Origin of the sequence: Hallella sp. (genome assembly GCF_037460745.1) — a bacterium.
Lineage (GTDB): Bacteria > Bacteroidota > Bacteroidia > Bacteroidales > Bacteroidaceae > Prevotella > Prevotella faecis.
In genome coordinates, this window is record NZ_JAXVAE010000108.1 from 1 (window position 1) to 42,408 (window position 42,408).

The 42,408-nt window shown below is 53.3% G+C and carries 38 protein-coding genes and 1 tRNA gene; 28 read left to right on the plus strand and 11 right to left on the minus strand.

Annotated elements, in window-relative coordinates:
• Nucleotides 1–89: 89 nt before the first annotated feature.
• The gene (gene porQ / locus WKK33_RS06880) at nt 90–1,037 is read right to left on the minus strand and encodes a type IX secretion system protein PorQ (protein ID WP_215759695.1); all 948 of its coding nucleotides are present in this window, start codon (nt 1,035–1,037) and stop codon (nt 90–92) included.
• A 111-nt stretch (nt 1,038–1,148) separates the two neighbouring features.
• Between porQ and WKK33_RS06885 the strand changes: the two genes are divergently transcribed.
• The 9 genes from WKK33_RS06885 (at nt 1,149) to WKK33_RS06925 (ending at nt 7,282) form a co-directional block, all read left to right on the plus strand.
• Complete coding sequence (locus WKK33_RS06885; protein WP_337469731.1) at nt 1,149–1,853, plus strand: TonB family protein; 705 nt, start codon at nt 1,149–1,151, stop codon at nt 1,851–1,853.
• A gap of 29 nt (nt 1,854–1,882) precedes the next feature.
• Nucleotides 1,883–2,857 (plus strand): polyprenyl synthetase family protein, encoded by a 975-nt coding sequence (locus WKK33_RS06890; protein WP_337933106.1) that lies wholly within the window; start codon nt 1,883–1,885, stop codon nt 2,855–2,857.
• A gap of 47 nt (nt 2,858–2,904) precedes the next feature.
• Nucleotides 2,905–3,741 carry a TatD family hydrolase gene (locus WKK33_RS06895; protein ID WP_215759693.1) on the plus strand — a complete coding sequence of 279 codons (837 nt, stop codon included), beginning with the start codon at nt 2,905–2,907 and terminating at the stop codon, nt 3,739–3,741.
• Nucleotides 3,742–3,841: 100 nt separating this feature from the next.
• A tRNA-Ser gene (locus WKK33_RS06900) sits at nt 3,842–3,929 on the plus strand.
• A gap of 40 nt (nt 3,930–3,969) precedes the next feature.
• Nucleotides 3,970–4,866, plus strand: a complete 897-nt coding sequence (locus WKK33_RS06905) for a MotA/TolQ/ExbB proton channel family protein (RefSeq protein WP_252344911.1) — start codon at nt 3,970–3,972, stop codon at nt 4,864–4,866.
• Nucleotides 4,863–5,381 carry a hypothetical protein gene (locus WKK33_RS06910; protein ID WP_337933081.1) on the plus strand — a complete coding sequence of 173 codons (519 nt, stop codon included), beginning with the start codon at nt 4,863–4,865 and terminating at the stop codon, nt 5,379–5,381. The genes WKK33_RS06905 and WKK33_RS06910 overlap by 4 nt, the downstream gene beginning before the upstream one ends.
• The gene (locus WKK33_RS06915; protein WP_215759691.1) at nt 5,371–5,949 is read left to right on the plus strand and encodes a biopolymer transporter ExbD; all 579 of its coding nucleotides are present in this window, start codon (nt 5,371–5,373) and stop codon (nt 5,947–5,949) included. The genes WKK33_RS06910 and WKK33_RS06915 overlap by 11 nt, the downstream gene beginning before the upstream one ends.
• The gene (locus WKK33_RS06920; protein WP_215759690.1) at nt 5,946–6,416 is read left to right on the plus strand and encodes a biopolymer transporter ExbD; all 471 of its coding nucleotides are present in this window, start codon (nt 5,946–5,948) and stop codon (nt 6,414–6,416) included. The genes WKK33_RS06915 and WKK33_RS06920 overlap by 4 nt, the downstream gene beginning before the upstream one ends.
• 365 nt (nt 6,417–6,781) lie before the next feature.
• Nucleotides 6,782–7,282, plus strand: coding sequence for an Lrp/AsnC ligand binding domain-containing protein (locus WKK33_RS06925; protein ID WP_215759689.1), 501 nt, complete (start codon nt 6,782–6,784; stop codon nt 7,280–7,282).
• Between the two features lie 103 nt (nt 7,283–7,385).
• Here the strand turns inward: WKK33_RS06925 and WKK33_RS06930 are convergent, their stop codons facing one another.
• From WKK33_RS06930 to WKK33_RS06940, 3 genes are all read right to left on the minus strand, one after another.
• Nucleotides 7,386–7,898: a dihydrofolate reductase gene (locus WKK33_RS06930; protein ID WP_337933083.1), complete on the minus strand. Its 513-nt coding sequence runs from the start codon at nt 7,896–7,898 to the stop codon at nt 7,386–7,388.
• The gene (locus WKK33_RS06935) at nt 7,895–9,358 is read right to left on the minus strand and encodes a hypothetical protein (protein WP_337933085.1); all 1,464 of its coding nucleotides are present in this window, start codon (nt 9,356–9,358) and stop codon (nt 7,895–7,897) included. Before WKK33_RS06935 ends, WKK33_RS06930 begins: the two co-directional genes overlap by 4 nt.
• 77 nt (nt 9,359–9,435) lie before the next feature.
• The gene (locus WKK33_RS06940; RefSeq protein WP_330001639.1) at nt 9,436–11,520 is read right to left on the minus strand and encodes an OmpA family protein; all 2,085 of its coding nucleotides are present in this window, start codon (nt 11,518–11,520) and stop codon (nt 9,436–9,438) included.
• A gap of 436 nt (nt 11,521–11,956) precedes the next feature.
• On the opposite strand from WKK33_RS06940, the gene WKK33_RS06945 reads away from it, so the two are divergent.
• From WKK33_RS06945 to trmB, 5 genes are all read left to right on the plus strand, one after another.
• Nucleotides 11,957–13,354 carry a S8 family serine peptidase gene (locus WKK33_RS06945; RefSeq protein WP_337933087.1) on the plus strand — a complete coding sequence of 466 codons (1,398 nt, stop codon included), beginning with the start codon at nt 11,957–11,959 and terminating at the stop codon, nt 13,352–13,354.
• Nucleotides 13,355–13,372: 18 nt separating this feature from the next.
• Entirely contained in the window at nt 13,373–14,695 is a 1,323-nt protein-coding gene (xseA, locus tag WKK33_RS06950; RefSeq protein WP_337933089.1) for an exodeoxyribonuclease VII large subunit, read from the plus strand.
• A 14-nt stretch (nt 14,696–14,709) separates the two neighbouring features.
• Nucleotides 14,710–14,907, plus strand: a complete 198-nt coding sequence (xseB, locus tag WKK33_RS06955; RefSeq protein WP_215759683.1) for an exodeoxyribonuclease VII small subunit — start codon at nt 14,710–14,712, stop codon at nt 14,905–14,907.
• A gap of 98 nt (nt 14,908–15,005) precedes the next feature.
• A complete protein-coding gene (locus WKK33_RS06960; protein WP_215759682.1) occupies nt 15,006–16,022 on the plus strand; it encodes a branched-chain amino acid aminotransferase in 1,017 nt (338 codons plus the stop codon).
• 173 nt (nt 16,023–16,195) lie between these two features.
• The gene (trmB, locus tag WKK33_RS06965; protein WP_309439174.1) at nt 16,196–16,966 is read left to right on the plus strand and encodes a tRNA (guanosine(46)-N7)-methyltransferase TrmB; all 771 of its coding nucleotides are present in this window, start codon (nt 16,196–16,198) and stop codon (nt 16,964–16,966) included.
• Nucleotides 16,967–17,309: 343 nt separating this feature from the next.
• On the opposite strand, the gene WKK33_RS06970 is transcribed toward trmB, so the two are convergent.
• Nucleotides 17,310–19,796 carry a glycosyl hydrolase 115 family protein gene (locus WKK33_RS06970; protein WP_337933091.1) on the minus strand — a complete coding sequence of 829 codons (2,487 nt, stop codon included), beginning with the start codon at nt 19,794–19,796 and terminating at the stop codon, nt 17,310–17,312.
• A gap of 276 nt (nt 19,797–20,072) precedes the next feature.
• Between WKK33_RS06970 and WKK33_RS06975 the strand changes: the two genes are divergently transcribed.
• The 10 genes from WKK33_RS06975 to WKK33_RS07020 all read left to right on the plus strand — a co-directional run bounded on the left by WKK33_RS06975 (nt 20,073) and on the right by WKK33_RS07020 (nt 30,336).
• Entirely contained in the window at nt 20,073–21,179 is a 1,107-nt protein-coding gene (locus WKK33_RS06975) for an Mrp/NBP35 family ATP-binding protein (RefSeq protein ID WP_215759702.1), read from the plus strand.
• A 268-nt stretch (nt 21,180–21,447) separates the two neighbouring features.
• Nucleotides 21,448–22,830, plus strand: coding sequence for an MATE family efflux transporter (locus WKK33_RS06980; RefSeq protein WP_337468351.1), 1,383 nt, complete (start codon nt 21,448–21,450; stop codon nt 22,828–22,830).
• Between the two features lie 14 nt (nt 22,831–22,844).
• Entirely contained in the window at nt 22,845–23,468 is a 624-nt protein-coding gene (locus tag WKK33_RS06985) for a cytidylate kinase-like family protein (protein WP_337933092.1), read from the plus strand.
• Nucleotides 23,469–23,489: 21 nt separating this feature from the next.
• A complete protein-coding gene (locus WKK33_RS06990; protein WP_337468388.1) occupies nt 23,490–23,987 on the plus strand; it encodes a metallophosphoesterase family protein in 498 nt (165 codons plus the stop codon).
• The gene (locus WKK33_RS06995) at nt 23,988–24,317 is read left to right on the plus strand and encodes an RNA polymerase subunit sigma (protein ID WP_337933094.1); all 330 of its coding nucleotides are present in this window, start codon (nt 23,988–23,990) and stop codon (nt 24,315–24,317) included. It abuts the gene before it with no gap.
• A 51-nt stretch (nt 24,318–24,368) separates the two neighbouring features.
• Nucleotides 24,369–25,550 carry a formate-dependent phosphoribosylglycinamide formyltransferase gene (gene purT / locus WKK33_RS07000; protein ID WP_215759676.1) on the plus strand — a complete coding sequence of 394 codons (1,182 nt, stop codon included), beginning with the start codon at nt 24,369–24,371 and terminating at the stop codon, nt 25,548–25,550.
• Nucleotides 25,551–25,558: 8 nt separating this feature from the next.
• A complete protein-coding gene (locus WKK33_RS07005; protein ID WP_215759675.1) occupies nt 25,559–25,966 on the plus strand; it encodes an FdtA/QdtA family cupin domain-containing protein in 408 nt (135 codons plus the stop codon).
• On the plus strand, nt 25,935–26,873 hold the full coding sequence (locus WKK33_RS07010; RefSeq protein WP_337933095.1) for a GNAT family N-acetyltransferase: 939 nt from the start codon (nt 25,935–25,937) through the stop codon (nt 26,871–26,873). Before WKK33_RS07005 ends, WKK33_RS07010 begins: the two co-directional genes overlap by 32 nt.
• Nucleotides 26,874–27,015: 142 nt before the next feature.
• On the plus strand, nt 27,016–28,122 hold the full coding sequence (locus WKK33_RS07015) for a DegT/DnrJ/EryC1/StrS family aminotransferase (RefSeq protein WP_337933108.1): 1,107 nt from the start codon (nt 27,016–27,018) through the stop codon (nt 28,120–28,122).
• A gap of 126 nt (nt 28,123–28,248) precedes the next feature.
• Nucleotides 28,249–30,336: a DNA topoisomerase 3 gene (locus WKK33_RS07020; RefSeq protein ID WP_337933096.1), complete on the plus strand. Its 2,088-nt coding sequence runs from the start codon at nt 28,249–28,251 to the stop codon at nt 30,334–30,336.
• A 155-nt stretch (nt 30,337–30,491) separates the two neighbouring features.
• Here WKK33_RS07020 and WKK33_RS07025 read toward each other — a convergent pair whose 3' ends face one another.
• From WKK33_RS07025 to WKK33_RS07045, 5 genes are all read right to left on the minus strand, one after another.
• Nucleotides 30,492–31,784 (minus strand): ABC transporter permease, encoded by a 1,293-nt coding sequence (locus WKK33_RS07025; RefSeq protein ID WP_337933097.1) that lies wholly within the window; start codon nt 31,782–31,784, stop codon nt 30,492–30,494.
• Nucleotides 31,785–31,787: 3 nt separating this feature from the next.
• On the minus strand, nt 31,788–32,906 hold the full coding sequence (locus tag WKK33_RS07030; protein ID WP_337933098.1) for an ABC transporter permease: 1,119 nt from the start codon (nt 32,904–32,906) through the stop codon (nt 31,788–31,790).
• Between the two features lie 112 nt (nt 32,907–33,018).
• Nucleotides 33,019–34,017, minus strand: a complete 999-nt coding sequence (locus WKK33_RS07035; RefSeq protein WP_337933099.1) for a biotin/lipoyl-binding protein — start codon at nt 34,015–34,017, stop codon at nt 33,019–33,021.
• A gap of 45 nt (nt 34,018–34,062) precedes the next feature.
• Nucleotides 34,063–35,577 carry a TolC family protein gene (locus tag WKK33_RS07040; protein ID WP_337933100.1) on the minus strand — a complete coding sequence of 505 codons (1,515 nt, stop codon included), beginning with the start codon at nt 35,575–35,577 and terminating at the stop codon, nt 34,063–34,065.
• 11 nt (nt 35,578–35,588) lie between these two features.
• A complete protein-coding gene (locus WKK33_RS07045; RefSeq protein ID WP_215759668.1) occupies nt 35,589–36,461 on the minus strand; it encodes a hypothetical protein in 873 nt (290 codons plus the stop codon).
• A 257-nt stretch (nt 36,462–36,718) separates the two neighbouring features.
• On the opposite strand from WKK33_RS07045, the gene WKK33_RS07050 reads away from it, so the two are divergent.
• Entirely contained in the window at nt 36,719–37,429 is a 711-nt protein-coding gene (locus WKK33_RS07050; RefSeq protein ID WP_287768097.1) for a peptidylprolyl isomerase, read from the plus strand.
• Between the two features lie 138 nt (nt 37,430–37,567).
• On the opposite strand, the gene ftsZ is transcribed toward WKK33_RS07050, so the two are convergent.
• Complete coding sequence (gene ftsZ, locus WKK33_RS07055; protein WP_337933101.1) at nt 37,568–39,100, minus strand: cell division protein FtsZ; 1,533 nt, start codon at nt 39,098–39,100, stop codon at nt 37,568–37,570.
• 225 nt (nt 39,101–39,325) lie between these two features.
• Here ftsZ and WKK33_RS07060 point away from each other — a divergent pair, with 225 nt between their 5' ends.
• From WKK33_RS07060 to WKK33_RS07070, 3 genes are all read left to right on the plus strand, one after another.
• A complete protein-coding gene (locus WKK33_RS07060) occupies nt 39,326–40,183 on the plus strand; it encodes a TPM domain-containing protein (protein WP_337933103.1) in 858 nt (285 codons plus the stop codon).
• Nucleotides 40,184–40,214: 31 nt separating this feature from the next.
• Nucleotides 40,215–40,808, plus strand: a complete 594-nt coding sequence (locus WKK33_RS07065) for a LemA family protein (RefSeq protein ID WP_287768090.1) — start codon at nt 40,215–40,217, stop codon at nt 40,806–40,808.
• A 116-nt stretch (nt 40,809–40,924) separates the two neighbouring features.
• Complete coding sequence (locus WKK33_RS07070) at nt 40,925–41,539, plus strand: hypothetical protein (protein ID WP_337933104.1); 615 nt, start codon at nt 40,925–40,927, stop codon at nt 41,537–41,539.
• The last annotated feature ends 869 nt before the right edge of the window (nt 41,540–42,408 follow it).

A 42,408-nucleotide genomic window follows, 5' to 3' on the forward strand; every position in this document is an offset into this window, starting at 1 on the left:
GAAGTATCGCTTAAAATAGAGCTTCTTAAAATAGCCCGTCAATGGCTATCACAATTTTCTTCATATTGGTTATTTGTATGTTTTCGTTTCTACAACACGTAGCTCACATTGAACAGCAACGAACTGCTCGACACGTGGTACTTGGCGTAGGCAATGTTCAGTTTGAATCGGTTCAGGTTGAGACCGCCACCCAGCGACAGGCCCGCTCCGTTGCTGCTCTTGCCATCGGTCGACTGTATTTTCATCTCGTTGGCCCTCCTGAAGTTGTATCCGCCGCCAATCCATATCTGGTCGGAGAGTTGGAAATCGGCGCCCACCACGAGGTGGTTGATAAACTTATACTTGGGGTGGTTGATGTCGACCCATGTGAGATGTAGGCGAAGGGGCACGTTGGCAAACGCCTTCGATACGCCAATTTGCACGTCGAGCGGCATTTTGTCGTACTCCTCGTCGTAGGCCTTGAGCTGTCCGCCCAGGTTCTTGGCCACCATGGAGACCGACCATTGGTGCTTGTCGTCGAAATAGTTGAGGCCCAGGTCCACGCCGAACGCCACCGATGAGTAGTCGCCTATGAACGATGAGATGAGCTTGGCGCTGATTCCACCTGCGATGTGATTGGTGAGCATATACGAGAAATAGCCCGCCATGGAGATGTCGCGTGCCGAGAACTCGCCCGTCTGCACATTGTTTTCGTTCATCTCCTTCATCTTGCCATAGTCGAGATACTGGCCGCTGACGGCCCACGAGGCCCGCTCCTTCACCACGCGGTTGAACGAGGCGCTGGCCGTGTTGACCCCCGACATGTAGCTCATGTAGTTGAGGTTGATCGTCTTGTCGGTAACCGAGGAGAGCAAGGCGGGGTTATGGAAGATCATCGTTTCGTCGTCCTCGATGAGCGAAACGTTGTCGCCTCCCAAGGCGGCAGCGTGGGCGCTGACAGGCAGTCGGAGGAAATTATATCCTGTTTGGCTTTCGTCCTGAGCATGTGCCATCAGCGACGATAGTGTTAACAGAAGGGCAAAAACCGCTTTTTTCATTTAAATTCTCTAATTATTGGGCAAAGATACGGCTTTTTTCAATATTTACTGTAAATTTGCATAACGTTTATCGTATAGATAACGTATGTAGGGAAAGATTATTGCTTGTCCATGGAAATCAAAAAAAACATCAGCGCAGACTTGGAACGGAGGCGGACGGGATTCTTCCTGCTCGGGCTTATCCTGTCGCTGTCGGTGTTCTTCGTGGCCATGGAGTATACCTCCTGGCCCGACAATGGGGCCGACGATGAAAGTGTGCTCGATGATATGGCGCAGGACATTGCCCTCATGCCTGCCATGGACACCCACGACATGATATCGGCTGTGTCGGCTCCGGCGGCGAAGGCTGTAACCAATAAGGTGGAGGAAAGCGCTGAGGCGGCCGACAATTCCGAAAAGATAGCGCCCGTTACCAGCAAGCTCGTCATAGGCGATGGCGAGGGTGTGCAAAAGGACGCCAACGTGACCGAGGCCCTGCCGCAAATCACCGTGAGCCAGGATAGCGATGTGCTCCGCACGGTGGAGCAACTGCCCGAGTTTCCCGGAGGCATGGTCGAATTTATGAAATGGCTGACACGCAACCTGAAATATCCACCTTATGCGCAGGCACAGAAGATACAAGGCAAGGTGGTGGTGTCGTTCCTTGTCAATAAGGATGGTAGCATCGCCAGTCCGAAGATAGAGAAATCGTGCGACCCCACACTCGACCGCGAGGCCCTACGCGTCATTCGCATGATGCCCAAGTGGAAGCCCGGCCTCATGAACGAGAAGCCGTGCCGCACGATGGTGGCCGTGCCCGTCAACTTCCAATTGTGATAATCAATCAAGAAAAATATAGAACCATGATGTTTACTGCCGATGAACTTTTAAATAAGGTAAATGTATTTTTAGACAATCTGCCTTACGACCGTGAGCCCAAGAGTCTCTATGAACCCGTGAGCTACACCCTCTCCATGGGTGGCAAGCGCATCAGACCCGTCTTGATGCTCATGGCCTACAACCTGTTTAAGAACGACCCCGAGAGCATCTTGATGCAGGCCGTGGGATTGGAGACCTACCACAATTACACCCTGCTGCACGACGACCTCATGGATAACGCCGACCTGCGTCGTGGCCACGAGACCGTTCACAAGCGTTGGAATGCCAATACGGCCATCCTTTCGGGCGACTCCATGTTGGTGCTGTCGTACCAACGCATGGCCAGCGGCCTGACCGACAAGCTCAAACCGGTGCTCGACACCTTTACCGAAACGGCTTTGGAGATAGGCGAGGGCCAACAGTATGACATGGAGTTTGAGACGCGCGACGATGTGGCCGAGGCCGAATACATAGAGATGATACGCCTCAAGACGAGCGTGCTCCTGGCTTGCGCCCTGAAGATTGGCGCCATCATGGCCGACGCTTCGCCTGTCGACGCCGACAACCTTTATAAGTTTGGTGAGCAAATTGGTTTGGCTTTCCAGTTGCAAGACGATTACCTCGATGTGTATGGCGACAGTAAGGTGTTCGGAAAAGAAATTGGTGGCGACATCACTTCCAACAAGAAAACCTTCATGCTCATCAACGCCTTCAACCACGCCAACGCCGAGCAGCTCGAGGAGTTGAAGCGTTGGGTGGCTGCGCCCACGTTCGACCGCAAGGAGAAGGTGGAGGCTGTGACACGCCTGTATAACGAGATAGGCATCGATAAGATGGCCCAAGACCGCATCGCCTACTATTTTGAGCAGAGTAAGAAATATCTCGACGCTGTTGGTGTGTCGGCTGATCGCAAGGAGGAGTTGCGCCAGTATGCCCAGCGTATGATGAAACGACAATATTGATCGGAGCCTATTGCGGTTCCGTTCTTGTCCTTATTTTATTCGGAAAGATGATAAATGTGATAGATACCCATACGCATCTCGATGCCGTGGAGTTTAACGAGGACCGCGCGGCGGTCTTTGAGCGTGCTCGCGCAGCAGGTGTGTGCAAAGTGTTTTTGCCCGCCATCGACCTCAAGACGGCCCGCTTCATTATGGCTTTGAGCCAGGCTTACCCAGGCTATGCCTACCCCATGGTGGGATTGCACCCCGAGGAAGTGCGGGAAGACTGGTTTGAACAGTTGACAGAGTTGGCCAATATTATTCGGGCCGACAGGGCTGAGGCCAAGGAGAAGGGCGACGCTCGCGGGCGCATCATCGCCATTGGCGAGGTGGGGCTCGATTACTATTGGAGCCGCGAGTTTGCCCAAGAGCAGCTCGAGGCCTTTAAGATGCAGGTGCAATGGTCGGTCTCTACGGGCCTTCCCCTGATGATCCATTGTCGCAAGGCGCAAAGCGAGATGGTGCGTGTGCTGCGCAAGTACAAGTCGAATTTGCCTGGTGGCGTGTTCCATTGCTTCACCGGAAACCAGAAAGAGGCCGAGGAGTTGCTCTCGTTTGATAAGTTTGTGCTTGGCATAGGCGGTGTGTCCACCTTCAAGACCAGCCATCTGCGCGAGGATTTGCCGGCCGTGGTTCCCATGGACCGCATTGTGCTCGAAACCGATAGCCCCTATATGGCTCCCGTGCCGCATCGCGGACAGCGTAACGAAAGTGCGTATGTCATGGATGTGCTTTCCACGTTGGCGAAAAGCTATGGCGTGACACCCGATGAATTGGCTCATCAAACCAACGAAAACGTGAAACGGGTGTTCGGTATCGAGGCGGTTTCAGACGTCCAATGTTAAACCATTAAAGAAACTTAAAAGTTACAGCTATGTGCTCGCTTTCTTTTGGAAAGGAGTATCTTTGCGCTCGCAACAGAGATTTGCAGATTCAAACACATGAGGAAAGGTGCTCGAGTGGCTGAAGAGGCACGCCTGGAAAGCGTGTAACCGCCTAAAGCGGTTCGGGGGTTCGAATCCCCCTCTTTCCGCACCATGCGTTTGATAGTTGTGGCTTTAATCGATGTAAAGATGAAAAAGAAAATTGCATATCTCGCCATTTCCCTTGTGTTTGTTCTTTCTGCGTTGACGGTGGGCGTGCAGCCTGCTGAGGCTCAAGGTGCGCCGGCTACAGCCCAGGCGGCATCGGCAACGGCTCCATCAGCGTCCGCTTCGAAAGAAACGAAGGATAGTACGGCGACTGAGGCTGGGCAAGACAGCCTCGACAATGAGGCGTTGATGGACGAAACCATGGCCGTTGATAGCGCCTCTGTGGCCCCGGTCGAGGAAGTGGGGTTCCACAAGGCCTTGAAGACAAAATTTATCGAGGGTAACGCAGGGTTCATGTCACTGGTGGCCCTGGCATTGGTTCTGGGCTTGGCCTTTTGCATTGAGCGCATCATCTATCTCAGTCTTTCGGAGATCAACGCCAAGAAATTCATGAAAGACCTCGATGCGAAGATCATGAGTGGCGACGTGGAAGGCGCCAAGGCGCAATGCCGCGACACCCGAGGCCCCGTGGCATCCATCTGCTATCAAGGCTTGGAGCGCATTGGCGAGTCGATGGATAACGTGGAGCGGAGCATCGTTAGCTATGGTTCGGTGCAAAGCGCCAATCTCGAAAGGGGATGCTCATGGATTACCTTGTTCATCGCCATGGCACCGTCGCTCGGTTTCCTCGGCACGGTGATAGGCATGGTGATGGCGTTCGACCAAATCCAAACGGCGGGCGATATCAGTCCGACCATTGTGGCCGCGGGCATGAAGGTGTCGCTCATCACCACCATCTTCGGTATCATTGTGGCCCTGATATTGCAGGTGTTCTACAATTACATCCTCTCAAAGATCGATCATTTGACCTCACAAATGGAGGAGTCGGCTATCACTTTGCTCGACTCTATGATGAAATATAAACTCACAAGACAATGATTACGCTTCCCCATCGTTGGCGGCAACTGCCTGCGGAGAAGCTGTCGTCGAAAGTGCTGGGCCTGCTCATAGCCCTTGTTATCTTGCTGTTCGCATTGTTCGGACTGGTGGGTTACAACCGTCCTTATGATGAGGACCCTAACTTTGTGGCTCCTCTTTTCACGGATGTGCTCATCGTCTTCATGGAACTGTTGGTGGTTTTGGCCATGGGTTGTGCCGTGTGGTCGATGGCGAGAAGCCTGAAGGTCAGAGGGAAGAGTGAGGCTTATGAGAACAATGTGCCTATCAAGAAGATAGGGTATGTTGTGTCGTGGGGCACGGCTGCGCTGCTCTTGCTGTCTTTTCTCTTGGGATCGGCCCACCCTATGGTCATCAATGGGGTGGAGTATACGGATGAGTTTTGGCTCAAAACGGCCGATATGCTCATCGTGTCGTCGCTGGTTCTGATAGTCGTTGCTATCGGAGCCATGGCGTATGGTGCCACAAATTTTATGAGGAGAGATCATGTTCGCTAAGCGTAGACATCAGGTTCCTGGACTGAACACCACGTCGACGGCCGACATCTCGTTCATGTTGCTCATCTTTTTCTTGGTGACAACAAACATGGATGTCGACAAGGGTTTGACGCGACAGTTGCCCCCGGCCGATAAGCAGGAGCAGCAAGTGTCGCAGGTGGAGAAGGGAACGCTGATGACCCTGACCATCACCAAGGACAACGCGCTGCTCGTTGACGGTAAGCCTACACCCGTGAACAAGGTGTGTGGACTGGCCGAAGCGTTTGTGAGAAGGGTGGGGCGCAAGCATCTGGTGAAGATAGAGGCGGCTCCCGAGGCCAACTACGACATCTATTTCCAATTGCAAAACCAACTGGTGATGGCTTATGGACGCCTGCGCAACGAAGCGGCCATGAAGACCTATGGTAAGCCTTTCGCTAAGCTTACAGAGGAACAGCGTAACCATGTGAAAGACATCTGCCCTCAGCGCATCGCTGAGGATTATGGGCAGGCTGCCGTTTCGGCGGCGAATGCTTACGGTGTGGGCGAAACGGAGGCCGCTGGTACGGGAAAGGAGGAACGCCCATGAGCATGTTCAAACGACGTAAATACGAGGTGCCAGGACTGAACGCGGCATCGCTTCCCGACTTGATCTTTACCGTGTTGTTCTTCTTCATGATTGTCACCCACATGCAGAAGGTGGCCGTAAAGGTAAAATATCAAGTGCCGCAGGGAACGGAGCTCACACGCCTGACTAAGAAATCGGCTGTTACTTACATCTATATAGGTTATCCTTCCGATGGCTTGAGACGTAAGGTGGGTGGAGACATTCGCATCCAGTTGAACGATAAGTTCGCTTCGCCCGAGGATGTTGCCGATTACGTGAGTGCAGAGAAGGCTCGCATGTCGCCTTCCGACCAACAGCAAATGATGGTTTCCATCAAGGCCGATCGACACACCCCGATAGGCTTGGTCAACCAAGTGAAGCGCTCGCTCCAGCAAGCCAAGGCGTTGCGCATTAGCTATTCGGCTACCGAAACGAAGGAAAGAAAATAAGCATAGCGTGTTAGAGGCGCCTCGGAACGTTCATGTCGCGCCCTGGTAGGACGTTGACTATGCCTTGTTATTGCGCTTGTGGTAGGAAGGCGTGCCGTTTGTTGGGCGATAATCTGCTACTTGTTTTCTCATGAAATCTCATGGGGTGGCAAAACGTCTTTGGCCTCAAACAACAATGGTCGCTATATGCGAATTAATGATGAGTTTTGTATGTAATCTTGCATTTTTATGTCTTGTTTTTTGACCTGTGTGAAAAAACTGTGTGTTATGGGTGAGTGTTTGTGTCAATCTGAAATAAATATGTGTTGAAAAGTTGCCAAATAGAATTATTATTGCTAACTTTGCACAGTAATAAAAATAACATTATGGCAAATCATCGTTTGGATGCTTTAGACAGAAAGATACTAAAATTAATCTCTGCTGATGCGCGCATTCCCTTCCTTGAGGTTGCGCGCGCTTGTAATGTAAGTGGTGCTGCTATTCACCAGCGTATTCAGAAGCTTACCTCGCTGGGCATTCTGAAAGGATCCCAGTTTATCATCGATCCAGAGAAGGTGGGCTATGAGACGTGTGCCTATGTGGGCCTTTATCTGAAAGACCCCAGTGAGTTCGATGCAGTAGTTGAGAAACTGAAGGCTATTCCTGAAGTAACGGAGTGTCATTACACTACGGGCGGATACGACATGTTTATCAAGATCTATTCAAGGAACAATCATCATCTGCTCAATATCATTCACGATAAGTTGCAGCCTCTGGGCTTGTCGCGCAGTGAGACCATCGTTAGCTTCAATGCCGTAATCGACCGTCAGCTTCCCATCTTTGACAATACGGATGAGGAGGAAGATGAGGACGACGGCGAAGATTAAGCCTCCCAATCGGTCATTAGACTAATAATAGGAATACGATTAGGACATTATAGCTTCCTTTTCTATTCTGATGACCGATTTGAGTTAAATCGTAGGAATCCCTTTATCTGTTAGAACGATACGTAATGAAGGAGAAGCCCGTGTGCTTCTCCTTTTTTATTTCTGTCCATTGGCTTCGGTCTATCTTGGGGAAGAAGGCGTCGGCGTTGGCCGGGCTGTCGTCGACCCTTGTGAGATAGATGACCGATGCCCACGGGAGTGCCTGCTCGTAGACGCTTGCCCCGCCAATGACAAACACGGTGTTGTCTGCCGATGCGCCTTGCGCGTCGCCCACCGAATGGCCGCTTGGGGCGTTGCAAGCCTCAAGGGCGCTCGCCAACGATGGGAACACTTCGCATCCGGGAATACTCTCGACCGTTCGGCTCACAACCATGTTGCGCCTTCCCGGCAGTGCGCCATGAGGCAACGAGTAGAACGTGTGACGTCCCATGATAATGGTGTGCCCCATGGTAAGCTGTTTGAAGTGGGCCATATCCTCAGGGATTGACCATGGCAAGCGGTTGCGGTAGCCGATGGCACGATTGCGCCCCATGGCTACAATGATGGCGATGGTCATAACACGTTGATGGGTTGTTCGGGCAGATGCGTGGTCTTGATCTTCCATTCTTGGGGATAGAGGTTGTTGGCCCTATTGCCGATGTTCTTGCAAAAGCCGATGGCCTGCCCCCGATAGGTGAGCAGCACAATGCCCTGCGGGGTGGCGGGCGATAGGCTGATGGCCTCTTTTCGGAGGTAATGGATAGCTTGTTCCCAACCGATTTCCACTTGCGTGAAGGCGCTGTGGTTGAGCGCTGTCGACAGGGCCAGTGAGGCGGCGGGAACGAGTTGCTTGCCTTTGGGAACGCCCAGGCCAACGCCCGCATGGATGACGTGCAGTGATTTGGCGGCCTTTTCGTATAATGGCAACCAGCGTGTGGGAATGGCGCGAACGATGGTTGGCGTTTCCACCACGGTCCAAGCGCCCTTGCCTGAGGCCCCATTCTCCTGAAGCCACAGGTTGGCCACTTTGGCGTATGCGCTTTGTTGGGTGCGCGCAGCGCTCTGGCGGTCTTTCTTACGGCGTGGTGCCTCATCGTTGTCCTGCTTTCTCAGTACCGCCATGAAGATGCCTTCGCCTGGCGTGAAGCCCGGTATGAACCTGCAAACAGGCAACAGGCCTTCGTCTTCTCCACCATGCTGAGCTGCCGAGAGCCCGGTGCCCAAGGCGCTGGTGACGTGCCATGACGGGTCGACCGGTATGCTGATGAGTTGGGCTCCCAATTGGTCGATGATCCATTGGATGTTCTTCTCGTCTTCGTGCTCGTTGTAAGTGCAGGTGGAGTAAACCAATATGCCCCCCGGCTTGAGACTTGGCCAGATGTCCTCAATGATGCTACGTTGCAGTTCGGCGCATTTCTCCACGTTCTGTGGGCTCCATTCCTGGATGGCCTGTGGGTCTTTGCGGAACATGCCCTCGCCTGAGCAGGGCACGTCGGCCAGGATGAAGTCGAACGCCAGGTCGGCCTTGCGGAAGTCGCGTGGATAATTGTTGGTTACCACCATGTCGGGATGTCCCTGTTTCTGCACGTTCTCCGAGAGGATGGAGGCGCGTACCTTGATGGGCTCGTTGGCCACCACGACGCTCCCCTCGGGCAGTGCGGCGCGTAGGGTGGTGGTCTTGCCTCCCGGTGCTGCACACAGGTCGAGAGCCACAACAGGGCTGTCGACCAGATGTCTCACCACATGATGGATAAACATCGACGACGACTCTTGCACATAATAGACACCCGCATGGAGCAGGGGGTCGAACGTGAAGTCGGGGCGGTGGGGTAGCACGCGGCCCTCGCCACACCACGCAATGGGGGCGAAATTCTTGTCTGCCGCCAGTTCGCAGCCTGTGATCTTAAATGGGTTCAACCTGATGGTGGTTTGCGGCGCCTGTCGCAAGGCTTCGCAAAACTGCGCATATCGTGCCTCGCCAAACAAGGGCTTGGTGCTTTCTTCGAAGGCTTTGGGAAGAGCAATGTCGTTGGACATAAGTCAAAGTGTTAGTGTATCGTACCTCATGATTGGGAGGAAGAACGCAAGGTTCCTCCTCCTTTGCCATACGATGTTTAGTCGAATATAATGCTGTAGCCATCCTCCTGAAGGTCTTTCTTGGATCCTTCAGTTTTCTTCTTGGGCTGTTTTTTTAATTTACCTTGTTCGTCAAAGAGACCGTATGTGGTTCTCAGCACCATAAATTCGGTACGGCGGTTCAGCTGGTTGCAAATTTCCTGCTTCTTCTCGTCTTTCAGTGCCTTGATGAATTCCTCGGTCAGCACATCGCCCTCTTTGAGGAACGGGTATTTCTCTGTGAGCTTCTTCTTCACGGTCTTGGGCTTCAGCTTGCCGTAACCCACTGGTGTGAGTCGATCGGCGGCAATGCCGTGCTCAATGAGATAGTTGACCACCGATTCGGCCCTTCGCTGCGAGAGTCGCTCGTTGTAAGCCTCCGATCCCTTGTAGTCGGTGTGGGCGCTGAGCTCAATGGTAACATTGGGGTTCTCGTTGAGCAACGTAACCAGTTGGTCGAGCGCCGTCTTGGAACTGTCGCGCAGGGTGGCCTTGTCGAAATCGTAGAAGATGTTGTCGATGAGTGTGGGGGCTGAGATGTTGGCCAAGGCAAACTGCAAGGTCGTGTCGCGGCTCTCCTTGGGATTGGTCAGTGCGCGAACCTCCTCCTTGTGGTTGAGGAATCCCTTGCAGGTGGCTAAGAAAAGATACGTGACGCCCTCGTTGAGCACCTTGGTGAACGAGCCGTCGGATCGTACCGACAGTTTCTCGTTGGTGCCGTCGTCGCCCACCACGTACACCTCAGCCGCTGGCAATTCGTAGCCGTCCATTTCGTAAACCCATCCTTTCACCGTTTGAACAATCTCTGGGTTGTAGAACGAATAGATGTGGTCCCAACCACGACCGTCGCCTCGGTTTGACGAGAAGAAACCTTGGTTGTGCGGCCCCTCGAAGGTCATGCCAAAGTCGTCGCCTTGCGAGTTGAGCGGATAGCCTGGATGGGAGAGGTGGTATTTGTGATCCTTGCCTATCTTGGCAATGTAGATGTCGAGTCCTCCCAATCCCTTGTGGCCATTGCTTGAGAAGTAGAGGTCGCCGTTGGGTCGGAATGTTGGGAACATCTCGTCGCCGGGTGTGTTGACCGGCTCGCCCAAATTTTCCACTCCGCCAAAGCCGCCCGCTGTCAGGCGTACGCGCCAAATGTCGAGTCCGCCCTTGCCTCCTGGCATGTCCGACACGAAGTAGAGCCACTCACCGTCGGGCGATATGGCCGGATGGGCAAAACTCGACAGGGTGTCGTTGCTTAGCTTCACCTCCGACGCCTTGCTCCACGCTGCGTCCGACCGGTTCGACTTTACGATCTGCGCATAGCGGGGATACGACGGGTCGGTGGCGCATTGGGTGAGATACATCTCGCGTCCGTCGGGCGAAAAGCAGCACACTCCTTCGTCGTAGGCGGTGTTGAGGCCACCGTTGACAGGTTCGGGCTTGCTCCATTTGCCCTTGTCGTCTTTCTCAGAGAAGAACACGTCGGCTGGTTTGGTGCCCGTTATGCCGCTCAACTCATCGCCTTGCGCCTCGTTGCGGGTCGACGTGAAATACAGTTGGTCGAACTCGTCGCCAAACAACATGGGCGAGTATTCGGCGCGTCGTGAGTTGAAGATGTCCATCTTCTTCACGGTGTATCGGCTGCCCTGTTCCTTGATGGTGGGTGCGTTCTTGGCCGATTCCAATCCCTTGCGCGCCAATACGTTGTCGGGCATGGAGTCGAGCACGAGTTGGAACTCGGCCGCGGCCTCCTTGTAACTGCCGTTTTTCATGAGCAGTTGCGCCAAGGACAGGTGGTCTTGCGTCTTGGCTTGGTTGTATCGGATCACGTTGCGGTAGGCGGCAATGCCCTTGGCCGTTTGCAAACTCTTGTCGTAACACAGCGCCATCTTACCAGCTGCCACCCCGCGCTTGTCGCGCTGCTTGGGTGGAATCTTCTGGTAAGCCTGCTTAAACTCATTGGCGGCATCGAAATATTCACCCAGGGCAAGATACTTCTCGCCCTTCTTCATGTTCCTTTCTGCACCGCAAGAGGTCAATACGGCGAGTGCTATCAGGAGGAAGCACAATGATGATATGTAATGAGGCTTGGTCATATAGATATAACGCAGAACGACGGGTGTTATTATAGATAAGGTAGGCAATAGGACCATTATTTTTAATTTCACGGCGTTTGGATGCTACGCATTTTGCTTCCCGAGTGCTCAGAGCGGGCTTGTCATGCTATCGCTTAGGTTTGGCTCCGATACGGTGAGTTGTGAAAAAAGCCAATGGTGTATAGATGCTGGCTTTCGGTAGAATTCAATCTGCACACAACATACTATGATTTCAGGTCGTCTTGCATTTTTCGTTGAGAAATAGTGCCTGTCTCGGGGGAATTCACTATCTTTGCATAAGATAGGCTGCACTCGGCAATTTGAAAGCAAGCTTTCATTGCGCTCGCTGGCACTATCTTTGCATAAGATAGGCTGCACTCGGCTTCACCTCCATTCGTGCGAGAGTTGCACCTGTTATAATAATTGATGTAAGGAAATGAAAAACATTATCACTATTTTGGCCGTATGGCTCTGCTGCATTGGGGCTACAGCACAAGTGCGCTCCCAAATGACAGCCTTCCCTGGTGGAAAATATCAAATATACCGAGTGGCTCTGCAAGACAAGCGGGGTTGTAAGGCGTCGCTTAAACATCCCGAGAAATTCCTTTCGGAGAAATCATTGCGCCGGCGCGCCAAGCAACATCTGCTGGTCGATTCAACTGACCTGCCCCTCTCGCGCACTTATCTGAAAAAGATGGCTGAGCAAGGCTTTGCGATCATCGGTGGCAGTAAGTGGAACAATACGGTGCTGGTGAAGGACACCTGTGCATCGGCTCCCCAGCGCCTCTGCGCGTTGCCGTTCGTGACATCGGTGGTGAAGGTCTTTGGAGGAGTCGACTCCGTGAAGCTCACGCCTCCCTCCACGGTGAGGCCCGACACGCTTGTCGCTCGATACAAGGCGAAAACCCGCTATGGACAAGGCGAGCATCAGATAAGCATGCTCAACGGACAAAAACTGCATGAGGCGGGGTTCAACGGTAAGGGAATCCTCGTTGCGGTGATCGACGGTGGCTTTATGAACGTTGATAAGATTGGTTATTTGAAGAACGTGAATATTGTGGGTACGCGCGATTTCGTGTATCCCTATACGGCGAATCTCTATGATGAGCTTGACCATGGCACCGAGGTGCTCTCCACCATTGCCGCCAATAGCGACAGCGTCTTTGTAGGAACGGCTCCGGGGGCATCCTTCTTGTTGTTACGGAGCGAGTTTGGACCGTTGGAGAATCTTGTGGAGGAGGACTTTTGGACGCAGGCTGTTGAGTATGCCGACTCGGTGGGTGCCGACATCGTGACATCCTCTTTGGGCTATACCGAGTTTGACGACAAGGCTGCCAGCCACAAATATCGCGAGCAAGACGGGCGCACGGCTCTCATCTCGCGCACAGCATCGATGATCTCGGGCAAGGGTATGATTCTTACCAATAGCGCAGGCAATACAGGCGCCGCCAAATGGAAGCGCATTGGATTCCCGGGCGACGCTCACGACGTTCTCACGGTAGGCGCTCTCGCTCCCGATAGCACGAACACCACGTTCAGCAGCGTGGGTCCTACTTACGACGGACGTGTGAAACCCGATGTGATGGCAATGGGTGGTTACTGCACCGTTATCAATGGAAAGGGCTTGGTGGCACATGCCAACGGCACTTCGTTTTCCACGCCTATCACTTGCGGCTTGGTGGCTTGCCTGTGGCAGGCGTTGCCCAACAAGACGGCATCGGAAATCATGCAGCTTGTAAGGGAGTCGGCAGATCGTGCCGATTACCCCGATAACATCTTTGGATATGGCATTCCCGATTTCTGGAAAGCCTATCAGATGGGCCTGAACAAATAACACGCTAAACGACAACGCATGGAGGGCAAGCCACTGACACTCTACGAACTGAACTCGCTGGTGCGCGGGGTCATCGAGTCGACACTCAACGCAGGCTACTGGGTTGAGGCCGAGCTGTCGGAGGCGCGTGAGGTGAGGGGGCATTGTTACATGGAACTCATCCAGAAGGAACCGTTCTCCTCCACTCCTGTGGCACGTGCTTCAGCCAAGTGTTGGAAGAACCGTTGGGGTGCGTTACGACCCAAGTTTGAACGCGTGACAGGTCAGCCGCTTCATGCCGGACTGAAGGTCTTGCTTTGGGTGACAGCCAGTTTCCACGAGGCTTACGGCTTTGCATGGATTGTGCAGGACATCGATCCAACCTACACCTTGGGCGACATGGCGCGCAAGCGCATGGAGATCATCCGCCAGTTGAAAGCGGAGGGAGTGTTTGAGTTGCAGAAGGAGTTGTTGTTTCCCATGTTTGCCCAGCATGTTGCTGTTATCTCATCAGAGAACGCTGCGGGCTATGGAGATTTCTGCAACCAACTCCACAACAACTCCCACGGCTTGTGTTTTTCAACCACCTTGTTCCCGGCCGTCATGCAGGGCGACCAAGTGGAACCTTCTGTCATCGACGCGCTCAACCGCATTTATGACGAGGCCGACCGCTTCGACGTGGTGGTAATTATAAGAGGTGGCGGCGCAACGGCCGACCTGAGCGGTTTCGACACGCTGGCGTTGGCAGAGAACGTGGCCAACTTCCCCATCCCCATCATTACGGGCATAGGCCATGAGCGCGACGAGAGCGTGCTCGACATGGTGGCCTACCAACGGGTGAAAACCCCGACAGCAGCAGCGGCTTACATCATCGACAACCTGATGGCGGTGAGTCTGCTGCTTGACCGATGCCAGGAAACCATCGTGCAACGCATCGGGCAGCGCCTTTCGTTGGAACATGCACGTCTCGATCGCGCTACAGCGCGCATTCCCACACTTTTCTCATTGGTGAAAGCCCGACAGGAATCCCGCCTCGACCGCCTCTCTACAGCCATTGCAAGCCACATGCGTGAGCTGCTGGCCAAGGAGCAGTTTCGTCTCGACCGACTCGCCTTGGGCATGGCGCCATTGGTTCAAAAGAAGATGGACGGTGAGAAACATCGCATCGAGCAACTTGCGTTGCGCGCCAAAAGTCTTGACCCCAACGTGTTGCTGGCGCGCGGATACAGCATCACACTGGTCAATGGCCGCATTGTTCGCGACCCCGAAGCACTGCAGGTGGGCGACGTGGTGGAAACCCGTGTGGAGAAAGGGTCGTTCCTGTCGACAGTTAAAGAAACACATACCCAACAACCCTCATAAACCTATAGAAAGTCATGGCCAAAGAAACCAAATACGAAATGGCGATTAGCCAACTCGAGGAAATCGTGGAACGACTGGAAAACAACCAGTTGGGAATCGATGAGATGACCGCCCAGCTGAAGAAGGCGCAGCAGCTTATCAAGCTCTGCAAAGACCGTCTCACCAAGACCGACGAGGAGATTCAGAAAATCCTCGGCGAAGGAAAGAACTAACAAACACAAGGAAATACAGCGCCTAAAAATTGCAAGTGATGATTATTATTTATACCTTTGCAAGGTGACTGTATGTAGAACTCTTAACAATAGATATTATGAAAGATTTAGACTGGGGTAAATTGACGTTCGGTTATATGAAGACCGACTACAACGTACGTTGCTACTACCATGATGGTAAGTGGGGCGAGATCGAAGTATGCAGCGATGAGTACATCAACATGCATATGGCAGCCACCTGCTTGCACTATGGTCAGGAGGCTTTTGAAGGCCTCAAGGCTTACCGTTGTCCTGACGGTAAGGTGCGCATTTTCCGCGTGGAAGAGAATGCCAAGCGCCTGCAAAGCACTTGCGACGGTATCGTCATGCCGCAGGTGTCGACCGAGATGTTTGTCGAGATGGTGGAGAAAGTGGTAAGGCTGAACCAAGAGTACATTCCTACATACGAGAGTGGTGCAACGCTTTACATTCGTCCGCTGTTGGTCGGTATAACACCGCAGGTGGGTGTGCATCCCGCTCACGATTACCTCTTCATGATCTTTGTAACACCCGTGGGTCCCTACTTCAAGGGGGGATTCCAATGCAATAAGTACGCCATCGTGCGCGACTGGGATCGCTCGGCTCCGCTCGGAACAGGCGTGTATAAGGTGGGTGGCAACTACGCCGCTTCACTCAAGGCCCACATGTTCGCTGCTTCGAAGGGTTACGGATCGGAGTTTTATCTCGACGCCAAGGAGAAGAAGTATGTCGACGAGTGCGGTGCAGCCAACTTCTTCGGCATCAAGGATGGCACATATGTCACTCCGAAGTCTACATCGATCTTGCCTTCCATCACCAACAAGAGCCTGATGCAGATTGCCGAAGACCTCGGATTGAAGGTGGAGCGCCGCCCCGTCCCCGTGGAAGAGCTCGACTCTTTTGAGGAGGCTGGCGCTTGCGGAACAGCCGCTGTGATATCGCCCATCTCTGAGCTCGACGACCTCGATACCGGAAAGAAGTATGCGTTCGGCGACAAGCCCGGACCATGGTCGACCAAGCTCTATGAGACGCTGCGTGGCATTCAGTATGGTACGGTCGAGGATAAGCACGGATGGACAAGGGTTGTCATCGACTAATCTGACACGACCACTCCCGTTGGGCATCGTTCCAACGAAGCACAAATAACAAGAGCCATCGTCTTTTTCGGTTGCCATAAAACCGAAAGGATGATGGCTCTTGGCGTTTTTGAGGCACAAGACTATCGCTTTTGCCGCATATTTTTGTAACTTTGCAGCCAAAAAACATCAATATGGGAAAAGGTAAATTAGCCAAATTTGCAGAGATGAAGGCCATGAAGAACGTCTTCGAGTATCCATTCTCCGTTGTCGACAACGTGCCCTTTACCATGAAGGGACATTGGCGTGAGCAATATTTCAATAACGATAATCCCATCGTTTTGGAGTTGGGATGCGGCAAGGGCGAATACACTGTGGGCTTGGGGCGCCTGTTTCCCAATGTCAACTTTATCGGCGTTGACATAAAGGGAGCGCGTATGTGGACCGGAGCCAAGCAAGCGCTTGAGGAGGGGTTGGACAATGTGGCGTTCCTGCGCACCAATATCGAGATTATCGACCGTTTCTTTGATCCGGACGAAGTGCAAGAGATATGGCTTACTTTCTCCGATCCGCAGATGAAGAACCCGCGCAAACGCCTGTCGTCGACCTATTTCCTGGAGCGTTATCGCCACTTCTTGGTCGACGGGGGAATCATGCATCTGAAGACCGACTCTAACTTCTTGTTCACCTACACCCGGCTGATGGTGGAAAAGAACCAGTTGCCTGTCGAGGTGTGCACGGAGGATTTGTATCACGATACGCCTGCCGCCATCGTCGACTCGCCCATTCTTTCCATCCAGACCTATTACGAATCGATGTGGATGGCGCGTGGGCTCAACATCCGATACATGCGTTTCCATTTGCCGCATGAGGGACAACTGCAGGAACCCGAAGAGGAAATTGAACTCGACGACTATCGTAGTTACCACCGCACAAAGCGCAGTAGTTTGAAGACTGCCAAATAACCCCCAATCTGGTTATTAGACCGAAACGGGAAGATTGTTAGGCTGTTATAACTTTCCTCAATTCTGGTTAGCGTTTTTCCGGCTTTTCGCTTCCATTCTTGTCTCGTCATCGCCTGTTATGGCTTCACTGCGCCTGTGGCAGCCTACTTGAATAAAACACTGACAAGAATGGAAATCTAATGACGACAGATTTGGGATAAGTCGACTGCGAAATATGCCTTGCGTATGGAAGGCTGCAAGACGAAACAACAATACGAAAACCAATACAGGCTGAGAGTTGCATTGTAAAACGTTATTGAAGAAAGCGTTGCAACCCTCAGCCTGTAGTGTAAAGGCCGGTGTGTTATAAGGCCGGTTTGGTGGGGAATACGTAGAAATGGCGGTCGGGACGGTAATCGATCATCCATTGGTCGACGACGATGTGGTTGTCGAGGGCTTTGATAACCAATGTGTGATAGCCGCCTTTCAGTTTGATGTCTGTGGTTCGCAAAGCCTGTCCGCGTAGCACATTCACTTTCCAACGCTCTGAGCGATAAGGCTCCTTGAGTGAATAAATCACGGGGTTGCCATCGTCTATGCTGATGGAATAACGTATGTCGCCCTTGTCGTTCGACTGCGTGGGAATCAGCGCGGTGTAAAGTACAGCGTCGCCATCCTTGGCGTAAAAACGATAGGTCAACGATTCGCCCTTGGGCAGTTTGACAGCTCTCATGGAGTGGCCCAGCATCTCTATGGGTTGTGCTCCGTCGGTTGCCGATTGGTAATCGCAGGCGTTTCGCACCACGCAACCATCCAGTTCCATCTTCGCTTCGAGCGGTTCCTGCACATACTTGCGCATCTCTTCGGCGGTCACCTTGCCAGGAAGCGAGGGCGCTTGGAACACTAACAGTCCGCGGGGAGCCATGTCCATCAGCCCGTTCCATTTGCCGTGGGCCATTTGCTTGTTATAATATTCGGTGAGAGTCTGTATCTCTTGATAGGCCTTCACGCTTCTCACGGCAGCCTCCAAGGCTTCTTCGTCCCTATGGAAGTTCTCCTTTCGAGTGATATGGCGTGCCTCTTGGGCTTGCAACTGCTTCGTGGCCATAGCGGCCGCGCAATAAACAGGATACTTGATGGCTGCGAAGAAGGCATCTTTGAGCTCCGGGCGAATCATTTGTTCGGCTGTGGCGATCTTGTGCTTCACGGCCTCATAATCGTTCAGGTAACGCTCCAACTCATTGCCAAACTCGTCGGCAGAGAACTCTGTGTCTTGCACGGGTGACCATCCGTTCTTATAGCGGTTCCTATCAAGCTCCACCTGGTTCCATCCCATAAACTCCGGACGGCGTATGCCGCAGAGATGATAGAACTCTGTCATGGCTTCAGTAAGCGGAGCGGCGGCTTCCTCGCCAAAATGCTGCGTGAGCCAGTCGCGTAGATGTTGCTGTAGTGATGAGGCTGTAACCGAATTGATATTCCACGCCATGTCCATAAACAGCGACAGGTCGTAGGCTGCCACCTTGGGATCGTGCACATTGGCAATCCAAAGGCGTCGGGCGTTGTGGTCCCACGCCTCACGCATCTCCGAATAAACCAAACCGGGTTGCGTGGTGGTCAGCCACAGGTAATCGTGGGGGCGACCCCAATAAGAAAGGTGGTAATACACACCGCTGCCACCTGCGCGTTTTTGTTCAGCGGCATCGGGTAGGCGGGTCAGGTAACCATAGTTGTCATCACACCACATGAGCATCACGTCATCGGGCACCTTCAGGCCTGATTCGTATATCTGTAGCACCTCCTTGTAAGGAATGAACACCTGCGGCACTTTCTTTAGGTTGCGGTTAACGGTTTGATGAAGAATGTTGCGTTGCTCGTCGATGACGCTCTGCAAGGCCTTTACCCGATCGACATTTCCGCCCACGCCTTCCATCGAGCCATCGTGAATGCCACGCATGCCCAACGTGTAGAGCCCGTCCATGTGGGCCGTCTCCTGAGCGCGCTCACGCCAATAGTTTTCTACCTGTTTGCGGTTGGTTATCCAGTTGTACGGTCCCCGCTGCTTACTGTTCCACTCGGCCACATTGTTCCTTAGAATGGGCTCGCAATGCGATGATCCCAACACGATGTCGAACGAATCGGCCACCTCCTTGTTGCCTTTTACCTGGAAGAATCCATCGGTTCCCTCGTGCATGGCAGGCCACAGTGTGTTGGCGCGCAGACGAAGCAACAGTTCGAAGAGGCGGTGATAGTAGCGAGGGCCTAAGATGCCTGATTTTGAATGGGCGTCGACCAACTGCTTGTCCCACACGCGTGTAGACCAGTCTTCGTCGTTGATAAACACGCCTCGGTACTCCACCGATGGATGTTGTAGGGTCTCAAATTGCTCATTGAGCACCAGGTAATGTTTGCGCTGTGGTGTCACGTCACCCCAATCTATCCAGGGCGAAACACCCGCCTTGCGCGAAAGCTCCAAAATGCCGTATGCCGTGCCGCGACCATTGCTGCCTACAATCACGACCTTGCCATTGCGTATGCCCATCCAGAAGGCATCGGGCTTGGCAATGAATTTCTCAAGGGGAATCTTATAACCAGACAGACGCTTGAACTCCTTGTTGTTCAGCATGTCGAGCTGGTATATTTCTATCTTGCCCTCACCCTTGCGAGCCGATTTGCCAGTGACGGCTTTCATGTCGGCGGAAAACATGTCCAAGGCCTTGGCGACAACGGTTCCATAGTTTTTTTGAGTAGAGTAGGTGACATGGCCACCCGCGTACCACACCACATCCTTGGCCGACACGGCGGTCGACAAACCAAGGATGGCATGAAGAAGGAGGTATCTGATTTTCATGAATACGAAGATGTTATGATGGGGTTCAGCAGAACCTTTTGTCATCCTCGCCCTCAACAGGCAATGCGTTCCAGTTGACCGCGAAGGTGAAAGATCAGTAGCAAAGTTACTGAAAAATGGTAGAACAGAGGAAGATTCTTCCTTAAAACCATCATTCTCAATAAAAAAAGTGGTAATTTTGCGTAGAAATAGAACCGAGAAACGGTTTGGCCCAACCCACCGATGGGCTACAAATGGCGTTTCTCCGATGAAATACAAAAACATAATATGACCCAAATGACGATTTATCCCAAGCTGATTACAGATGCATTGGCCACCGTGACCTACCCAGGAACCAAGAAAAACCTGGTGGAAAGCGAGATGGTGGCGGACGACATCCGCATCAATGGCAACAAGGTGAGCTTTACGCTCATATTCCCTCGCGACACCGACCCATTCATCAAGTCGACCATCAAGGCTGCCGAAGCAACCTTGAAGTACAAGTTGGGCGAGGACGTTGAGGTCACCATCTCTACCGAATTTACCAGCGCTAAGCGTCCTGAGCCCGATAAGTTGCTGCCTCAGGTGAAGAATATCATTGCCGTAAGTTCAGGTAAGGGAGGCGTTGGTAAGTCGACCGTGTCAGTGAATCTTGCCATCGCTTTGGCCAAGTTGGGCTACAAGGTGGGATTGCTTGACACCGACATCTTCGGTCCGTCGATACCCAAGATGTTAGGCGTCGAGGGCGAGCGTCCTTACGCTGTGGAGAAAGAAGGCCGCCAACTCATTGTCCCCGTTGAGAAATACGGCATCAAACTGCTGTCGATCGGTTTCTTCGTAAACCCCGAAACGGCAACCCTTTGGCGTGGCGGAATGGCTACGTCGGCGCTGAAACAACTTATCGCCGACGCCGATTGGGGCGATCTCGACTATTTTATCCTCGACACCCCTCCTGGCACATCCGATATTCATCTGACCCTGTTGCAGACATTGGCCATTACGGGCGCTGTTATCGTGTCGACCCCGCAGAAGGTGGCATTGGCCGATGCGCGCAAGGGAATTGACATGTATAAGAACGACAAGGTGAACGTTCCCATCCTTGGTTTGGTTGAGAACATGGCATGGTTTACGCCCGCCGAACTGCCCAATAACAAGTATTACATCTTCGGCAAGGAGGGATGTAAGAACCTGGCCAAGGAAATGGGTTGTCCGTTGCTGGCCCAGATTCCTATCGTTCAGAGCATTTGTGAGGACGGCGACGACGGTCAGCCTGCTGCAACGAAGACCGACACTGCCACTGGCTTGGCGTTTATCAATCTCGCCCAAGCCGTGGTGACAACTGTCAATGTGCGAAACAAGAATCTGCCTAAGACTCATATCGTGCAGATTAAGAACGAAGGCTAATCATCGCAGGGTGGCATAGCCGATACCTACGCATGGCCAATTGGTCCCAAGTGCGTAGGATCAAAAGCATTATGGGTGCCGGGTAAATAACAGGATTTGCGTCCTATGTTATTTGCCCAGCACCTTTTTTCATAGCCTACGCGTCACCCGCTACCTTATAAATAGGTACGCCAAGTGGCTTTATTTTGACTTTTATGGCATATTTGTCGTCACTATCTGTTGCAAAAGTGCACATCTATTCGGATATTTTTGTAACTTTGCGGTAACAATGAACAACGATAACAAGAAAGCTACATTGGAGCTGGGCACCAAGCCCGTAGGCTCCCTTCTGCTGCAATATGCGCTGCCGGCCATCATTGCGATGACCGCCTCGTCACTTTATAACATCATCGACCGTGTATTCATTGGTCAGGTGGTGGGTGCCGAGGCCATTTCCGGCCTCGCCATTACTTTCCCGTTCATGAACCTGGGCGCCGCGTTTGGTGCCGCCGTGGGTGTTGGAGCGTCTACTTCCATTTCGGTGAAGTTGGGACAACGCGACTATCTGACGGCAGAGAATTTGCTTGGCAACACCGTTACGCTCAACCTCATCATAGGTATTGCGTTCAGTTTGGTTTGCCTGTTGTTCCTCAATCCCATCTTGCGTTTCTTCGGAGCCAGTGATGCCACTTTGCCTTACGCACGCGATTTCATGGAGATTATTCTTGCGGGCAACGTGGTGTCGCACATGTATTTCGGCATGAACGCCGTGCTTCGTGCGGCCAGCAAGCCCCGTCAGGCTATGATGGCCACCATCTTTACCGTGGTGATGAATATCTTGCTCGACGTGGTGTTCATCCTTTGGTGGCACTGGGGCATTCGCGGAGCTGCCTTGGCCACAGTGCTCAGTCAGTCGATGGCTTTGTGCTACCAGATGCATTTGTTTACCAACAAGCGTGAGTTGCTCCATCTTAAGCCCGGTATCTATCGCCTGAAGAGCGCCTTGGTGAAAAACATTATAGCCATTGGCGTGTCGCCCTTCCTGATGAATGTGTGTGCCTGCGTGGTGGTTATCTTCGTCAACAACCAGTTGGTGCGCTTGGGTGGCGACATGGCTGTGGGCGGCTATGGCATCGCCAACGCAGTGGCCACGGTGTTCGTCATGTTCGTTTTGGGCTTGAACCAAGGCATGCAGCCCATTGCCGGTTATAACTACGGAGCGCAAAATATGCACCGCGTGCTGCAGGTGCTCAATTTGGCCATTGTCTGCGCCACCTGCATCATGGTGGTGGGCTGGGCGGTGGCCATGTTCCTTCCTCACACCATAGCACGCCTGTTCACCACTGATAGCCGACTGATTGATATGGCCGTCACTGCCATTCGGTTTGTCCTTTTGGTGTTCCCCGTCATTGGGTTCCAAATGGTGGTAACCAATTTCTTCCAGTGCATAGGCAAGGTTCGCATCAGCATCTTCCTCAGTCTATCGCGGCAATTGCTCATCCTTGTGCCCCTGTTGGGCTTGTTGCCCCTGTTCTTCCAGCTCAATGGCGTGTGGTATGCCATGCCCGCCTCCGATGCGGCGGCCTCGGTCATAGCCTTTTTCGTCATGGCCAATTACATTGGAAAACTCAAGGCCCAGGTGAAGGAGCGTCAAACAACACTTACCCATTGAAAACAATTCGTGATATGAACGATAAGAAAATCATCATCAACGTTGGCCGCCAGATAGGCTCGGGAGGCCGCATCGTGGCACAGCAGTTGGCCAAAGAATTCGGCTGCAAGTTCTACGACAAGGAACTCCTCAACCTTGCCGCCAAGGAGAGTGGCTTTAGCGAGAAGTTCTTTGAGCAGAACGACGAGCAGAAGGGCTTCCTCAAGAACCTCTTCCATGTGCACGTCCCTCTCTTGGGAACCAGCGATTTCTATAAGAACGACTTCTCACAAGAGAGCCTTTACCAGTTCCAGAGCGACGCTATCCGTAAGGCTGCCAGTGAGGGCAGTTGTGTGTTTGTGGGTCGCACTGCCGACTATGTGCTGCGAGATGAGCCCAACATGGTGTCGGTGTTCATCACGGCCAATATCGACCAGCGCATTCAGCGTGTGTGTAAGCGCCACGGTTTTGACCGAGCCACGGCCCGCAAGTATATCCGCAACCATGAGGAAGAGCGCGCCTCGTATTACAATTATTACACCGGTAAGCAGTGGGGCCACAGTGAGAGCTACGATCTCTGCATCAACTCATCGCTTCTTGGCATTGAGGAGACGGAACAGTTTATAGCTGAGTTTATCCGCAAGCGCTTCGGATTGTAAGAGGACAAAGGAGGAAAAAATATCATGAAGATTGGCATCATATCGGACACCCACGGCTTTTGGGACGACAAATACGCCACCTACCTCGGCGAGTGTGATGAGGTGTGGCATGCTGGCGACATTGGCAGTATGGAGGTGGCCGATAGGTTTGAGGCCTTGGGACCTCGCTTCCGCGCCGTTTATGGCAACATCGACGATTACGACATGCGGTCGCGCTATGGTGAGCTGTTGCGTTTTGAGGCAGGCGGTGTCGATGTGCTGATGAAGCATATTGGCGGTTACCCCGGCCATTACGACCGCTCGGTGGAGCGCATCATGCGCACAAGGCCGCCTCGGTTGTTTGTCTCCGGACACTCACACATCCTCAAGATCATGCCCGACAAGCAGTTGGGCCTGCTTCATGTCAACCCTGGAGCCGCTGGGCATGCGGGCTGGCAAAAAGAACGAACGTTGGTGAGGCTGACCATAGAGCACGCTACCTTTACCGATTGTGAAGTGATAACCTTGGGAGGAAGATAAATGGACAAATACGCAAAACAGCTGAACGATTACCTCGAGCTGATGAGTCGGTCGACGCTTCTCGTAGATGAGGGCGACCGCCGCAACATGAAGGTGCTGCTCACCATGCTCGGACCTATTGATGAGCAGATCATCGAGGCGCGTTATGGTCTGTTTGGCCAAGAGCGCATGCCTATCGACGACATTGCTCGCCGTTACCGACTTACCGCAGAGAACCTCGTTGATATCATAGAGAAAGACTTGCGGCGGTTGGCCATCACGCCCGAGTGGCAGATGTTGCTCAGGCGTTTCAGTCCGTTGGTCAGGAGCCGGTTGGGACTGGAGCCCTGACATTACTGACAACGGTTAACAAGAGTTTGAAACAACTAAATATAGGGATCGATGAAAAAGATATTGTTGCTTGGCTCAGGCGAACTGGGCAAGGAGTTTACGATTGCCGCCAAACGGGCTGGCCAGTATGTCATTGCTTGCGACCGTTACGATGAGGCGCCAGCCATGCAGGTTGCCGACGAGCGCGAGATTTTCTCCATGCTCGACGGTGATGCGTTGACTGCCGTTGTGGAGAAGCACCATCCCGACATCATTGTGCCGGAGATTGAGGCCATCCGTACCGAACGTCTCTTCGACTTTGAGCGCGAAGGCATTCAAGTGGTTCCGTCGGCCCGCGCCGTGAACTACACCATGAACCGCCGCGCCATTCGTGACCTTGCCGCCCAGCAGTTGGGACTGCGCACGGCTAAGTATTTCTATGCCAAGACGTTTGATGAGTTTAAGCGTGCTGCCGACGAGATCGGATTCCCCTGTGTGGTGAAGCCCCTGATGTCGTCGTCCGGCCACGGACAAAGCTATGTCCATAACGACGACGAGTTGCGCGAAGCCTTCCGCGAGGCCATGGAAGATGGCCGCGGCGATGTGAAGGAAGTTATCATCGAGGAATTTATCGACTTCGATTCGGAGTTCACCCTGCTCACCGTAACCCAGAAAAACGGTCCCACGCTCTTCTGCCCGCCCATTGGCCATGTGCAGAAGGGTGGCGACTACCGCGAGAGTTGGATGCCTTACGCCATTCCTGAGGAGTCGTTGCGCCAGGCCGAGCATATCGCAGCCGAGGTAACTGCCGCCCTGACCGGTTATGGTCTGTGGGGTGTGGAGTTCTTCCTCACCAAGCAGGGCGAGGTAATCTTCTCTGAGTTGAGTCCGCGTCCCCACGATACCGGTATGGTGACCTTGAGCCACTGCACCAACCTCAGCGAGTTTGAGCTTCATTTCCGCGCTGTCATGGGTTTGCCCATCCCCGCCATCCATTTGGAGCACAGTGGCGCGTCGGCCGTTATCCTCTCGCCTGTTGAGAGTCACGAGCCATTGGACTACAACCTGCTCGACGTGTGTTCCGAGGACCGTTCACGCGTTCGCATCTTTGGCAAGAAGGATGCTCACGTGGGTCGCCGCATGGGTGTGGTGATCTGCTACGATGAGGTGGGTTGCGATATCAATGCCCTGCGCGATAAGGCCAAGCGTTTGGCCAAGACGGTGTTGGGCACCGATCCTTACATGAAAAAATAATCATTCACATGGAAAAGACAATGGGGCGTGTTATCGACCTGCCCAAAATCGTGGATCCACGGGGCAATCTTACCGTGGCAGAGCAGATGAAGTCGGTTCCCTTCGAGATCAGAAGGGTTTATTGGACGTATGATGTGCCGTCGGGAGAGCATCGTGGTGGTCACGCCCATCGCCATTGTCGTGAGTTCATTGTTGCCGTGAGCGGATCGTTCACCGTAACGCTCGATAACGGGCACGACAGGCACTCGTTTCTCTTGAACCATCCCTATCAGGGCCTTTTGGTGGAAACGGGTGTCTGGCGCACGCTCGAAGATTTCTCCTCGGGTGCTGTATGCCTCGTGCTGGCTGAGGACCTCTTTGAGGAAGCCGACTATATTCGTGACTATGATGACTATCTGCAGGTATACGCCCGATAAGGCTGCATTGTGGGATGAGTTTGTTGGCCGCAGCCGGCAAGGCACATTCCTCTTTGAGCGAGCTTACATGGACTATCACCAGGACCGCTTTGCCGACCACTCGTTGATGGTTTATCGCAAGACCCGTCTGTTTGCTTTGTTGCCCGCAAACGCAACCGATGGTGTGTTGTGGAGCCATCAGGGGTTGACCTATGGTGGATTGCTCACAGGACCAGAAGCCACGGTGGAGGATGTGTGTGACGCCTTTCGATCCATCAACGCTTACCTCAGGCAAGTGGGAATAACGCGTGTGGTTTACAAGGCCATGCCGTGGATTTACCATCGTTTGCCTGCCGAGGAGGACCTATATGCGCTGACCAATGTTTGTGGCGCGCAACTCATGGCGCGCCACATTTCGTCGACCCTCATCGCCAACCATAGGTTGCGGTTCATCGAGTCGCGTCGCAGCGGCATACGCAAAGCTCTCAGACAGGGCGTGTTGGTGCACGAGAGCGATGATTTGGAGGCCTTTTGGAATATTCTCGACAACAATCTCGAGCATAAATATGGGGCACACCCTGTTCACTCGTTGGCCGAATTGCAACTGTTGAAGAAGCGTTTCCCCGCGCAGATCCGGCTCTTCATGGCCTACCGTGGGAGTGAAGCCTTGGGCGGAACACTCATCTATGAAACACCCCAGGTTGCGCATACGCAGTATATTTCGGCCTCACCCGAGGGCAAGGCATGTGGTGCGCTCGATCTGCTTTTTGACGAACTGCTGAATAAGGTGTATCTTCAAACGCCGTTTTTCGACTTTGGCAAGTCGAGCAATGGTGACGGGCACGATCTCAATGAGGCGCTTATCTTCCAGAAGGAAGGTTTCGGTGGTCGTGGCGTGTGTTACGACTGGTATAGCTATCTACTCTGACCTGCGCCTTGCCGAATGCCTGTGGAATATAGTACGGGCATTGGCGGAATCCTTTAATAAGTAATTATCAATCATAACACAGAAAGCTGTGAACATACCCTATCTTTCCCTTCAACAAGTCAACCGACCGCATCTCGAGGAGATGGAGCGTGCGGTGGCGGATGTCATGGCAAGTGGTTGGTTTCTCAAAGGTGAGGCTACGCGCCTGTTTGAGACCGACTACGCCCAGTATATTGGCTCGCGCCATTGCGTGGCTTGTGGCAATGGGCTTGATGCCCTGACCCTCATCTTCCGTGCCTACAAGGAAATGGGAGCGATGAAAGAGGGCGATGAGGTGATTGTTCCGGCCAATACGTATATCGCATCCATCCTTTCGATCACCGAGAATCAACTGACGCCCGTGTTGGTGGAACCAAGAATGGATACGCTGCAAATCGACGACACACTCATAGAGCAGGCCATTACGCCGCGTACACGAGCCATCCTCTTGGTCCACTTGTACGGTCGATGCGCTTACAGCTCGACGATTGAGCGGTTGTGTGAGAAGCATCATTTGAAGTTGGTTGAGGACAATGCACAAGCCCATGGATGCCGTTATGAGGAAGACGGACCGGCTCGTCACACGGGATCCTTGGGCCATGCTGCCGCCCACAGCTTCTATCCGGGCAAGAACCTGGGTGCCTTGGGCGATGCGGGCGCCGTTACTACCGACGATGATGCGTTGGCCGAACTGGTTCGGGCCTTGGGCAACTATGGGTCGTCGCGTAAGTATGTGTTCCCCTACAAGGGACGCAATTCGCGCATGGATGAATTGCAGGCCGCAGCGCTCCGGGTCAAGTTGAAGTATCTCGACCAAGAGAACGAGCGTCGTAGGGCGATAGCCGATGTGTATTACAGGCATATTGTCAATCCCCATGTCATACTTCCAGGAAGGGAAACGTGGCTTAGTGGTACCTCCCATGAGGAGGTTCGGTGGGCCAATGTGTTCCATATCTTCCCCGTGTTGTCGCCCCATCGCGATGCGCTCCAGCAATATCTCAAGAGCAATGGGGTGGGAACGATGATCCATTACCCCATTCCCCCGCATCAGCAACAGTGTTACGCCGAATGGAACGAACGCTCGTTGCCCCTCACAGAGGAGATCCATCAGCAGGAGTTAAGCCTGCCATGCAACCAATCCATGACCGATGAGGAGGTGGAATATGTGGTGAATTGTGTCAACGCCTTTGTGCCCGAAACGACGGCATGACGAAAGCTTGATCGACGCTTAACCGCATTTTGTAAGCGTTGCGAGTATAACTATCCGCCACAGAACTTCATGCTTGTTGTTGCAGAGGCCATGAGGCTGGATGATAAAACAAAGAAATAAGAACAGATGATCGTTTGTATCGCAGAGAAACCGAGCGTCGCTCGTGACATTGCGCGCATACTTGGAGCCACCGCTCAGCGCGATGGATATATGGAAGGCAACGGCTATCAGGTGACCTGGACGTTTGGTCACCTGTGTGAGTTGAAGGAGCCCAACGACTATTTGGTCAACTGGCGCTTCTGGACGTTGGCTGCCTTGCCAATGATTCCGCAACGCTTTGGCATCAAGCTCATCCCCGACAGGGGCATAGAAAAGCAGTTTGAAACCATTGCCAAGCTCTATGCCGAGGCCGATGAGATCATCAACTGTGGTGATGCTGGCCAGGAGGGTGAGCTGATACAGCGATGGGTGATGCAACTGGCCAAGGTGAAATGTCCCGTGAAACGCCTTTGGATTTCCTCCATGACCGATGAGGCCATCAAGGAAGGATTTGCCAATCTCAAGGACCAAGCACAATATGAGAGCCTTTATTTGGCAGGATTGAGCCGCGCTGTGGGCGACTGGTTGTTGGGCATGAACTGCACTCGGCTTTACACGTTGATGTATCAGCAACAGCGCGGACAGGTGTTGTCTATTGGCAGGGTGCAGACGCCTACATTGGCGCTCATCGTGCAGCGTCAGAAGGAGATCGACAATTTCAAGCCCGAGCCCTACTGGGTGTTGTCCACCATTTATCGCGACACGCTTTTTACCGCCACGTCGGGCAAATTCCTGTCTGAGGAAGAGGGTAAGAACGCCTTCTCGCTCATCGAGGGCAAGCCCTTTGTCATTACCGACGTGAAGAAGAAACAGGGCAAGGAACCACCCAAGCAGTTGTACGACCTCACTTCGTTGCAGGTCGACCTCAATAGGAAATATGGTTTCTCCTCACAGTTGTCGCTCAACCTGATACAAGGTCTTTACGAAAAGAAGCTCACCACCTATCCCCGTGTCGACACGCAATATTTGTCCGACGACATCTATCCCAAGTGTCCGGGCATCCTCAATGGCGTGAGCCAGTACATGGTGGCGGGAACGAAACCGTATCTTGCCATCATACAAAACTTGGCGGCCATGGGTAAAAAACTGCCCAAGTCGAAGCGTGTGTTCGACACTTCGAAGGTAACCGATCACCACGCCATCATCCCCACGGGTGTCGTTCCGTCGGGCCTTACCGATATGGAGCAGAAAGTTTACGACCTGATAGCGAGGCGCTTTGTGGCCGCGTTCTATCCCGATTGCTTGTTCTCCACTACCACAGTCAATGGTGAGGTCGATAACGTAGGGTTCAAGGCGTCGGGCAAGGAGATCCTTCAGCCCGGCTGGCGCGATGTTTATTCGAAGGAGGAACAGACGGTCGATGAGAGTCCGAAGGCTGATGCCGAGGAGAAAACGTTGCCCACTTTCGTTAAGGGAGAATCGGGCGAGCACCAGCCTACGCTCACCCAAAAGATGACAATCCCGCCCAAGCATTACACCGAGGCGTCGCTCTTGCGTGCCATGGAAACAGCAGGCAAACTGGTCGACGATGAGGAGTTGTCGGCTGCCATGAAGGAGAACGGCATCGGGCGGCCATCGTCGCGCGCTGGTATCATTGAGACGCTGTTTAAGCGCCATTACATACGTCGCGAGCGAAAGAATCTTGTGGCGACGCCAACAGGCATCCAACTCATCGACACCATACACGAAAAACTGTTGACCAGCGTTGAGTTGACGGGAATGTGGGAGAAGAAGTTGCGCGACATCGAGCACCACAAGTACGATGCTGCAACGTTTATCAATGAGTTGAAGGAGCAAGTGTCACGAATCGTGACGGATGTGTTGCACGACAATTCGGGGCGTAGCATTGAGAGTGGAGACACTCCTTCCGTACCGAAACCCAAGGGTCCTTCGTCGGCTGCGGGTGAAAAGTCGAAATCGGCTTCGCCCAAAAAGCGAAAGAGCACCGCGAAGAGGGCGTCGGTGAAGGAACAAGTGGAAGCGCAGCGGCAGACTGTTCCCCAAGAGGGTGCTGAGTGTCCCGAATGTCATCAGGGACATGTCATCAAAGGCAAAACGGCTTACGGTTGCTCCCGCTGGAAGGAAGGTTGCACGTTCAGGGTGCCATTCGCCTAATCTGTGGCTTTAAGCAATAAGCCTTAGGCTATCCATGGTGATAGTCTAAGGCTTAAATTTTAATAGCCTACCGCATCTTTCTTGATGCCTATAGGCGCTCGTTGTTTAGTTTATCATTCCAATCGCCCATTGTCGGTCTAATGACCGACTGGGGTTTATGAGTCCTTCCGCGTATCGATGCCGCTTCCTGCTCCCTTTTGTTGCTTCGCTGTTTCGGCCATTTCCTTCAGTCGCTGCATGTGGTCAAAGGCGCGACGGCGTGTAGAGATGATCTGATATCGGTAAACCACGCATGTCGCAAAGAAGTAAACCAGCACCTGAATCCATAAAGCTTGGTATTCGGTCTGTATGTCTTGAAGGGTTGCGCCCATTGAGGAGATGCGCATGAAACCACGCACGCCGAATGTGGAGGGAATGATGGTTGCCACGCCTTGCCAAAAGCCAGGTATGTTCGATTGTGGCCAACTCAGTCCGGTCATGAACAGGAAAGGCACAGAAGAGAACACCACTAATAGCATCACATTCTCGCGATAGCGCACCAGGCACGAGAGCATCATGCCGAAGAACGTGCAGGCAAGGATGTAAGGCACCATCAAGCCGATAATGGCCTGGGCTGAAACCAACGAGGTGAAATGGTAAAGATGGGGTATGGCGAGTGCCAAGTAAGCGCCCATCACCATGTAAATCATGAAGTAACACAACGACTTGCCCAGCACAATGCGGAATATTCCGTTGTAATGCTTGGAGATAGGCACCAGGTCTTTGAAGCGGTTGTTCTCGCGAGCGGTGCCCGCTGCCAGTCCTATGCCGAGCAGCAAGGTTTGTTGGAGGATAAGCATCAGCACGCCAGGGAGGATGGCGTTGCCGTAGCCGCCTGTGGTGTTGAAGATCGGAACCTCGTCGAAATCAAGTGGCTTGGTTGTTATCTCGTTATCGCGCTTTGTGTAATCGGTGCTTTGTGCAATTTGTATTTGTGCGTTCATGTCCGACGCCACGGCTTGTGCCGTTTGGTAGATGGCCTTGTAGGTAAGCATCAGGCTCATGTCGCAATACACGCCCACCTTCGTTTGCTCCCCTCGGTAGAGACGGCGCTCAAAGTCCTCGGGGAAGTAAAGCGTGCCATGCACCTGTTGCTTCGCGGTGAGATCCTTGGCCTCTTCCAGTGATGTGCAATAGTAAGCCACTTTCGTGTCGGGCGAAGCGTCAAACTTTCTTATGTATTCGCGTGAGGCATTCGTGTGCGATTGGTCCACAATGGCCACGGGCACCTCGCGCACCACCTCATTGTTGTAAATCCATGAATAAAGCAGCGGATAGAGCAAAGGTACCAACACGCAGAAGATGAGCACACCCTCGTCGGTGATGGTGCCACGCATCTCACGCACGCAGATATAGCAAGTGTCGAGGATGCCCTCCTTAATCCTATGAAGCAGACTGTTGTTTTCCATGCCTTAAGGTATGTAAGTGTAAATAAGCATCGCCCTTTTTATGTTCCAAACCGTGAATATCGGGAGGATGATAAAGACGCAGAGGGCCATGATGTTGAACCATGAGTCGACGAGTGGGAACCCGTTGAAGATGCTCATTTGGTAAATCATGTAGTAATGGCGCAAGGGGAACATCTGTGCGATCGACTGTATGGCTGAGTCCATGGCGAACAAGGGATAGGTGGCGCCGCATACCGACAAGCTGACCACCGACCAGAGAGAACAGGTCGACATCGACATTCGGAGCGAGGGCATCAGGCCAAAGACGAACGCGCCGAAGCCTTGACATGCCAACACCGAAAGTAAACCCAACAGCAAGATGGGAACGATGCCGCCCGGATGGGGGAACCCGAGATGGTAGAAAACGTAGAACTCAAACCCGTACATCATCGTTAGGAAGAGCACGGTCTGCGGCAGAAGCTTGCCGATGAGTGCGATGTAGGGGTTGCCGCCTGCCATCTTGATCCATTGACGCGAACGACGAAACTTCAGTTCGGTGCCGATGGAGTAGGGCGTCAGCAAGAAAATGAAGATCATCAACACACCTGGAACCATGGTGGTGCTGAGGTAAACGTTATAGTTGACCCATGGATTGTTGATCATGTGAAGGTCAACGGCGATGGGTTGCAAGAAGGTACGTATCTCGTTTTCGGTCTTTCCGATGGCCGATAGCTTTGTCATGCCCACTCCTGCTGACCCTAAGGTGGAGATTGTTTTCAAGTCACGATAGAGCAAGGAACCTGACACCAGCGACACGCTGCTGTAGTAAAACGAAATTTTAGGTTGCTTGTCCGACATCAATCCTGTTGTGGTGCCTTTGGGGATGAGCAGGAACGCGTAGATCTGGTTGCGTTGTATGGCTTCGCGCGCCTCGTTCATGTTTGGGTAATGTGCCACCACATGCGTGGTCTGAAAGGCGTCGAGCTGACGGATGAGCTGTCTTGACGTGGCGGTGTTGTCCTGATCCACTACGCCGACGGGCATTTCCACCGGCTGTCCTTCGTTCATGAGCGAGGTGAAGAACAAGATGACGACCATTGGGAAGAAGATGGTGCAGAAAGCATAAATGGGATTCTTGCGCATAATGCCCACCTCTCGATAGGCAATGTGCAAGATGCATCCAATCGTCTCCTTGATCGAAACGTTGCGTGAATGTCTGTGGTATGATTTGTTGCCAGCCAATGTTCTGTCCCTATTACTTTAAGTCCTTTTTCTTCACGATGAGCGACATGCCGGGACGCAAGCCCTCGAATTTGTCGGCGAAATGGGCTTTCACCTCAAACGTCTTCAGGTCATACTGGCCCATGCTCTTGGTGGCTTTCCACACGGCATAGGCTCCCTCGTCCTTGATGGAATAGACCTTCATCTTCACATCCTTGTTGAAGGCGGGAGAGAAAGCGGTGAACGTGTCGCCCACCTTCAGGCCTTTGAGCAGATCCTCGCGCACGTTGAATGTTCCCCACATATCGCTCATGATAGATATGCTCATGATGGGCGAACCCATCCCCACCAGTTCTCCCACCTTGGGATAGATGGTGCTGACCTCACCTTCAACGTTCGATACCTGTACGGTCTCGCGCAACACCGACTTAACCACGTCGACAGCGTTCTTGGCCGCTTCCGCGTTCTTCTTGGCGGCTTCCTTTTCCTGGGTGCGCGCTCCGTTGCATGCCATATCGTATTGGCTTTGTGCCACCTTCACCTGTGCCTCCGTTGCTTTGTAGGCGGCAAACGCCTCATCGCGTTTCTGTGCGCTGATCACACCCTCGTTGAAGAGGTTTTGCATGCGGACATAGGTTTTGTGAGTGATTTCCGCAGCCGCCTTGGCTTGTTGCAACAGTTGGTAGGCGCCCTGCACCTGCTCCTTGCGCGCTCCGGCATCGGTCAGGCTGCTCAAGGCTTGCGTGGCGCCCTCGGTGGCCTCCATCACCTTTTGCTGCGCGTTGGCCTCCGGCACGTCGAGGATGGCCAGCGTGTCGCCCACATGGACGTAGTCGCCCTCCTTGACACGAAGCTCCACAACGCGTCCGGGCAGTTTACAACTGACGCGGAACTCGGAAACTTCCACTTCGCCCTGAATGATTTCTTCGGTCTTTCCTAACGTGAAGAAGCCAATCAAACCTACCACAACTACCGCTGTGGTAAAGCCGAGAATGGCAAGAAGAATATTGTTATGTTGTGTTTTTGCTGACATAAATGTTTGGTTTGTTCTTATTCGGTTTGTGTGAGTGATCGTATGTTATTCCAATAAGCCCAATGCCTTTTGCAGGTTCACCTGACTTAGTTTCATGTCCACTTCGGCGTCGATCTTTTGGCTTTGTGCCTGTTGCCACGCTGTTTGTGCGGCCAGCACATCTGTCGATTCCATGACGCCCTCTCTGAATCCCACCTGTGCGCATCGCAGGTTCTCTTCAGCGCTCTTGATGTTTTTCTCAGCCATCGACAGTCGCTTATAGGCTTCTTTCACCTTGTATCGGCTTTGCGCCACTTGGAGGTGTATCTTCTCCTGCGTGTCAGACAGGTCCATCCGTGCCATGGCGGTGGCGGCCTTCGACGCATTCACTTTGTATTTGCCCTCAAACCAGTTCCATACGGGCACCTGAACCATCACGCCAATGTTGAACGCTCCGGAGAAGTTGCGTTGGAATCCGTTATAGAGGTTGGGGTTCGAGAGCATGTATCCCGCTGTGAGGGCTATGTGTGGCAGATATGCCGAACGCACCAGCTTGGTGGCTTGCTGGCTCATCTCCACTGCGTTTTGCAGCAGTCGGACCTCCGGGCGGGTCGACAGGGTGGAGTCGGTGGGTTGCGAGAGATCGCAGGTGGCCACGCTGAGTTGCTCCTTGTCCTCATCGGCCAATAGCACCTCCTCGTCCATGGGCAGTCCGCAAAGCTGGCAGAGCAGCATGCGCGCCAATGAGAGGCCATCCTCCACTTGTGTGATCTGCATGTCGGCCTCGTTCACCTTGACATCCACTTTCAGTCCGTCGGCGCGTGTGGCCACGCCTTCTTTGATCATTCGGTGCACATCGTCGTCGAGCTTCTTCACCAAGTCGCGGTAGCTGACAGCCAACTTTTGCTTCTGCTTCAGCGACACCACCGTCCAATACGTCTGGTCGATGGTGTAGAGCGTGGCCTGCCTTTTCATGTCGAGGTCGTTGTCGGCCATGCTCTCTGTGATGTCGGCCATGCGGTTGGCAGCGGTGATGGCACCACCCAGATAAACCGGTTGGCGCAGCATGATGGCGCCACCAAACACATGTTGGGTCTTCGTTTGCAGCGCGTCGACCACCTCCTTGCCGAGCGCATTGCCAAAGGCGCTGGCATATTGGCTGATGGGACCATTGCCCATTTGCTGCAACAGGGAACCCAACTGCTGGGCCTGGTCGGGCGTGATGACACCCTGCGTCACCAGGTCGGCGATGCTTCCCGATATGCCCCCCGACAGGTCGCCCGTTATCTTGTTCACGGTGCTTGTGCCGATGTTGCTCAAGGTTGTTTTCTGCGATTTGCTCAGCAGGTTGATGTCGCGGCTGCTGAACTGGTAGCCGGCCACCACGTCGACCTTGGGCAGTGCCTTGGTGCGTGTGGCTTTGCGTGTGTTGACGGCCACCTCCTTGCTCAACCGCGACACGTTGACTTGCTTGTTGTTGCGCAAGGCCAACGCGCGGCAACTGTCAAGGTTCAAGACCCGTTGGCCCTGAACCGTGATGGAGCAGCCTATCAAACAAATGATGAAAGCGAACTTTCTCATATTACTTCTTTTTAATCAAGCGTGAAACTCTTGCTGCCGATCATGTTTCCATCGGCGAAGATGCTCACGCGGTAGGTGCCGCCCTGCAGGGCTTGATTGATGTTATAATATAAGGTCATAGGCGTTTCCTTACCGCCATACTCCACAGTTCTCTTCATGGTGCACTGCAGCGAACGGTTCTCATAGTTGAACGACCCGCCGCCGCCCAGCAATGCGCCCGTCGGCGTGTTCACCCTCACATACACCGTCTTGTTGCCGCTGGCCGCCGTAACGTTCTTGGCCAGTGCGAAGCTCACCTGGAGCGCCTTGGCTTTCTTCAGCTTCTTGGTGGCTTTCTGGTGCTTGTCGAGCTGGGTGAGGTTGATGTTGATGGCATCCAGCTGGGCGGCGATGGCCACCTGCTGCGAGAGGCTCTGCTTCTCCGAGCTCAAGCCCTCGATCTGCCTGTTGGCCTGCTCATACTGCCCCTTGATGCGTGTGTTCTCTGCCGTGAGGTTCTGGTTGAGCCTGTTGAGCGAGTCGATCTGGAACACGTAGCTGCGAAGCACGGCTCTCACCGTGGCGAGTTCCTTCTTCAAACGGGCAATCTCCTTGGCGTCGGAGCTCTTGGTCTCCTTCAGCTCCTTCAGCAGGCGCTGTGTGCGCTCCTGCTCTTGTGTCAGTTGGGCCACGATGGAGTCGTTGTTGATCTGCGTCTTCATCTCACTGTATTGGTTGGCAAACTGCTGATACTCGTTTTCCATTTCCTTCTTGTCGAGCGCGGCCAACTCCAGCATGGCTTTGTTCTCTTCCTTCTGCTTGTTCAGGCTGATGTAAAGCCAAGCGGCACCTCCGGCCAGCAACAGGATGACGATCACCAGAGGGATGAGTATTTTCTTATTCATGGTTGTGTATTTTTATTTGCTTGAATTTTACAAATACTTGTTTTTCTTTTTAATACTTATTATATGCAAATTTAAGTCTTTTCGATGAATCGGCAAAGAAAACGGTCGGTTCAATGAATGATTCTCTGAAAAATTAATAATTTTGAGGATAATTAGACTATTTTTAATTCTTATTTTGTAATTTTACCCACGTTAACCCGTCTTGCCGTAGGCGTGATAGTCATGCCTTTCGACCGACTAAATACAAAAGCATAGCAATGAAGAAGTTTTTTCTCTTATGGATGTTAGTGTTCGCCCAGTTGCCTTTGTTGGCACAAGTGGACTCGTTGGTGGTGAAGACCGACTCGTCGGCCGTTCGCCATCAGGTGTTGTTGCAAACCTCGAAGGGCGACATTGTGTTGGAACTCTACAATGAGACACCGCTCCACCGTGACAATTTCTTGCGCTTGGTGCGCTCAGGCTATTACGATGGCATCCTGTGGCATCGCGTCATTGCCGACTTCATGATTCAGACGGGCGACTCCACCACACGCCATGCCAAGCCCGGCGTGACGGTGGGCGAGTATGATCTCGACTACCGTTTGCCTGCCGAGATCGTTTATCCTAAGTATTTCCACAAGCGTGGTGTGCTGGCTGCGGCCCGCGAGGGCGATGCCGAGAACCCCGAGCGCAAGTCGTCGGCAGCCCAGTTCTACATCACTTGGGGCTACAATTACAGCAAGTCGGCGCTCGATAAGATGCAGGCTCGTCTCGACGAAACCACCGGTGGCAAGGTGAAGTTTACCCCCGAGGTGTGCGACGCATACCAGAAGTATGGCGGCACGCCTCACCTCGACGGCCAGTACACGGTGTTTGGCGAGGTGGTGAAGGGGCTGAATGTGGTGCGCGACATCGACTACGTGGAGACCGACGACAACGATCGTCCTGTGTGGGACGTGAAGATACTGAAGGCCACGGTCATCAAATGATCAGGGATGAAAACAGCGAAAGCGCAGGCGTCGTCATTCGATGCCTGCGCTTTCGCTTTGTTCCCAATGGGTCATTATACCGATAGGGAGTTGTCTTTGTAGGGTCATGACGCCCCAATCGTGTGCGTTAGCCCTGCCTTATTGCCCCTCCTCGTCCTGGGTCAGTTCGGTGATCTTGTCCATAAACGACTTGGCCCTTTGCAGGAACGACATGCGCATGGTGTGCTTGGGGTGATGCGTGGGGCGGTTGTTGGCGCTATCGGTGGTTGCTGTGTGTGTTGGTTGGTTTACTGATAGTTCGATGGGTGGGGTGGGGGCGTCGGCCTCCTCTTCCGTGGCTGGCTCCTCCGTGGTGCGTGGCAGTGGTTCCTCGTGGGCCACGGTTTCTTGCGGCTCCATTTGCGGTTCCATTTGCGGTTCTTGCTCTGTCGCCGTTATGGAAGCTTCGATCTCCTGGGCTGCCTCCTTGGGTGCCTCTGTGGTGTCGTCGGTGTCGTTGTCGGTAGGCAGTTGGATGTTGATGCTCACCTCGTCGGGCGTTTGTTGCACGGGGTTGATGGGCTTCATGGTGGTCAAGTCCCAATTCTTCTTTTTGTAAGGCGTATAGAGTTGGCCGATCAAGTTCTCCACATATTCCTTCGACATGAGTTGGTCGTTGCCCAATTCCTCCAAGTGGAGCGTGTCCTCGAATCCCGTGGCCAAGATGGTCACCTTGGCGTCTTCGTCGAGCGTGTTGTCGTCGCTGACACCCCATATCACATCGATGTTGGGATCAAGCATGTCCATAAACGAGTCGATCTCCTCCATCTCGCTCACAAACAGTGGGTGGCGCTCGTCGGTGTAGATGTTGAAGAGTATGCGTGAGGCCTTGTCGATGTCGCTTCCATAGAGCAATGGCGACTCTAAGGCGTCGATCACGGCCTTCGCCACACGGTGCTCGCCGCGGCCGCGTCCCATGGCCATGATGGCGCCCCCGCCCCCTCTCAACGTGGTCTCCACGTCGCAGAAGTCGAGGTTGATGTCGCCCTCCACGGTGATGAGCTCCGATATCGATTTGGTGGCGTTGCTCAGAATCTGGTCGGCGCGCTTAAAACTCTCCTTGATGGAGATGTCCGAGTCGGCATACACGTCGCAGATGCGCTCGTTGTTGATGATGAGCAGGGCGTCGACGTTCTTCCGCATCTCGGCCACGCCCTTCAGCGCCTTGACAATCTTGTTTTTCTTCTCAAAGAAGAACGGGATGGTCACGATGCCAATGGTGAGGATGCCCTTTTTCTTGGCGATGCCCGCCACCACGGGGGCTGCTCCTGTGCCTGTTCCACCGCCCATTCCGGCCGTAACAAACACCATCTGCGTGCCATCGTCGAGCAGGTGCTCTATCTGTTCGGCGTGGTCGATGGCCGCCTGCTGCCCCCTCTTGGGGTCGCCGCCCGCCCCCAGGGTGCCAATGGCTATCTTCACGGGCACGGGCGATTTCGACAAGGCCTGCGTGTCGGTGTTGCATACCGCAAACGTTACGTTGGCTATGCCTTCCTCATACATGTTGCCCACGGCGTTTTGTCCTCCGCCGCCCACACCTATCACCTTGATGATGTTTTTCGACTTGTCCTCTACGGGGGCCACAAAGTCGATGAGTCCGTTCTGCAGATTACCTATTTCCAAGTGTTCCATCTCTGTTGTTTTGTTGCAAAATTATAAAAAATATGAAAGCGCAAGCGATTTTTGCAAGCCTTGCGGTGGTCGAAAGTTCTTTTTGCTTATCTTTGCATAAGATAGGCTGCACTCGGCCATTAGAGAACAAGTTCTCATGGCGCTCGTTGGCACTATCTTTGCAAAAGATAGGCTGCGCTCAGCCACAGCCCCACAGCTTTATCGTAACCCTATAAGATCAATACATTGCGTACAATTCATAAAAAGGTAAACCCCTCACTCATCGCCCATCGTATGCTCGGCTGGATGCTCGTTGTGCTGCTCGCTTGTGTCCCTCTGTGGGCGCAAGCCACCGTTTGGTCGGCCGATAACCTACAGATGGTTCATCTGCAAGACCGCGAGCGTTACGTGTGCGACCCCGATGGGGTGATGTCGCAAGCCTTGCGCGACACGGCCGACCATTACCTGCGTCGGCTCCAAGTGGAATGTGGCATACAGACGGTGTTTGTCGTGGTTCGCCACGTCAAGGACGAAAACACGTTCCGCATGGCCCAGGACCTGGGCAATAAGTATGGAGTGGGAACGAAGAAAGACCGCCGTGGACTGGTGGTTGTGGTGGCCATCGACGACCGCCGTTACACCATCGCCCCAGGCATGGGACTGGAGGCCGACCTCACCGATGTGGAATGCGACGACATTGCACGGGCCTGCATCGTGAAGAACATGAAGGTGAACCAAACCGACCGCATGGTGGTGGAGACGGCGCAGGCGCTCTACCGCAAGTTCTCGACGGGTAAGACCGGCATGCCGTCGGTCGACGAGACCGAGGAGATGACCACGTCCGATTGGCTTACTGCGCTGCTCTTTCTCTGTCTTTTCCTCGGATGGCCCACGTGGGAACTACTCAAGTTGCTACTCATCGCCTTGGGCCTGATGAAGAAACCCAAGGAGAAGCCCCGTAGGCGTCGTCGTCGCGACAACGACGACTGGATGCCGCCTTTCATCTTCGGAGGCGGTGGTGGCTTTGGCGGCGGTAGCGGTCCCATCGGTGGCAGCTTTGGTGGTGGCAGCTTTGGCGGCGGCGGCGCAAGTGGCGGTTGGTAACAGATAAGTAATCATTAAGTAAATTGAAAATATGAAGAAAAGCAACAAGATTCTTTTGGTGATCGTAGTTCTCGTCGTGCTGGTATGCATGGGCGGTTGCAACGCGTATAATGGCATGGTGGGCAATCAGGAGGCGGCCACCACGGCCTTGGCCAATGTGGAGGCCACCTATCAGCGTCGTGCCGACCTCATTCCGAACCTCGCCAAGACGGTTCAGGCCTATGCCAAGCACGAGCGCGAAACCATGGAGGAGGTGGTGAAGGCTCGTGCCGCCGCCAGCCAGGTGAAGCTCGACGCCGACAACCTCACGCCCGAGAAGATGAAGGCGTTCCAGGAGGCGCAGGGACAGCTGTCGCAGGCCTTGGGCAAGCTCATGGTGGTGGTGGAGAAGTACCCCGACCTGAAGGCCAGCGAAAATTTCCGTAGCTTGCAAGTGCAGTTGGAGGGAACGGAGAACCGCATCAATGAGGCCCGCCAGAAATACAACGATGCCGTGCAGACCTACAACAAGGATGTAAGAACATTCCCGAACGTTATCTTCGCGGGTATGTTTGGCTTTGAGAAAATGGAGAAGTTTGAGGCTGCCACCGGAGCGGAGAAGGCACCCGAGCTCAACTTCGATTAACCCAAACCGGCATCGTGTGAGTCTCGACGGGATGGGGCGCCTATGGTCCCTATCCTGTCGAGACCGCTTGTCATATAGGGACCTCGCTTCTTGTAGGCTCCGAAAAACTTGAGCGTATGACCGACGACACCAACGATATGTTGGAGCAACAGACTCCCGAGCAACTCGCCGCCGAGCTACGGCAGCGAGTGGCTTGCCTGCAACGCATGGGGCGAAACGACCTTTTGCTCCAAGCCATTGGTGTGCCCCTGCTCGAGCAGTTGCGCATCGAGGCGGCGCGGGGCAACCTCAGTCAGCTCCACATCGATACCGACTATCGCTTCTTCCTCACGGCATACAACAACCGGGAGGTGGAGCTGTCGCCCGTTCACAAGGCCGTTTACCTGCTGTTCCTAAACCATCCCGAGGGTATCGAGTTTAAGCGTCTGGGGACCTATCGCACCGAGTTGCTCCGCCTCTACAAGGAAACGTCGCGTTGGACGGATGTCGATAAGGTGGCTATGGCCGTCGACCGACTGGTGGATCCCTTCGACAATGCCATCAATGAGAAATGCTCGCGCATCAAACGCGCCTTCACCTCGTTGATGGACGAGTATTCTGCCTCCTATTACATCATTGGCAGTCACACGCTCCGCCATGTGTCGGGATCGTCGCGTGTGTGGTATGAGCGTCTCAAGGTCATCACCCTTCCTCGCCACCTGGTGGTCAACGACAACGACCCTCGCCCATAGGGCGCCACCCCCATCACGGCTATTCCCAGCACATCCCCATGTTGCCTTTCATCTCCATGCGCTCCGAAAAACGGTAACAATCTATAGCCAAATCTACACGTTTCTTTTCCACGACGCAAACATTTGCTGCAAATACGCCATTCTTAGCGTATTTTTGTAACAGCCTAACAATCAGTGTGTTGTGTTGTTTCTTTGTATTCGGCAGCTCCACATTCAGCATTTTGTATTGCCGTTAGGCATCTTTCGCCCCTCGAAACATGCCTAACCCCACTGCGAAACCTTCCCAATCGAGGCACGGTTAGCCATCTTTCGCAACTCGATACATGCCCAACGCCAACCGCTGCTCTTATTTTCGCCACGTCCATCCCGCAAAAACGGCGTTTCCGCTCTCTGGTTCACGCAAAATCCCGACACAACTTTTTGACCATATTTTATAACAAAACTTCTTCGCGGGAAATTTTCATTGGGTCCACTAAACGTTGTTGGTGTAGTAGAACTTTATAAGAACGGAAAATGATATACAATCCCTAAATGGTCTTGAAATTTGTTGCTTTGAGTGAGTATTATGATCCGTTTTGCAGAAAATACACGAGATAGATGAAGGCTATTTTCTAAACGGGGTTTGCTCATTGCTCTTTTGCGATGGGAGCGTGAGGCCTTATGCAGCGCGACTCATCGCCACGGATTATTTGAAACCGAATAAGCGAGAATTAGCGACGTTTATACCGCAATATTGACGTATAGGCACCGCGTGCGCTTGTTGTGAAATGAGATTTTGCAAATTTTTATATAATTTTGCAATTGGATAATTAGACGTAACTATTCAGCGGTAGCGCTGCACCCTTAATCCATAATTGAAATATACTGCA

Coding starts and splice junctions, on each gene's coding strand:
- porQ (WP_215759695.1), bottom strand. CDS start 1,037: ATGAAAAAAGCGGTTTTTGCCCTTCTGTTAACACTATCGTCGCTGATG.
- WKK33_RS06885 (WP_337469731.1), top strand. CDS start 1,149: ATGGAAATCAAAAAAAACATCAGCGCAGACTTGGAACGGAGGCGGACG.
- WKK33_RS06890 (WP_337933106.1), top strand. CDS start 1,883: ATGTTTACTGCCGATGAACTTTTAAATAAGGTAAATGTATTTTTAGAC.
- WKK33_RS06895 (WP_215759693.1), top strand. CDS start 2,905: ATGATAAATGTGATAGATACCCATACGCATCTCGATGCCGTGGAGTTT.
- WKK33_RS06905 (WP_252344911.1), top strand. CDS start 3,970: ATGAAAAAGAAAATTGCATATCTCGCCATTTCCCTTGTGTTTGTTCTT.
- WKK33_RS06910 (WP_337933081.1), top strand. CDS start 4,863: ATGATTACGCTTCCCCATCGTTGGCGGCAACTGCCTGCGGAGAAGCTG.
- WKK33_RS06915 (WP_215759691.1), top strand. CDS start 5,371: ATGTTCGCTAAGCGTAGACATCAGGTTCCTGGACTGAACACCACGTCG.
- WKK33_RS06920 (WP_215759690.1), top strand. CDS start 5,946: ATGAGCATGTTCAAACGACGTAAATACGAGGTGCCAGGACTGAACGCG.
- WKK33_RS06925 (WP_215759689.1), top strand. CDS start 6,782: ATGGCAAATCATCGTTTGGATGCTTTAGACAGAAAGATACTAAAATTA.
- WKK33_RS06930 (WP_337933083.1), bottom strand. CDS start 7,898: ATGACCATCGCCATCATTGTAGCCATGGGGCGCAATCGTGCCATCGGC.
- WKK33_RS06935 (WP_337933085.1), bottom strand. CDS start 9,358: ATGTCCAACGACATTGCTCTTCCCAAAGCCTTCGAAGAAAGCACCAAG.
- WKK33_RS06940 (WP_330001639.1), bottom strand. CDS start 11,520: ATGACCAAGCCTCATTACATATCATCATTGTGCTTCCTCCTGATAGCA.
- WKK33_RS06945 (WP_337933087.1), top strand. CDS start 11,957: ATGAAAAACATTATCACTATTTTGGCCGTATGGCTCTGCTGCATTGGG.
- xseA (WP_337933089.1), top strand. CDS start 13,373: ATGGAGGGCAAGCCACTGACACTCTACGAACTGAACTCGCTGGTGCGC.
- xseB (WP_215759683.1), top strand. CDS start 14,710: ATGGCCAAAGAAACCAAATACGAAATGGCGATTAGCCAACTCGAGGAA.
- WKK33_RS06960 (WP_215759682.1), top strand. CDS start 15,006: ATGAAAGATTTAGACTGGGGTAAATTGACGTTCGGTTATATGAAGACC.
- trmB (WP_309439174.1), top strand. CDS start 16,196: ATGGGAAAAGGTAAATTAGCCAAATTTGCAGAGATGAAGGCCATGAAG.
- WKK33_RS06970 (WP_337933091.1), bottom strand. CDS start 19,796: ATGAAAATCAGATACCTCCTTCTTCATGCCATCCTTGGTTTGTCGACC.
- WKK33_RS06975 (WP_215759702.1), top strand. CDS start 20,073: ATGACGATTTATCCCAAGCTGATTACAGATGCATTGGCCACCGTGACC.
- WKK33_RS06980 (WP_337468351.1), top strand. CDS start 21,448: ATGAACAACGATAACAAGAAAGCTACATTGGAGCTGGGCACCAAGCCC.
- WKK33_RS06985 (WP_337933092.1), top strand. CDS start 22,845: ATGAACGATAAGAAAATCATCATCAACGTTGGCCGCCAGATAGGCTCG.
- WKK33_RS06995 (WP_337933094.1), top strand. CDS start 23,988: ATGGACAAATACGCAAAACAGCTGAACGATTACCTCGAGCTGATGAGT.
- purT (WP_215759676.1), top strand. CDS start 24,369: ATGAAAAAGATATTGTTGCTTGGCTCAGGCGAACTGGGCAAGGAGTTT.
- WKK33_RS07005 (WP_215759675.1), top strand. CDS start 25,559: ATGGAAAAGACAATGGGGCGTGTTATCGACCTGCCCAAAATCGTGGAT.
- WKK33_RS07010 (WP_337933095.1), top strand. CDS start 25,935: ATGATGACTATCTGCAGGTATACGCCCGATAAGGCTGCATTGTGGGAT.
- WKK33_RS07015 (WP_337933108.1), top strand. CDS start 27,016: ATGGAGCGTGCGGTGGCGGATGTCATGGCAAGTGGTTGGTTTCTCAAA.
- WKK33_RS07020 (WP_337933096.1), top strand. CDS start 28,249: ATGATCGTTTGTATCGCAGAGAAACCGAGCGTCGCTCGTGACATTGCG.
- WKK33_RS07025 (WP_337933097.1), bottom strand. CDS start 31,784: ATGGAAAACAACAGTCTGCTTCATAGGATTAAGGAGGGCATCCTCGAC.
- WKK33_RS07030 (WP_337933098.1), bottom strand. CDS start 32,906: ATGCGCAAGAATCCCATTTATGCTTTCTGCACCATCTTCTTCCCAATG.
- WKK33_RS07035 (WP_337933099.1), bottom strand. CDS start 34,017: ATGTCAGCAAAAACACAACATAACAATATTCTTCTTGCCATTCTCGGC.
- WKK33_RS07040 (WP_337933100.1), bottom strand. CDS start 35,577: ATGAGAAAGTTCGCTTTCATCATTTGTTTGATAGGCTGCTCCATCACG.
- WKK33_RS07045 (WP_215759668.1), bottom strand. CDS start 36,461: ATGAATAAGAAAATACTCATCCCTCTGGTGATCGTCATCCTGTTGCTG.
- WKK33_RS07050 (WP_287768097.1), top strand. CDS start 36,719: ATGAAGAAGTTTTTTCTCTTATGGATGTTAGTGTTCGCCCAGTTGCCT.
- ftsZ (WP_337933101.1), bottom strand. CDS start 39,100: ATGGAACACTTGGAAATAGGTAATCTGCAGAACGGACTCATCGACTTT.
- WKK33_RS07065 (WP_287768090.1), top strand. CDS start 40,215: ATGAAGAAAAGCAACAAGATTCTTTTGGTGATCGTAGTTCTCGTCGTG.
- WKK33_RS07070 (WP_337933104.1), top strand. CDS start 40,925: ATGACCGACGACACCAACGATATGTTGGAGCAACAGACTCCCGAGCAA.